General features: G+C 49.7%; 63 protein-coding genes and 2 riboswitches (1 of these 65 only partly in view). Of the genes, 9 read left to right on the top strand and 54 right to left on the bottom strand.

From position 1 onward, the window contains the following. Positions 1–108: 108 nt before the first annotated feature. The 22 genes from ACTRXH_RS07325 to prsW all read right to left on the bottom strand — a co-directional run bounded on the left by ACTRXH_RS07325 (position 109) and on the right by prsW (position 18,956). On the bottom strand, positions 109–924 hold the full coding sequence (locus ACTRXH_RS07325; protein ID WP_474281419.1) for a CheR family methyltransferase: 816 nt from the start codon (positions 922–924) through the stop codon (positions 109–111). Between the two features lie 179 nt (positions 925–1,103). Next, positions 1,104–1,277, bottom strand: a complete 174-nt coding sequence (locus tag ACTRXH_RS07320) for a YqaE/Pmp3 family membrane protein (RefSeq protein WP_462866522.1) — start codon at positions 1,275–1,277, stop codon at positions 1,104–1,106. A gap of 69 nt (positions 1,278–1,346) precedes the next feature. Further along, positions 1,347–1,796, bottom strand: coding sequence for a nucleoside-diphosphate kinase (ndk, locus tag ACTRXH_RS07315; RefSeq protein WP_462866524.1), 450 nt, complete (start codon positions 1,794–1,796; stop codon positions 1,347–1,349). Between the two features lie 85 nt (positions 1,797–1,881). Beyond that, positions 1,882–2,853 carry a heptaprenyl diphosphate synthase component II gene (gene hepT, locus ACTRXH_RS07310; RefSeq protein WP_474281416.1) on the bottom strand — a complete coding sequence of 324 codons (972 nt, stop codon included), beginning with the start codon at positions 2,851–2,853 and terminating at the stop codon, positions 1,882–1,884. A gap of 11 nt (positions 2,854–2,864) precedes the next feature. Then, complete coding sequence (locus ACTRXH_RS07305) at positions 2,865–3,725, bottom strand: menaquinone biosynthesis protein (protein ID WP_474262144.1); 861 nt, start codon at positions 3,723–3,725, stop codon at positions 2,865–2,867. A 50-nt stretch (positions 3,726–3,775) separates the two neighbouring features. Further along, positions 3,776–4,636 carry a UbiA-like polyprenyltransferase gene (locus ACTRXH_RS07300; RefSeq protein ID WP_474262145.1) on the bottom strand — a complete coding sequence of 287 codons (861 nt, stop codon included), beginning with the start codon at positions 4,634–4,636 and terminating at the stop codon, positions 3,776–3,778. 30 nt (positions 4,637–4,666) lie between these two features. Next, entirely contained in the window at positions 4,667–5,371 is a 705-nt protein-coding gene (locus ACTRXH_RS07295) for a demethylmenaquinone methyltransferase (protein ID WP_474262147.1), read from the bottom strand. Positions 5,372–5,386: 15 nt separating this feature from the next. After that, positions 5,387–6,145 carry a heptaprenyl diphosphate synthase component 1 gene (locus ACTRXH_RS07290; RefSeq protein ID WP_474281414.1) on the bottom strand — a complete coding sequence of 253 codons (759 nt, stop codon included), beginning with the start codon at positions 6,143–6,145 and terminating at the stop codon, positions 5,387–5,389. A 98-nt stretch (positions 6,146–6,243) separates the two neighbouring features. Further along, positions 6,244–6,471 carry a trp RNA-binding attenuation protein MtrB gene (gene mtrB, locus ACTRXH_RS07285; RefSeq protein WP_091611224.1) on the bottom strand — a complete coding sequence of 76 codons (228 nt, stop codon included), beginning with the start codon at positions 6,469–6,471 and terminating at the stop codon, positions 6,244–6,246. An 81-nt stretch (positions 6,472–6,552) separates the two neighbouring features. Then, positions 6,553–7,119, bottom strand: a complete 567-nt coding sequence (gene folE / locus ACTRXH_RS07280) for a GTP cyclohydrolase I FolE (RefSeq protein ID WP_322525149.1) — start codon at positions 7,117–7,119, stop codon at positions 6,553–6,555. Between the two features lie 114 nt (positions 7,120–7,233). Beyond that, positions 7,234–8,271: an NAD(P)H-dependent glycerol-3-phosphate dehydrogenase gene (locus tag ACTRXH_RS07275; RefSeq protein ID WP_474262150.1), complete on the bottom strand. Its 1,038-nt coding sequence runs from the start codon at positions 8,269–8,271 to the stop codon at positions 7,234–7,236. Positions 8,272–8,285: 14 nt separating this feature from the next. Further along, positions 8,286–8,942 (bottom strand): glycerol-3-phosphate 1-O-acyltransferase PlsY, encoded by a 657-nt coding sequence (gene plsY, locus ACTRXH_RS07270; protein WP_474278974.1) that lies wholly within the window; start codon positions 8,940–8,942, stop codon positions 8,286–8,288. A 33-nt stretch (positions 8,943–8,975) separates the two neighbouring features. Continuing rightward, the gene (gene der / locus ACTRXH_RS07265) at positions 8,976–10,289 is read right to left on the bottom strand and encodes a ribosome biogenesis GTPase Der (RefSeq protein ID WP_474262279.1); all 1,314 of its coding nucleotides are present in this window, start codon (positions 10,287–10,289) and stop codon (positions 8,976–8,978) included. Positions 10,290–10,433: 144 nt separating this feature from the next. Next, positions 10,434–11,489: a type 2 isopentenyl-diphosphate Delta-isomerase gene (gene fni, locus ACTRXH_RS07260; protein ID WP_474281412.1), complete on the bottom strand. Its 1,056-nt coding sequence runs from the start codon at positions 11,487–11,489 to the stop codon at positions 10,434–10,436. Positions 11,490–11,501: 12 nt separating this feature from the next. Then, positions 11,502–12,656 carry a 30S ribosomal protein S1 gene (gene rpsA / locus ACTRXH_RS07255; RefSeq protein WP_091611240.1) on the bottom strand — a complete coding sequence of 385 codons (1,155 nt, stop codon included), beginning with the start codon at positions 12,654–12,656 and terminating at the stop codon, positions 11,502–11,504. A gap of 63 nt (positions 12,657–12,719) precedes the next feature. After that, positions 12,720–13,325, bottom strand: coding sequence for a lysophospholipid acyltransferase family protein (locus tag ACTRXH_RS07250; protein ID WP_322525154.1), 606 nt, complete (start codon positions 13,323–13,325; stop codon positions 12,720–12,722). Beyond that, the gene (cmk, locus tag ACTRXH_RS07245; RefSeq protein WP_474281410.1) at positions 13,315–14,001 is read right to left on the bottom strand and encodes a (d)CMP kinase; all 687 of its coding nucleotides are present in this window, start codon (positions 13,999–14,001) and stop codon (positions 13,315–13,317) included. Before cmk ends, ACTRXH_RS07250 begins: the two co-directional genes overlap by 11 nt. 159 nt (positions 14,002–14,160) lie before the next feature. Beyond that, on the bottom strand, positions 14,161–14,835 hold the full coding sequence (locus tag ACTRXH_RS07240) for a flagellar brake protein (RefSeq protein WP_474281408.1): 675 nt from the start codon (positions 14,833–14,835) through the stop codon (positions 14,161–14,163). Positions 14,836–14,882: 47 nt separating this feature from the next. Then, entirely contained in the window at positions 14,883–16,724 is a 1,842-nt protein-coding gene (locus ACTRXH_RS07235; RefSeq protein WP_474281406.1) for a bifunctional homocysteine S-methyltransferase/methylenetetrahydrofolate reductase, read from the bottom strand. Positions 16,725–16,756: 32 nt separating this feature from the next. Further along, positions 16,757–17,860 (bottom strand): methionine biosynthesis PLP-dependent protein, encoded by a 1,104-nt coding sequence (locus ACTRXH_RS07230; RefSeq protein ID WP_474262155.1) that lies wholly within the window; start codon positions 17,858–17,860, stop codon positions 16,757–16,759. Positions 17,861–17,952: 92 nt separating this feature from the next. Continuing rightward, a riboswitch (SAM riboswitch) is annotated at positions 17,953–18,059 on the bottom strand. Between the two features lie 58 nt (positions 18,060–18,117). After that, complete coding sequence (locus ACTRXH_RS07225; protein WP_322525160.1) at positions 18,118–18,282, bottom strand: hypothetical protein; 165 nt, start codon at positions 18,280–18,282, stop codon at positions 18,118–18,120. 23 nt (positions 18,283–18,305) lie between these two features. Beyond that, a complete protein-coding gene (prsW, locus tag ACTRXH_RS07220) occupies positions 18,306–18,956 on the bottom strand; it encodes a glutamic-type intramembrane protease PrsW (RefSeq protein WP_474281404.1) in 651 nt (216 codons plus the stop codon). Positions 18,957–19,059: 103 nt separating this feature from the next. On the opposite strand from prsW, the gene ACTRXH_RS07215 reads away from it, so the two are divergent. Then, positions 19,060–20,034 carry an asparaginase gene (locus tag ACTRXH_RS07215; RefSeq protein WP_474262157.1) on the top strand — a complete coding sequence of 325 codons (975 nt, stop codon included), beginning with the start codon at positions 19,060–19,062 and terminating at the stop codon, positions 20,032–20,034. A gap of 33 nt (positions 20,035–20,067) precedes the next feature. Here the strand turns inward: ACTRXH_RS07215 and ACTRXH_RS07210 are convergent, their stop codons facing one another. From ACTRXH_RS07210 to ACTRXH_RS07190, 5 genes are all read right to left on the bottom strand, one after another. Further along, positions 20,068–21,054 (bottom strand): YpdA family putative bacillithiol disulfide reductase, encoded by a 987-nt coding sequence (locus ACTRXH_RS07210; RefSeq protein WP_474281402.1) that lies wholly within the window; start codon positions 21,052–21,054, stop codon positions 20,068–20,070. A 12-nt stretch (positions 21,055–21,066) separates the two neighbouring features. Then, positions 21,067–21,831 (bottom strand): metallophosphoesterase, encoded by a 765-nt coding sequence (locus tag ACTRXH_RS07205; RefSeq protein WP_474281400.1) that lies wholly within the window; start codon positions 21,829–21,831, stop codon positions 21,067–21,069. Between the two features lie 317 nt (positions 21,832–22,148). Next, complete coding sequence (locus ACTRXH_RS07200; RefSeq protein ID WP_474281398.1) at positions 22,149–22,439, bottom strand: hypothetical protein; 291 nt, start codon at positions 22,437–22,439, stop codon at positions 22,149–22,151. Continuing rightward, positions 22,432–23,925, bottom strand: a complete 1,494-nt coding sequence (locus tag ACTRXH_RS07195; RefSeq protein WP_474281396.1) for a RecQ family ATP-dependent DNA helicase — start codon at positions 23,923–23,925, stop codon at positions 22,432–22,434. The genes ACTRXH_RS07200 and ACTRXH_RS07195 overlap by 8 nt, the downstream gene beginning before the upstream one ends. After that, on the bottom strand, positions 23,897–24,952 hold the full coding sequence (locus tag ACTRXH_RS07190) for a YpbB family protein (RefSeq protein WP_474281394.1): 1,056 nt from the start codon (positions 24,950–24,952) through the stop codon (positions 23,897–23,899). Before ACTRXH_RS07190 ends, ACTRXH_RS07195 begins: the two co-directional genes overlap by 29 nt. A 172-nt stretch (positions 24,953–25,124) precedes the next feature. Between ACTRXH_RS07190 and ACTRXH_RS07185 the strand changes: the two genes are divergently transcribed. From ACTRXH_RS07185 to serA, 3 genes are all read left to right on the top strand, one after another. Beyond that, positions 25,125–25,373 carry a ferredoxin gene (locus ACTRXH_RS07185; protein ID WP_022792296.1) on the top strand — a complete coding sequence of 83 codons (249 nt, stop codon included), beginning with the start codon at positions 25,125–25,127 and terminating at the stop codon, positions 25,371–25,373. Between the two features lie 122 nt (positions 25,374–25,495). Further along, on the top strand, positions 25,496–25,987 hold the full coding sequence (locus tag ACTRXH_RS07180; RefSeq protein ID WP_022792297.1) for an inorganic diphosphatase: 492 nt from the start codon (positions 25,496–25,498) through the stop codon (positions 25,985–25,987). 257 nt (positions 25,988–26,244) lie between these two features. Beyond that, the gene (gene serA / locus ACTRXH_RS07175) at positions 26,245–27,861 is read left to right on the top strand and encodes a phosphoglycerate dehydrogenase (RefSeq protein ID WP_474281392.1); all 1,617 of its coding nucleotides are present in this window, start codon (positions 26,245–26,247) and stop codon (positions 27,859–27,861) included. Positions 27,862–27,921: 60 nt separating this feature from the next. Here the strand turns inward: serA and ACTRXH_RS07170 are convergent, their stop codons facing one another. The 10 genes from ACTRXH_RS07170 to ACTRXH_RS07125 all read right to left on the bottom strand — a co-directional run bounded on the left by ACTRXH_RS07170 (position 27,922) and on the right by ACTRXH_RS07125 (position 36,925). Beyond that, positions 27,922–28,389 (bottom strand): GNAT family N-acetyltransferase, encoded by a 468-nt coding sequence (locus tag ACTRXH_RS07170; RefSeq protein ID WP_474281390.1) that lies wholly within the window; start codon positions 28,387–28,389, stop codon positions 27,922–27,924. Positions 28,390–28,546: 157 nt separating this feature from the next. Then, positions 28,547–28,981 carry a hypothetical protein gene (locus ACTRXH_RS07165; RefSeq protein WP_474281388.1) on the bottom strand — a complete coding sequence of 145 codons (435 nt, stop codon included), beginning with the start codon at positions 28,979–28,981 and terminating at the stop codon, positions 28,547–28,549. Beyond that, the gene (locus tag ACTRXH_RS07160; RefSeq protein ID WP_474279008.1) at positions 28,978–29,565 is read right to left on the bottom strand and encodes a cob(I)yrinic acid a,c-diamide adenosyltransferase; all 588 of its coding nucleotides are present in this window, start codon (positions 29,563–29,565) and stop codon (positions 28,978–28,980) included. Before ACTRXH_RS07160 ends, ACTRXH_RS07165 begins: the two co-directional genes overlap by 4 nt. Positions 29,566–29,579: 14 nt before the next feature. Further along, a complete protein-coding gene (locus ACTRXH_RS07155; protein ID WP_474281386.1) occupies positions 29,580–30,911 on the bottom strand; it encodes an ABC transporter ATP-binding protein in 1,332 nt (443 codons plus the stop codon). Then, positions 30,911–31,957 (bottom strand): FecCD family ABC transporter permease, encoded by a 1,047-nt coding sequence (locus ACTRXH_RS07150; RefSeq protein ID WP_474281384.1) that lies wholly within the window; start codon positions 31,955–31,957, stop codon positions 30,911–30,913. Before ACTRXH_RS07150 ends, ACTRXH_RS07155 begins: the two co-directional genes overlap by 1 nt. Continuing rightward, a complete protein-coding gene (locus ACTRXH_RS07145; RefSeq protein WP_474281382.1) occupies positions 31,938–32,888 on the bottom strand; it encodes an ABC transporter substrate-binding protein in 951 nt (316 codons plus the stop codon). The genes ACTRXH_RS07150 and ACTRXH_RS07145 overlap by 20 nt, the downstream gene beginning before the upstream one ends. A 22-nt stretch (positions 32,889–32,910) precedes the next feature. Next, positions 32,911–33,642, bottom strand: coding sequence for a class I SAM-dependent methyltransferase (locus ACTRXH_RS07140; RefSeq protein ID WP_462866576.1), 732 nt, complete (start codon positions 33,640–33,642; stop codon positions 32,911–32,913). Positions 33,643–33,662: 20 nt separating this feature from the next. Beyond that, complete coding sequence (locus tag ACTRXH_RS07135; RefSeq protein WP_474281380.1) at positions 33,663–35,402, bottom strand: ATP-binding protein; 1,740 nt, start codon at positions 35,400–35,402, stop codon at positions 33,663–33,665. Beyond that, on the bottom strand, positions 35,399–36,118 hold the full coding sequence (locus ACTRXH_RS07130; RefSeq protein WP_474281378.1) for a response regulator transcription factor: 720 nt from the start codon (positions 36,116–36,118) through the stop codon (positions 35,399–35,401). Before ACTRXH_RS07130 ends, ACTRXH_RS07135 begins: the two co-directional genes overlap by 4 nt. Positions 36,119–36,211: 93 nt before the next feature. Beyond that, entirely contained in the window at positions 36,212–36,925 is a 714-nt protein-coding gene (locus ACTRXH_RS07125) for a pseudouridine synthase (RefSeq protein WP_322525178.1), read from the bottom strand. 83 nt (positions 36,926–37,008) lie between these two features. Here ACTRXH_RS07125 and ACTRXH_RS07120 point away from each other — a divergent pair, with 83 nt between their 5' ends. Then, on the top strand, positions 37,009–37,536 hold the full coding sequence (locus ACTRXH_RS07120) for a hypothetical protein (RefSeq protein ID WP_474281376.1): 528 nt from the start codon (positions 37,009–37,011) through the stop codon (positions 37,534–37,536). On the opposite strand, the gene scpB is transcribed toward ACTRXH_RS07120, so the two are convergent. Beyond that, positions 37,521–38,093, bottom strand: coding sequence for an SMC-Scp complex subunit ScpB (gene scpB, locus ACTRXH_RS07115; RefSeq protein WP_474262174.1), 573 nt, complete (start codon positions 38,091–38,093; stop codon positions 37,521–37,523). The genes ACTRXH_RS07120 and scpB overlap by 16 nt on opposite strands. After that, positions 38,090–38,830 (bottom strand): segregation/condensation protein A, encoded by a 741-nt coding sequence (locus ACTRXH_RS07110; RefSeq protein ID WP_474279026.1) that lies wholly within the window; start codon positions 38,828–38,830, stop codon positions 38,090–38,092. The genes scpB and ACTRXH_RS07110 overlap by 4 nt, the downstream gene beginning before the upstream one ends. 134 nt (positions 38,831–38,964) lie before the next feature. Between ACTRXH_RS07110 and ACTRXH_RS07105 the strand changes: the two genes are divergently transcribed. After that, on the top strand, positions 38,965–39,495 hold the full coding sequence (locus ACTRXH_RS07105) for a DUF309 domain-containing protein (protein ID WP_474281374.1): 531 nt from the start codon (positions 38,965–38,967) through the stop codon (positions 39,493–39,495). Between the two features lie 55 nt (positions 39,496–39,550). Here the strand turns inward: ACTRXH_RS07105 and ACTRXH_RS07100 are convergent, their stop codons facing one another. The 14 genes from ACTRXH_RS07100 to ACTRXH_RS07035 form a co-directional block, all read right to left on the bottom strand. After that, on the bottom strand, positions 39,551–39,928 hold the full coding sequence (locus ACTRXH_RS07100) for a GNAT family N-acetyltransferase (RefSeq protein ID WP_474262178.1): 378 nt from the start codon (positions 39,926–39,928) through the stop codon (positions 39,551–39,553). 219 nt (positions 39,929–40,147) lie between these two features. Further along, positions 40,148–40,621 carry a 6,7-dimethyl-8-ribityllumazine synthase gene (ribH, locus tag ACTRXH_RS07095; RefSeq protein WP_091611315.1) on the bottom strand — a complete coding sequence of 158 codons (474 nt, stop codon included), beginning with the start codon at positions 40,619–40,621 and terminating at the stop codon, positions 40,148–40,150. 12 nt (positions 40,622–40,633) lie between these two features. After that, complete coding sequence (locus ACTRXH_RS07090; protein ID WP_322525185.1) at positions 40,634–41,842, bottom strand: bifunctional 3,4-dihydroxy-2-butanone-4-phosphate synthase/GTP cyclohydrolase II; 1,209 nt, start codon at positions 41,840–41,842, stop codon at positions 40,634–40,636. A gap of 30 nt (positions 41,843–41,872) precedes the next feature. Next, positions 41,873–42,472 (bottom strand): riboflavin synthase, encoded by a 600-nt coding sequence (locus ACTRXH_RS07085; RefSeq protein ID WP_474281372.1) that lies wholly within the window; start codon positions 42,470–42,472, stop codon positions 41,873–41,875. Positions 42,473–42,476: 4 nt separating this feature from the next. Then, positions 42,477–43,559, bottom strand: coding sequence for a bifunctional diaminohydroxyphosphoribosylaminopyrimidine deaminase/5-amino-6-(5-phosphoribosylamino)uracil reductase RibD (ribD, locus tag ACTRXH_RS07080; RefSeq protein ID WP_474281370.1), 1,083 nt, complete (start codon positions 43,557–43,559; stop codon positions 42,477–42,479). A 169-nt stretch (positions 43,560–43,728) separates the two neighbouring features. After that, positions 43,729–43,878: riboswitch (FMN riboswitch) on the bottom strand. 74 nt (positions 43,879–43,952) lie between these two features. Next, positions 43,953–44,390, bottom strand: a complete 438-nt coding sequence (locus ACTRXH_RS07075) for a peptidylprolyl isomerase (protein ID WP_022792317.1) — start codon at positions 44,388–44,390, stop codon at positions 43,953–43,955. A 16-nt stretch (positions 44,391–44,406) separates the two neighbouring features. Further along, positions 44,407–45,732 (bottom strand): diaminopimelate decarboxylase, encoded by a 1,326-nt coding sequence (gene lysA / locus ACTRXH_RS07070; RefSeq protein WP_474262181.1) that lies wholly within the window; start codon positions 45,730–45,732, stop codon positions 44,407–44,409. 93 nt (positions 45,733–45,825) lie between these two features. Continuing rightward, a complete protein-coding gene (locus ACTRXH_RS07065; protein WP_474281368.1) occupies positions 45,826–47,127 on the bottom strand; it encodes a pyrimidine-nucleoside phosphorylase in 1,302 nt (433 codons plus the stop codon). Between the two features lie 29 nt (positions 47,128–47,156). Continuing rightward, positions 47,157–47,972 (bottom strand): purine-nucleoside phosphorylase, encoded by an 816-nt coding sequence (locus ACTRXH_RS07060; RefSeq protein ID WP_474281366.1) that lies wholly within the window; start codon positions 47,970–47,972, stop codon positions 47,157–47,159. Next, positions 47,973–48,800, bottom strand: a complete 828-nt coding sequence (locus tag ACTRXH_RS07055; protein ID WP_474262280.1) for a purine-nucleoside phosphorylase — start codon at positions 48,798–48,800, stop codon at positions 47,973–47,975. 7 nt (positions 48,801–48,807) lie between these two features. Then, positions 48,808–50,001, bottom strand: coding sequence for a phosphopentomutase (gene deoB, locus ACTRXH_RS07050; RefSeq protein WP_474281364.1), 1,194 nt, complete (start codon positions 49,999–50,001; stop codon positions 48,808–48,810). Positions 50,002–50,020: 19 nt separating this feature from the next. Continuing rightward, positions 50,021–50,908, bottom strand: a complete 888-nt coding sequence (gene xerD / locus ACTRXH_RS07045) for a site-specific tyrosine recombinase XerD (RefSeq protein ID WP_474262185.1) — start codon at positions 50,906–50,908, stop codon at positions 50,021–50,023. Positions 50,909–51,063: 155 nt separating this feature from the next. Then, positions 51,064–51,552, bottom strand: coding sequence for a ferric iron uptake transcriptional regulator (fur, locus tag ACTRXH_RS07040; protein ID WP_474262186.1), 489 nt, complete (start codon positions 51,550–51,552; stop codon positions 51,064–51,066). Between the two features lie 225 nt (positions 51,553–51,777). Then, the gene (locus ACTRXH_RS07035; RefSeq protein ID WP_474281362.1) at positions 51,778–52,317 is read right to left on the bottom strand and encodes an NUDIX hydrolase; all 540 of its coding nucleotides are present in this window, start codon (positions 52,315–52,317) and stop codon (positions 51,778–51,780) included. Positions 52,318–52,471: 154 nt separating this feature from the next. On the opposite strand from ACTRXH_RS07035, the gene uppP reads away from it, so the two are divergent. Further along, complete coding sequence (gene uppP, locus ACTRXH_RS07030) at positions 52,472–53,302, top strand: undecaprenyl-diphosphatase UppP (RefSeq protein WP_474262189.1); 831 nt, start codon at positions 52,472–52,474, stop codon at positions 53,300–53,302. Positions 53,303–53,353: 51 nt separating this feature from the next. On the opposite strand, the gene ACTRXH_RS07025 is transcribed toward uppP, so the two are convergent. Then, complete coding sequence (locus ACTRXH_RS07025) at positions 53,354–53,854, bottom strand: PTS sugar transporter subunit IIA (protein WP_474262190.1); 501 nt, start codon at positions 53,852–53,854, stop codon at positions 53,354–53,356. A gap of 280 nt (positions 53,855–54,134) precedes the next feature. Between ACTRXH_RS07025 and ACTRXH_RS07020 the strand changes: the two genes are divergently transcribed. Then, positions 54,135–54,845 carry a lysophospholipid acyltransferase family protein gene (locus ACTRXH_RS07020; RefSeq protein WP_474281360.1) on the top strand — a complete coding sequence of 237 codons (711 nt, stop codon included), beginning with the start codon at positions 54,135–54,137 and terminating at the stop codon, positions 54,843–54,845. A 14-nt stretch (positions 54,846–54,859) separates the two neighbouring features. Next, positions 54,860–55,376: the beginning of a glycosyltransferase family 2 protein gene (locus ACTRXH_RS07015; RefSeq protein WP_474281358.1), read on the top strand. Its footprint extends 590 nt past the window's final position; only the first 517 of its 1,107 coding nucleotides appear in the window; the start codon lies at positions 54,860–54,862; the stop codon falls past the right edge of the window.

Here is a 55,376-nt window from a genome sequence, read left to right as displayed (position 1 = left end):
TCTTCTCTCCCCTTTGCTCCATACGTATCTCTTTAGTGCTTTTATGCAGTAAATGATAACATAATCCTCTATTTAGTGAAACTGCCAGCTTTCATCTTCCTGAAAAGCTTAGCTTTTTCGGTAAAAAAAAGTTCCGGCCGGCTCGAACTTATACTTTTCCGGATGAAACATCTGCTCCGTGCTTCCGACAAACAGTACGCCCCCCGGGCGCAGCGCACTGTAAAACTGCTGGTAAATATAATCCTTAGCTTCTTCTGTAAAATAGATCATCACATTTCTGCAAATGATAACATCTACATCCCCCACCGGTTTGTCCGCAAGCAGATTCTGCTTTTTAAAGCGAATATCCCGGGCAGCCGCTTTTGTATCAAACTGGTAGGCCGGCGGACTCGCTTCAAAATATTTCTGCAGATACGCCGGTGGCACGTTTTCTACGGCCCGGCTCGAATAGATACCCATCTGCGCCTTTTCAAGAATACTGGTGTCAATATCTGTCGCCGTAATGGAAAAGGAAACCCCCGGAAATGCTTCTTTCATCATCATCCAGAGCGAGTATGGTTCTTCACCTGTAGAACACGCTGCAGACCATATGTGCAGATTGCTGCGTTTGTTAAGTATTTCGGGAAGAACCGATGTCTGCAGCACCTCCCACCGGGAAGGATTACGAAAAAACTCGGAAACATTGATAGTCATCCGCTCAAGTATTTCCTTCAAAAGCGCTTCGTCTTTTTGAAGCCCCCGGTCAAATAAATCTGTAAACGAATGAAAACCTTTTTTCTGTAAAAAGGACAGCAGCCGCCGCTTCATCTGCGCCTCTTTGTATAAGTGCAGATCCAGGCCGGTCAGATCCTTCATCTTTTGCACGAATAGACCGTAATCATCATTCATTGGATTTTCCACTGCTGTATGTTGTCTGCTTGTCATAGTATCCCCACTTTGCTGAGTATTATTATATCACGGCGGCCCTGTTTCTTCAGGTTCCGCCCAAAGATCTTTTTCATTATATCGACCAGCAGAAAGGGAATTTTCACTTGATCAACAGGTGGAAGGCGTATCCTGACTAATTATAAAAAAAGCGGCCCCCTGAAGGGACACGCTTTAGATTAATATCTTTTCGCCCGTTTTTCCGCTTTGGCATCCGCCACAACGAAGCAGGCGTGGATGGATGCCGGCACCCAGAAAAGCAGGAGCAGCAGAAAATTGATAAATGCCTGAAACGGCCGGCCGACGAGCAGAACCGCTACCGGCGGCAAAAGTATTGCAAGTAAATACATCATTAGTTATCACCCTTATCTTGAATTGTCTATAAGAGTGTATTCCCAAAAGCGTACCAGCTTAATCTTATTTTACAGCCAGGCATCAATGGAACGTTCATAGTCGAGCACTTCTTCCGGTTCAAAAAACAAACCAATCTCCCGATCTGCGCTCTCGAGGGAATCTGAGCCGTGGATAACGTTTTTCTCCTTCACATGGCCATAATCGCCGCGGATCGTTCCTGCCGGTGCTTCTTTTGGATCAGTTTTCCCAATCAGCAGCCGGGAAATATGTATGGCGTCCTGGCCTTCGAGCACTAAGGCAAACACTGGGCCCGACGTAATAAAACCAACCAGATCATTGAAAAAAGGTTTTTCTTTATGTTCTTCGTAATGCTTTTGGGCCAATTCAGGTGAAATGTGCATAAATTTACCGGCGGCGATTTTCAGTCCTTTTTCTTCAAAACGCTGAACAATTCTGCCAACCAGCCCGCGCTGGACTCCGTCCGGCTTTACCATTACAAACGTGCGTTCACTTGTCATATTTCTTCCCCCATCCATTACTATTTACCAGAATTAGTATAGCAAAAGTTGAAAGCGTTAGCAATTACCGCCTGAACGGGGAGAATCAATATTTTCTGCCGCCAATATATGCAGCAATGTCCTTTAAAGAATCCTTTGCCTCTATGTCCGGCAAAGTGGCAATAGCTTCGTAGGCTTTCTCGAGATACCGCTCACTCATTGTTTTTGCATATTCGATGCCTCCGGAATTGTTGATTTCCGAAAGAATGCGGGTGACCTGCTCTTCGTCGACGGTTTCTTCCTGAATGGCTGTACTAATGTTTTCCTGCAGCTGCGGGTTCTGATGCATAGCATACAACGCAGGCAGCGTTACATTTCCCTGTCTCAGGTCGCCACCGGCAGGCTTTCCAAGCTCTTTTTCGCTTCCGGTAAAGTCGAGAATATCATCGATAATCTGATAGGACATACCAAGGTGATAGCCGTACCGGTAAAGCTGGCGCTGCGTATTTTTTGATGCTCCGGCGCTTGCAGCACCAAGTTCACAGCCGGCCGCAATCAAAACTGCGGTCTTTCTCCGGATTCTGCGCAGGTACGTCCGCAGCGGCTGCTCCCAGTTGTACTGGTCCCGGATCTGCTCGATCTCGCCGACGCATATTTCGATCAGCGTCTTTGAGATAATCCGGTTGATAACAGGATCCCGGTAGTAGGCTGCACGCTCAACAGCACTTCCAAAGATATAATCACCGGTATACATCGCTACTTTGTTATCCCATGCCGCCTTGACTGTAGACTCACCCCGGCGCAGCTCGGCATCATCTATCACATCGTCATGGACGAGGGAAGCCATGTGTATCAGTTCAAGCGAAGCAGCAGCATGTTTGATATGTTCAATATCATAATTTCCAAATTTCGCACTGAGCAGCACTAAAACCGGCCGGATTCGTTTGCCTCCAGCTTTTAATAAGTGATTTGACGCTTCAGTCAGGACGGCGTGTTTCGAATCCACCGCTTCTTCCAGCGTTTTTTCGATCACTTTAATATCCGGTTTTAAATCTCTGTACAGATCCATCAGCTTCATCTTATTCACCTTCAAAATAAATAATGCACCTCGTCTCCCGGCTGCAAAATATCTAAACTTTCAACTGCTTCATTTAAATATCCATACTTATAAGCGAGATGGTAATAATAAAGCAGGCCTTCCTGCTCCCTGGCCCCAAGCGTGAAATGAAGTCCCCGGAAGTATTCCTGCCAATACGTCCTGCTGCCTCCGAGCCGATGGCTGTAATCACTGGCCATTCCGGCAAAATCGTCCTGCTGCGCTGTGCGGCGGCTTTGTAAAAAATCCTGATAGAGCGTGGACCATATGCTTCCGGCCTGATGGAACGACTCATTTTGAACGGCAAATACAGCGTAAACCATCGGCAGACCGGTATGAGCATACCACAACTCACCGAGATCGTAACGGAACCAGTCACTTTCCTCCCAGGAAGCCTTGATGGCATCATCGCCAATTAACAGGTAAGCGTCATTCTCCTCTTTCATTTTCACCGGGTCCGGTGCCTGCGTTTGATAATCCGCCTCTGTCACCTGATAGAATTCCTGCAGAATGATCTTCAGCAGATGCACGCTTGTCGCACTCGTCGATGTCAAAGCAATCCGCTTGCCCGTAAGCTCATCAAGAGGATAACGGGAGTAGAACAAAATGGACCGTACTTTGCCGGCAGAAGCTACACAAAGAGAAGGCAGAAGCGAAAGAGCACGCGTACTGGACCCAAAAGCAAACGAAGATACAGCGCTTCCGCTCAGCTTTTGTTCTTCGAGCTTTCGGTTCAGTGAAGCGGGTACGTCCTGTTCGAACCGCACCCCTTCCTGCTCTAGCTTTTGCCGGTCAAGATAATAAAAAAACGGTTTTGCATTCGTATAAGCGATTTCTCCCATTGTTATGGACATAACCATCTCTCCAAATCGTATACATCTTCCTTACGCAGGTGTACATATTTTTACATTAAAATATCTCCAAGGGTAAATACTAATATCACAATACTGATAATCCCATTCATGGGAAAAAAGGCGACCCCGACCTTCGACAAATCGTAAGGCTTCACCAGCGAATGTTCGTAGATCATGATTGCAGCGGCCGCGGCAACTCCCACAAGGTAAAACCAGCTGAGCGGCGAAAGCAGATACAGTGCCAGAAGGGAAATCAGACTGACGAGATGAAAACCCCGGGAGATGTAAAGAGCTTTTGCAATTCCGAACCGGGCCGGAATGGAATTCAGCCCGACACGCTTATCATACTCCGCATCCTGAGTCGCATAAATAATATCAAATCCGCCAATCCACATCGCCACCGCCGTAAACAGCAAAAATGCCTCCGGCTGAAGCGTGCCGGTCACTCCTACCCATCCGCCGAGCGGAGCGATCCCAATGGTTACTCCTAAAAACACATGGCAGAGCCAGGTGAAGCGCTTCGTGTAGGAATACAGCGTCATAAAAAATACAGGAATTGGCAGAAGATAGACTGCCAGCATATTTAACTGAAACGCAGCGACAAATAAAATAAAAAAAGATCCAAGCACAAACAAAATGGCTTGACCTCGTGAAACCTCCCCTGCAGGAATGGCTCGTGTTTCCGTTCGCGGATTGCGGGCATCTATTTCTGCATCGATCAGGCGGTTCAATGTCATTGCAGCGCTGCGGGCACCAAACATTGCCAGTGTAATCCAGATCCAGTCAGCAATGGAGGGCCAGGAGCCGTTGATCATCAGGCCGCCGAGCGCCGCTCCCAAAAACGCAAACGGGAGGGCGAATACGGTATGCTCGAATTTTATCATTTCTAAAATAGTTTTAATTTTACTCATTGGTTCAACTTCCTTATCACTGTCATCTTATCATTTTTTGCGGGCGATATGGGCGCAGACTGTGCCGGCAGAAAAAGGAGACATCTGCACCTGGCTGAACCCTGCTTCCATGAACATAACCCCAAGCGTTTCTTTCGACGGAAAGGCCATCGTCGATTCCTGGAGCCAGCGGTATTCGTCGTACCGGTTAATCAATACTTTTCCTATCACCGGCATAACTGATTGAAAATAAAAGGAATAAAATTTTTCCACGACGCTGTTTTCCGGCCAGGACGTTTCCAGGCACACAGCGGTACCGCCAGGCTTCAGCACACGCTGCATTTCCTTAAGCACCCGCAGATAATCGGATACGTTCCGGAGGCCGAAGCCTATCGTTACGTAATCAAACGAGTTATCGGGAAACGGCAGGCTGTTTACATTGCCATGTATTAAATCAATGTTTCCGAGCTGTTCCCGGTGCACTTTCTCCCGGCCGACTTCAAGCATTTTTTCACTGAAGTCGATGCCGGTGGCGCTGCCGCCTTTTCCTACTGCTTTACCAAGCTGAATCGTCCAGTCTGCCGTGCCGCAGCATAAATCGAGCGCTTTTGAGCCGCGGCGGACGCTCATCTGCTTCATGGTTTTTTTCCGCCAGCGCTTATGCAGCCGGAAGCTGATCACGCTGTTCATATGGTCGTAGTTGCCTGAAATAGACTGGAATACCTGATACACTTTATTTTCTTTTTGGGTAGCCATCATTGAAACCCCTTTTTACTCAATACCTACAGCTATCCATTCATCCATTAACGATTGCAGCGTATCAGAGAGCTGTTCGTCTTTTTCAACCTGCTGATGAAAAAAGCTGTGTTCTTGATCGATTAATTGTTTTAATATTTGCTGTGCGCTCTGCGATTGGCCTTCCCAGTACTGCACCTGGGCGGCACAGGCCGAAAATTCTTCGGTACGGCCAAACCATTCCCATTCATGAAGCAGCCTTTTCAAGGCAAAAATAGACGAGGAAGCCACTGCAAGATGCGGGCGTCCGTAAAAATGGATAACCGCTTCCACAATGCCCGCTTCACACGTTCTAAGTGTTTGAAGCATATCAGTATGGTTCCGGCACTCACCAAAATGCAGCTTCATTTTCGCTTCATTCATGCTTCGGATTGCTGATGTAAAAACAAGAAGGATTTCCTGATGAAAGGCAGTACTGAGCAAACGGTAGTAAAGACTGCTCATCAAATCCCCGTTCAGAATCATCAGCTGTCTTATTTTTTTGTCATCGCCGTCGTTATGCAGCTGAATCTGTTCATGAGCTTTAAACGCCGATTGAACGAGCAGTACAGCTGCAATTTGTTCTACCATCCGTTCCCGGGGCACTTTTGCTTCGCTTAATGCCTCAAGCAGAAGGTGGATCGTTTCTTCGTGCGCTTCCGGCAGCCCGATTTTCTCCTCAATATACGAGTGCTGGGTCAGGCGCTGAAACTCTTTTTTTATTTCCTCTGCACATGGTGTCCAGTAGTTGTTCATGCCGCTTCCCCCAACCCCTTAAATGCTGGTGATTTCATTTCTTGCGTTCTATGCTACCCAATTATAGCACAGCCTCTTTGTTTCCAAGAAAGATTAAGTTAATCTTCCCCGCTGCCTGCCTTCATTTCGCCGTAGCTCGTTTGTATAACCGCGTTGCCGCGCACCTTGATCGCAGAAGTATGTTCGGTAAACTGGGCGATGAGCACTTCTCCGCCATCTAATTTCTCCAAGTGATGAAAACGGGTGTCCTTGCCGCGGGTCAAGCCCATGACGTTGACACCGTCTTCTTCTGCACGGATGACGATAAAATCATCTCCATTCTGCATTTAAGACCCTCCCTGTTTTCGTTTTGTTCTCATGGTAAAGCGCCCGCTCTCTGCAGGCGCCTCGTTTTTATCTGCTCGGGATCAGTGCTTAATAAGCGACAGAACCTCGCTCCTTGCCGCCTGATCTCCTTCGAATGTTCCTCTCACTGCGGAAGTTACCGTCATAGATCCCGGTTTCTTCACGCCGCGCATGGTCATACACATATGTTCTGCTTCAAGCACGACCATCACCCCGTGAGGTTCAAGCGTCGAAACAATTTCGTTTGCGATAGTATAGGTGATACGTTCCTGAAGCTGCGGACGTTTCGCAATCGTTTCTACGGTCCGGGCCAGCTTACTGAGGCCTGTCACCATGCCGCCTTTCGGGATGTAGGCTACGTGAGCCTTACCGAAAAAAGGAACTAAATGATGCTCGCACATCGAAAAAAACGGTATGTCTTTTACCAGCACCAGTTCCTCGTGATCTTCCCCAAATACGGTTTTTAAATGCTCGTCTGCTGATTCATGCAGCCCGGCAAAAACCTCCTGGTATAAACGGGCTACTCTATCCGGTGTGTCAAGCAGGCCTTCACGGCCGGCATCTTCACCAACGCCTTCAAGAATCAGCCTGACACCTTCTTTTATTTTTTCGTGATCGAAATTAGCCACCGTAAGTCCTCCAATCAACTTCTGCTGCCTTCTGCCGCTGCTGTTTGTCTTGAAAAATTTTAGCACAAGCCCTTTTAGAAAGCAAAAGGGGCGCCTTTAAACGTAACCGGCGCATTAATTATTATCATCAAGCAGCATGATGGAGTGCTCCTTCTCATTTTTCTTCCCACGCTCCATCAGGGATTTCGCCATTTTTTCCGGCGGCACGTGTTCAAACAGTACTTTGTACAATCCTTCTGTAATCGGCATCTCCACTCCAAGCGAACGGGACCAGTGGTAGACAGCTTCAGTAGTGCGCACGCCTTCCACAACCATCCCCATCTGCTCCAGAACGTCTTCGAGGCTTTTACCTGAGCCAATTTGATTTCCAGCCCGCCAGTTCCGGCTGTGTTCACTTGTACATGTAACGATCAAATCCCCAAGACCCGAAAGCCCGGTAAAAGTGAGCGGAGATGCACCCAGATGGGTCCCGAGCCGGGTGATTTCCGCCAGCCCTCTTGTCATTAAGGCAGCTTTTGCGTTATCACCGTATCCAAGTCCTGACGTAAGACCGATGCCGAGGGCAATAATGTTTTTCAGTGCCCCGCCAAGCTCGACACCGAGAAAATCATCGTTGGTGTATACACGGAAAGCCTGATTCATAAACAGCTCCTGGACACGGGTCTGTACGTACTCAGACGTGCCGGACACTGCGACAGTGGTCGGCTGCTGCTCTGCCACTTCTTCTGCGTGGCTTGGCCCTGAAAGTACTGCCATTCCCTGAAAAGAAAGACCGGCCCACTCTTCTTCGAGAATTTGCGATACCCTTAAAAACGATTCAGGCTCAATACCTTTAGCCGCGTGTACAACTATAGTGTCCTTCTGAAGATACGGCATTAAATCCCGGGCGATTTTTCTGACGGCTCCGCTCGGGACCGCAAGAACAATAAAGGAAGCCTCTGCTGCTGCTTCCTTTATGTCCGTTGTAGCCACTATATTTTCCGGCAGTACAATCCCTTTTAAATAGCCTTCGTTTTTGTGTGTGGTGTTAATTTCTTCAGCCAGCGCTTCTCTGCGGCACCAAAGACGCACCCCATGCTGATTTTTTCCTAACACAGAAGCCAGGGCCGTTCCCCAGCTCCCTGCTCCGATAACAGCTGCCTGTTTTTTCATGCTTTTAACTCCTTTTATCCTTCACTGCTCTTTTTATACAATGAGCTTTCATTGCCACGCAGCAGGCGGACGATATTTGTACGGTGCTTCCATATCGAAAGAAGGCCGAGGAAAACGGTTAAATACAAATAGGTCTCTGGATGTCCGTTGGTGGACTGGGTATAGAAAACCGCAACCGGGGTCAAAACAGCAAACAATAGAGAACCAAGAGACACGTAACCGGTAACTGCAATAGCTGCAATCGCTATGATTCCGACATAGATTGCCGGAAAAAAGACGAGTACGCTGATAACTCCGATGGCCGTGGCCACGCCTTTACCGCCGCGGAAGCCGAAATAGACCGGCCAGTTATGCCCAAGCACAGCGGCAAGACCGCCAAGAGCGGGAGCCAGGCCCTCCACCTGGCTTAACGACAAAAATCCTGGCAGCAGGCCCGAGGCTGCCCATTGAAAAAAGAAGCCGAGCCAGACGGCCACCATTCCCTTCAGCACGTCCAAAAGCAGCACCACCACCGCCCATTTCGTGCCCAGGACCCGGCGGGTGTTGGTAGCACCGGCATTGCCACTTCCAACAGAACGCACATCCACCTTTTTTATACGCTGTACAAATAGATAACTAAAACTAACTGAGCCGATTAGATAGCCAATCACAACTGCAAGAATTACTCCCATTGCACTCTCCCCTTACCAAACCATTTCCGTCTGCTATTCGTTTTTCTTTCTGGCCACGATTCGAAGCGGTGTGCCTTCAAACGAGAAAGCTTCGCGGCATTTGTTTTCCAAATACCTGCGATATGAAAAATGCAGCAGCTCCGGGTCATTTACAAACAACACAATAACCGGAGGGCCTGAGGCGACCTGTGTTGCAAAATTAATACGCAGGCGTTTGTTACTGTGAGTTGGGGTCGGGTTCATAATTACCGCATCCATAATAACTTCATTTAGCACGTTGGTAGGCACCCGTACGTGATGATTTTCAGCCACCTGACGCACTACCGGAAGCAGGTTCTGCATTCTCCGCTTCGTTTTGGCAGACAGGAAAACGATCGGTGCATAGTCCAGGAACTGGAACTCCTCCCGGATTTCTTCGGTGAACCGGTGCATCGTTTTGTCGTCTTTTTCCACTACATCCCATTTGTTAACTACAATAACGATAGCCCGGCCGGAGTCGTGCGCGTAGCCTGCTACTTTTTTGTCCTGCTCCCGGATGCCTGCTTCGCCGTCGAGAACGACAACAGCTACATCAGCCCGTTCCATGGCACGCATCGCCCGGAGAACACTGTATTTTTCTGCTTTTTCATACACTTTTCCGCGCCGGCGCATTCCTGCCGTGTCAATGATGCTGTATTTCTGGTCGTCTTTTTCGAACTCCGTGTCCACCGCATCCCTAGTTGTACCGGGAATTTCGCTTACAATTACCCGTTCTTCTCCGAGCACTGCGTTCACGAGAGAGGATTTCCCCACGTTCGGCTGGCCGATGACTGCCATATGAATCGTGTCATCGTCCTTTTCTTCTTCATCCTCCACGGGAAACCGTTCGAGTACTTCATCAAGCAGATCACCAAGGCCAAGCCCGTGCGAGCCGGAAATCGGAAATACTTCTCCGAGTCCAAGGGAGTAAAACTCATACATCTGCTCACGCATTTCATAGTTGTCTATTTTATTCACGGCCGTGATGACCGGTTTTTTGGATCGAAGCAGAATATCTGCGACTTCTTCATCTGAAGCCGTAATGCCGTCCCGCCCGTTCACGATAAAAATAATGACGTCTGCCTCATCGATAGCAAGCTTAGCCTGCTCCCGAATTTGAGTGAGCAGAGGTTCATCGTTCAGTTCGATGCCTCCGGTGTCAATCACGTGAAAGAAGCGATGCAGCCATTCACCTTCCCCGTAAAGCCTGTCTCTTGTAATACCCGGCTCGTCTTCGACGATAGCCATTCGTTCTCCGATAATACGGTTAAATATTGTTGATTTGCCGACATTTGGCCTGCCGACAATGGCGACTGTAGGTTTTACCATCATTTTGATTCCTTTCTGTCTCTAAATCTATCTTCATTATCATAACATGAAACAGATCCGTTCCTCTCCCCCAAATTTGTATCCAGCGGGTAAAACAAGGAAAAAACCAGGCACGAAAAATGCGCCTGGTTGCTCTCACTTAATTTATATCGAACGCCGGCTGTATACAGAAGTGTCAATGCCGCGCTCTTTCAGCCAGTGGGCCGTTTCTCCGCGCAGAACAATGGGAGCCTTTTGCAGTTCATGAATGTTTTGAGCCCCGACCGCTGTCATTACTGTTTTCAGTTCCTCCTGTATCTCCCGGAGAAAAGAAGCGGCGCCCTCTGCTCCGCTTTCTTTCGCTTCCCGCAGGACGGCGCCTGCCATTCCGCTGGCACTGCCTCCAAGTGCAATAATCCTTGCGACGTCCAGGCCGTGCCTTACGCCTCCTGAGCCAATCACGCTGCCAGGGTGCCAGGCGTGTACGGTTTCGGCGATGGCCACCGCTGTAGGGATACCCCATTGATCGAAAAAAGCAAACGGACGATCCCGTCTTTTGTTTTCAATCATGGAAAAATTCGTCCCTCCGCTGCCCCCCGCGTCAATAATGGCTACTCCGGAGCTGCGCAGCTTGGCTGCCGTTTCAAAAGAAATGCCAAACCCTACTTCTTTTACAATTACCGGAACAGAAAGCGCATTCGCAATACGTTCAATCCGGTCCAGGGCTCCCTGGAAATCCCTGTCCCCTTCAGGCATAACAAGCTCCTGAATGACGTTCAAATGAATCTGAAGAGCATCAGCCTGAATCATTTCAACCGCATGGACAGCCTGCTCCACGCTTACTTCACTTCCCGTATTGGCAAAAATAACACCGTCAGGATTTTTTTCCCGTACGATTTTGTATGTATAGGATTCCTGCTCATTTTTGATGGCCGATGTTTGGGATCCGACTGCCATAGCAACGCCAGTTGCTGCTGCAGCTTCTGCCAGTGACGCGTTAACAGCGGCTGTTTCACTGCCGCCTCCACCCGTCATTGCATTAATAAGAATCGGCGAACTTAACGAAAGTCCGCCGATTTCTACTGATGCATCTGTATAAAGAGAAGCTGAGTCAGGCAGACTTTGATGGACAAATTGAATGTCATCTAAACTGCTTTCGGCTGAAAAACCTGTGGATAAAGCATATTCAATGTGATCCTGTTTCCGCCTAGCCCGCGACACAAGCAAATCTCCTTACTTTTTATATTTTTTCAACTGATCGCCGACCATATCTCCAAGAGAGAAGCCAGCGTGATCTTCTTCCGGTGCTTCGTATTCGCTTTGAACTTTCGAATCACTGGTTTCAGGATTTTCAAGTTCTCTGATGCTTAAGGAAATACGATGCTCGGCAGGATTAATATCAAGTACTTTTGCTGTAACTGCCTGCCCTTCTTCAAGCACCTCTCCCGGCGTTCCGATGTGACGGTTCGCGATTTGGGAAATGTGGACAAGACCTTCCACTCCAGGAGCCACTTCAACAAATGCGCCGAAGCTGACCAGTCGTTTTACCTGACCATCAATAACATCTCCGGCTTCGATTTGTCCTTCAATAGTTGTCCATGGTCCAGGAAGGGTATCTTTAATCGACAGAGAAACTCTTTCACTGTCAGGATCAACAGCTAAGATTTTTACTTCGATCTCATCGCCTTCGTTGACGATTTCTCCTGGTGATTCTACACGGTGATGAGCCATCTGCGAAATGTGGACAAGACCGTCGACACCGCCGACATCCACAAATGCGCCAAAGTTAGTCAGGCGCTGCACTGTTCCTTTCACCGTATCTCCTACATTCAAGTTTTCAAGCACTTCTTTCTTCTTCACTTCGGCCTCCTCGTCCAGAACGGCACGCTGAGATAAAATCAGCTTGTTTTCTTCCGGATCTATTTCTGCAATTTTTAGTCTTAATGTTTTTCCCTGATAATCTGAAAAATCTTCCACATAATATCTTTCCACGAGCGAAGCCGGGATAAAGCCACGCACGCCTAGATCGACCACAAGCCCGCCTTTGACAATTTCAGCCACCTGGGCTTCAATAACATCGCCGGATTCATACTTTTCCTGAAGCTCGCCCCAGGATTTATCAGCAAGTGCTGCCCGGCGGGAGAGAACCAGCTCATCATCTTCCATTTTTGTTACTTTGAATTCGAGCTGATCTCCTTCCTTGAGCACATCGTCTACTTTTTCTACGTGCAGGCTTGAAAGTTCGCTGATCGGAATAACCGCATCCACTTTATAACCGGCATCCGCGTACGCCTGTTTTTCCTCTACCTTTGTTACTGTGGCAGTAATGATATCTCCCACGTTAAACTCTTTCATACCTTCAAGTTCGTTGTTCATTTCATCTGCCATTGACCATTGCCTCCTTCAGTGTCCTTAAATCCTGTCTATGGGGTTTTTGGGGATTTTGAAGTGTTAACCGGACTGCAGCTGGCTAGTGCCTGTCTTTGCCTGATGATGAACGGCTTTAATTTCTTCCATGATTACTTCGGTCGCTTCTTCAGCTTTCGCTTTATTCGTCCGAAGGTCCTGCATGGGCACCGGCCGGCCTATCACTACATTCACACGCCTGAACAGACCGTAACGGCCGCTGATAGCAACCGGAACTACTGCTGCGTCTGAACGGAGAGCAAAAAAACCGGCGCCGGTTAATCCTTTTCCTATTTCCCCGCTTTTACTCCTAGTACCCTCAGGAAAAAGACATAAAACCTGTCCCTCGTTTAAAAATTGAATTCCCTGTTTTAATGACTTTCGGTCTACCACGCCTCTGCGGACGGGAAACGCTCCGACAAAATACATAATAAAACCCAGAATTTTTTTGTTAAACAATTCGCTTTTAGCCATAAAGTGCACTTTTCTGCGAATATGAGTGGCAAGCAGAGGCGGATCAAAGTTGCTGATATGATTCGAACAGATCAGAACCGGCCCTTCCTTCGGCACGTTCTCTCTTCCGGTCACCCGGACACGCATAAAAATAACCGCAAGAAAATAGGCAGAATACTTTACGATATTATACATCATGAGACTGATTCACCTTCTCTTCTGCGAGCGCTGTGATCCTGGTGATAACTTCCGGGATGGTAAGAGCAGTCGTATCAATCTCCACAGCATCCTCTGCTTTTTTTAGCGGAGAATGCTCCCTGGCTTTATCGAACTCGTCCCGGTGAATGATCGCTTCATAAATTTCATCGTAATCCGCCGGGGTGCCACGCTCCCGCACCTCCTTGTACCTTCGAAGTGCACGCTCTTCTGCTGAAGCAACCAGGAATATTTTTAATTCCGCATCCGGAAGAATGGTAGTGCCGATATCCCGGCCATCGAGCACCGCCCCTTTTTCTGCCGCAAGCCGGCGCTGCTTCAGAGCCATTTCCTCACGTACACCAAGGTGGGCCGCGGTCAGAGATACAACGCTGTCCACCTCGCTCGTACGGATAGCTTCAGACACGTCTTCCCCGTCGAGGTATACTTCGCTCACCTTCGGGTTACCGACAAGACGGATGCTGGCGGCTTTTAACAGCTCCGTCATTTTTCCCCCGTCGTCCAGGGGCGTGCCTGTGCGCAGCGCCTTTAACGACAGCGCCCGGTACATTGCTCCTGTATCGATGTATGTATAATCAAGCTGCACGGCACATCCTTTCGATACAGTGCTTTTCCCGGCACCGGCCGGCCCGTCAATAGCAATATTGATTTTCCTCATCCTCCTGCACCCCGCCCATTAGATTGTTGAACATGTAGCATCTGCTCATCATTTTCAAAACTAACATATTTCGTCCCGTTTGCATATATGGCACCTGCCGAACTTTTCATTTCCCGGTACTTTACAAACAGAAAAAGACCGCTTCGGCGGTCTAACATACTAGCTTCCGATTCGTTTTTCATGTTTCGCTGCGGAGCGCTGCCGTTCAAAGCAGTATCGTATTACTGCCTGACGCTCTTTTTCGGCCAGATCCAAAAACTCCATGCTTGCCCTCTTCGGCCGGCGCTCTTCTTTTTCCAGCACTCTTCTAACCACAGCAGTACAATGCAGGTAATGCATCGCCCCGTCCTCCATTGGGAAAGCGAGCGTGATCTGCACCTGTTCATCTTCAAGCAGCTTTGCTTTTGGCGGCACGACGATCATGCATCCACCGCCGCTCACATTTACCGTCACCGTAGTGAACGGACGGTAATGGCCGTGTACAGCTGTATTGACGCTTGTTTCCACGCGTACATAATTTCTGCGCTGCACCCGCTGCCATTCCTTTTTTGCAGGCCGTTCAATGATCAGGGCTGGTATGTGCCCTTTTTGACGGGAAAGCACTTTAGAACGAAACGAATAAACAGCACTGTCCTCCCCGACAAACCATACATGAACTGCTCTGCCTGCCTGAAAGGAAATAATTTTACCAGTCTCTTTTTCTGCAGGCATAGCAATCGTGAACGTATGTTCATCTGCATCAAGCAGCTGGGATTTATATTGGGTATCGTTGTCATGTGGTTCTTTCGTTTTTATGTTTTCATGCAGATGCCAAACGCTTCCAATCTCGTACAATAGCTAAAACCCCTTTTACTATATATATCGGATAAAAAGAAACAGTGTTAAATTTCTGTTGCACCGGCACCAGCCTGCTCCCGTACATATTTTGTCAGCTCGGCCGTGATTTCATAGCGCAGAAACGGTGTGATTAAATAAATACCGTTAAAATAGCGGAGCGTTTCATCAATCAGTTCTTTTGCGATAGCGATGCCTTCCCGTTGGGCTGCTTCGGAATCGTTCCCGCAGGCCGCCATCCGCTTCCGCGTATCCCCGGTTAACTGAATCCCCGGAACCTCATTGTGAAGAAACTCTGCATTTCCCGCGCTCACAAGAGGCATGATGCCGATAAACACGGGCGCTCCGAGTCCCCTGACCGCTTCATGAATCGTCTCAATCCGTTCAATGTCATACACCGGCTGGCTCATAAAATAATGCGCCCCTGCATTCACTTTCTTTTCCAGCCTTTTTACAGCTTTATCAATATGAAGCACATTCGGGTTAAACGCTCCCCCGATGGAGAAATTCGTCTTTTCTCCAAGGGACTTCCCGGAAAACAGCCGCCCTTCGTTCATTTCCCGTATCAGAGAAATAAGGGATACGGAGTTCGCATCATATACAGACTTCGCCCCTGGAAAATCCCCGACCTTCGAAGGATCGCCGGTAATCGCCAGCAGGTCCCGCACGCCAATTGTGTGAAGCCCCAACAGATGGGACTGCAGACCGATCAGATTCCGGTCCCGGCAGGCGATATGCAAAAGTGGCCTGGCAGAGGTCTGCTGCTTGAGCATCGCTCCCATAGCGAGATTGTCAATCCGCGGGGAAGCAAGGGAATTATCGGCAAGCGTAACTGCATCCGCTCCTGCATCATGAAGCGCCTGGGATCCGCGTATAAATTTTCCTGTTTTCAGTTTTTTCGGTGGGTCAAGCTCTACGATGACCGTTTTCTCGGTTTTCACTTTTTCATGGAGGGGCACAACCGGTTCCTTATCGGCTGTCGACTCAGCCGCCGGCGCTTTTATCTTTACCGGGCGCTTCGTCTTTTCCGGAACGTCGTGTTTAACAGCTTCCGCTATCATGCGGACATGCTCAGGCGTCGTTCCGCAGCAGCCGCCAAGCAGACGGATGCCCTGTTCTTTAAAGCGGAAAGCCTGCTTATAAAAGTACTCAGGGTTGGACTGGTACACGTAACGACCGTCATACCAGTTTGGAAGACTGGCGTTAGGATAAGCCGAATAATATGCCCGTCCGGTTAATTCCGTCTGCTCAAGCGATTTCAATATATGATACGGGCCCATCCTGCAGTTGAGTCCGACCACTGAAGCGCCGGCATCCTCGATCCGGCTGAAGGCTTCAGTGATCTGCACTCCCCCATGCATGACGCCGACATCACCAAGTGCCACCTGAGCAATAACAGGAATCTCTTCATCTTTACTGCGGATGTAACGGACGATCTGCAGAAGCTCGGGGAGGTCGTAAAACGTTTCGAGCAGCAGACCATCCACCGGTTCCGCCAAAAAGACATTCACCTGTTCCTGTAGCGCCTGATTTAGAAACTCATCTGAATGTTCGCTCACCTGAACGCCTTTAATCCCTCCGACTGTAGCAAATACATAAGCCGAGCCGCCGGAAGCCTTCCTCGCCAGCCGCACGCCGGCCCGGTTAATATCCTGCACTTTATCTTCAAGCCCGTAGCCTTCAAGCTTCACCCGGTTCGCCGCGTAGGTATTTGTCTGGAGAATATCCGCCCCGGCTTCTGCGTATTCCCGGTGAGCATGCTCCACAGCCTCAGGGTCCGTTAAATTCATAGCTTCAAACGAGCCCTTATAGCCTTTCTGGTAAAGATACGTGCCCATTGCCCCGTCGCCGATCAAAATCGAGGAATCGAGTTTTTCGAGTACGTTCATAGCCTTGCCCCTCTCCTGCTTGTGCTTATGAGTTACAGCGCTCTGAGCGCCTGTTCGAGATCTTCAATTAAATCGTCCTTATCCTCTATGCCTATGCTGAAGCGGAGAAGACGGTTATCAACACCGTTTTGAACCCGTACCGCTTCCGGCATATCTGCGTGTGTCTGTGTTGCCGGATACGTAATAAAGCTTTCAACCCCGCCCAGACTTTCTGCAAACGTGATGATTTTAATGTTTCGTAAAAATGAATCCACCCACTCTTCGTTTTCAAGACGGAAGGAGAGCATTCCACCCCGGCCCGAGTAAAGCACGTCTGTTACCTTTTCATGACCGCTGAGATACTCTGCGATGGCTTTGCCATTTTCTGTATGCTGCTTCATGCGGAGCTTTAAGGTTTTCATCCCCCGCATCAGCAGCCAGGAATCAAACGGGCTTAAAATTGTACCCATGCCGTTTTGAAGTGCCCCAATTTTTTCAGAAAGCTCGTCCACATTGGATACAATCAGTCCGGCAATCAAGTCATTGTGTCCGCCTAAATATTTCGAGGCCGAATGCACCACAATGTCCGCCCCTTCTTCTATCGGGCGCTGAAGCACTGGCGTATAAAACGTATTGTCCACAATAAGCCAGGCACCGTGCTTTTTCGCGAGCAGCGAAAGCTCCTTCAGATCCGCTTCCTGCATCAGCGGGTTCGTCGGCGTCTCAATAAACAGCGCTTTTGTTTTATCTGTTATCAGCTGTTCAAATGCTTCGAGATCCCTCGGGTCACCGTATGTAACCGTGACGCCCCAGTGCCGCCATCCTTCTTCGAACAGACGGTACGTGCCGCCGTAAATATCGCTTGTTGCAATCACTTCATCACCGGTTTCAAATATCGCAAACAGCGTCTGGATCGCAGCCATCCCCGAGCTGAGGGCAAACCCGTGTTTACCTCCTTCAAGCGCGGCGATACCGTTTTCAAGCAGGTCCCTCGTCGGGTTGGCCGTCCGGGAATAGTCGTATCCCGTGGATTCTCCTATACCTGTATGTTTATACGCTGTGGAAAAATAAACAGGAGGATTGATCGCTCCGGTCCGCGGGTCGGAATTATTACCCAGTTGTGCCAGGATGGTTTCTATCTGCAGTTGCTTTGACATGTCACAGCCCTCATTTCTGTAAAATTAATGCATTAAATGTACGAAAAGGCCTTCTTCCTTAGACAGAAGAAGACCTTGGCATGCAATACTTCTTCTCATCTCGCAAGCACAGCTTGCAGGAGTTAGCACCTGACCGCATCACCTGCGGCTGGTTGCTGAGACTTCCAAGGGCCGATCCCTCCATCTCTCTTGATAAGAAACGTTATATGATTACTTTCCAAAGTACATGAAACGAATCGATATTGCAAGTAACCTTTTTATTCCGGTGCAATATCAATATGCAGCTGGTTTTCATTGCCGCAGACGCAGCGGCGAAAACCTGTTTCCATTTCCCCGGCCTTGTTCTTTCTGCCGCGTAGAATGTACTTTTCCCCGCATTTTGGACAGCGGATAACAACGCGGTAACGGCGGTCTTCTGACATAGTAGCTTCGTCCTTTCGAGTTGTTATTTCGCATTGGCTTTATTTGCTTTCGACAACGCAAACCACCACAAAAATAGCATGAACGGGATAAGATAATACAGAATATTGCCTAAAGAAGAAGCGCTTAATATATAGTCGTACAGCCCGTGGAAGATAAGCGGAATCGCAAGAGCAAGAAAAAAAGAGAAGAGGCGCCTGCCATGACGGGAGGCGCGTTTCGCTGATACCGCATAATAACCCATAATCACACCCAGGAGCGCATGCACCGTCACTGGGAGCAGGGCTCTGGTAACAGCCGTTTCTATGCCGTTTGCAATTAAGTACAGGATGTTTTCAAGCGAAGCAAAGCCAAGCGACAGGGAAAGCCCGTAAATAACACCGTCGTAAGTATTTTTAATCGGGGCAAATCGAAGCACAAACGTATACAGGAGGAAAAACTTGATGCCTTCCTCTAGCAAGGCCGCCTGGGTATACTGCGCCGCAAAAAGCGGCATGCTTACCCCTTCTGTTTCAAGCGCATGTTCGATCACAAGCACCGGGAATACAATCAGTACCCCTATGACAAACGCACGGATGACCGGCAGCCTCCGCTCCACGTCCGCCCGGCGTTTTAATGTGAAATATATCAGTAAAGCAACAGCCGGCGCCAGGGCCGCCATAATCAGTGCGATCACCTTTCGTTCTCACCCTCTCTTGTTAAACGTATCGTATCATGCTATGTTCAAATTCGTAAAAGAATAATGCCAGCCACAGCCCGGCCGACGAGGAGGAATTGAAATGAAAAAAATACTAGTTATCCACACAGGCGGCACGATCGCCATGACCCAGACAGAAGAAAGCGGCGTGGAGCCGGGACTTCACAACCCTTTAAGCCACTGGAGCCGCATTGCCAATCAAATTGCTGAAATTGTTACGAGCGATTTTCTGCATCTTCCGTCTCCTCATATTACTCCGGAGCACATGCTCTCTTTACACGAGCATATGCTTGAAAAGCTTTCCGAGGATACATATGACGGTGTCGTCATTACGCATGGCACTGACACCCTGGAAGAAACTGCCTATGCGCTCGATCTTTTTCATGACAAAGACCTGCCGGTGGTAGTGACAGGCGCAATGCGTTCAAGCAATGAAATCAGCGCTGACGGCCCCCAGAATTTCCTGGCAGCGGTCCGTACTGCCGCAAGCGAGAAAGCCCGGAGCATCGGAGTTCTCGTCGTTTTAAACGAAGAAATCCATTCTGCAAAAAACGTGACAAAAACCCATTCATCCAATATCGCCACATTTCAGAGTCCGCAATACGGTCCGCTCGGCTTTGTGACAAACAACGAAATATTTATCCATCACTACCCGGCAAGCCGCGAGCATTTTTCGCCGGTCCATATGAATAAGAAGGTTCTCCTTTTAAAAATGGCAGCCGGCATGGATGCTGCTTTGCTTTCTCCGCTGCTTAACCAGCCGCTTGACGGTATTATTATTGAAGCATTCGGTCAGGGCAACATTCCTCCAACCATCGTGCCGCTGCTTGAGGATTCGATTGCCAAACAAGTGCCTGTGGTCCTTGTTTCCCGCTGCCACAGCGGTGTCGTCCAGGCTACCTACAGCTATGAAGGAGGCGGCTACCAGCTGAAGCAAAAGGGCGTTATTTTTACGAACGGACTGAACGGCCAGAAGGCGCGCCTGAAGCTGCTCGCTGCCCTCGATGAAAAACGGCCGCTCGAAGCTATCCGCGACTGCTTTGAACACATTGAGTAGCATCCCCTCCACATTAAAAAAGCCACCAGTTTATTAAAACGAAGTGGCTTTTTTTCGTGCTATATTTTCCGCTATTTTCTCTCCATGAAAGCGTCCGTTTTCGATAAATATCTCGTTCGCTTCATCTCCTGCGGCTATAACTCCGGCAATATAAACGTTTTCCCGGTTTGTTTCCATCGTTTCCTCATCAAAGGACGGACGGCCTGACTGTTCATCAACAGCAATACCGAGCTGGCGGAAAAAAGCTCTCGATGGATGATAGCCGGTCATGGCGAAAACAAAATCAGCCGGCACGGAATGGGAGACGCCCCCTTGTTCATAAACAACCTGATCGGGCTCAATACGCACCACGTCTGCTTCAAATTCCATCCGGGCTGCGCCGCGCCGGACCATTGCCTGAAAATCGGGGAGGATCCACGGCTTAATGCTTTTAGAATACTCCTCTCCCCGGTAGAGAACCGTCACCTGAGCGTTCACCTGCTCAAGAGCAAGAGCAGCGTCTACAGCTGAATTTCTCCCGCCGATAATAACGATTTTCTGATTAAAATGAGGATGGGCTTCTTCAAAGTAATGCTTTACATGCGGCAGGCTTTCTCCAGGCACGCCCATATGATTTGGATTATCATAGTAGCCGGTGGCTATGATAACGTGAGGAGCTTTCCACTCCCGGATCTCACCCTGCAGCGTTTCAGTTTGCACCAGATAACCTTCCTCCGTTTCCAGGATCGTCTGCACTTCTTCGTAATTGTAAATACGCAGTTTTTCCGCTTCCGCTACTTTGCGGTAATAAACTAAAGCCTCCTGGCGCCGGGGCTTTCGGTCTACAACCGGAAAAGGATGGCCGCCGATTTCAAGTTTATCCGCAGAGCTGAAAAACGTCTGGTGTACGGGGTACTCATAAATGCTGTGGACAATATTTTTCTTTTCGATAATAGCTGCATCAATTCCCCGGCGCTTTAATGCGATCGCTGCTGCCAGACCGCAAGGCCCGCCCCCAATAATAATTACTTGCTCATTCATATTCATACTCCTTTATTCACTGTTGGAATGACTGTTTCTCAGCACAAACAGGTGCGTTTCCGCCGGGGCACCGTGGCGCATCGGTATGCTGGTCGTACCGTAGCCGTTGCTGATAAACAAAGCCTGGTATTTTTCATCGTACCAGCCCCCCTTTAATTTCGGCCCCCAGCCGAAAAGCCGGATTTGACCGCCATGGGTATGCCCGGTAAGCATATACACCGCCCGTTCGGAAAAAGGGCCGTACCGGTAATACGCTTCCGGATTGTGGGCAATAAGCAGGTCTGCCTCTGGCACAAGCGCCGGATTACGGTAGGATTCGTAAAAGCGTTCCTCTCCGAAGGACGCGATCGTAAAATCACTTTCCTTTAACGTGTATGCATTTTTTTCAAGAATTTCGATGCCCTCCTGATGCAGAAGCGGCCTAAGCCATCTGCGGCCCACCTGCAGATCGTGGTTTCCCCAGACAAACACGACCGGGGCATGACTGCGGAGCAGGCGGAGATTCTGTCTGATACGTTCAGCCGGCACGCCCAGCTCGGTCAGGTCACCGCCAATAATAACCAGATCAGGCTTCCGTTCGAGCTGCCGGAATAATGCAGGCGATATCCGCCGGCGGTGAATATCGGTGATGAAAAAAATGGAGGAGCCCTCCACCTCCGGCGGCAGATTTTTATATTCCAGCTCATGAGTTCTTACTTTATTCTGCCATGTTTCCTGCAGGACTCTGCCGGCATACAGCACAGAAAAAAGAAGAGGAGCCAGCAGCCATTTTTTCATGATGGAACCCCTCTTTTCCTTTATAAAATTTGAACGTTTCCGGACAATTTAAAAACGAGTATACGTATACCGTTTATCTCCGCTATACTTATGTAAGGGAAAAACTGACCGGAAAGAAGGTATTTAAACGATGGATCTTATTGTCTTTTTAGCAGGAGCCGCTTTATTTGGAGGAGGCTTTTTTTTGCTTTTATATTTTCTGTTCAGAAAAAAACCGCTCACCTGGCCGTTTGTATTAATGATTTTTGGCGTGATTGCCTGTTTTGTCGGCCTTCTTTTATCTTCACCACTGACAGAAACATCTGCCGCGTTCATTTCTACTGAAACATACTTATGATGAACGGGGATGCCAGGGCGGTAATGACAATCAATATAAATGCGGCCAACAGCGTATGGGGAAGAGTCAGCATTGGACTCTCTTCTTCCTCCGGCTCTTCCTCTTTTCCGGAGTAGCGTGAACGCCTTAAAGCCTCCTGGTGCTCCTCTTCACCCGAAGTCTCCCCGCCTGCACTGCCACGACGGCGGCTGAGGCGGCTCCGATCTGCATCCGAATGCTTTGCATTTCCCTCCGTACCGGCGTTTCGCTTTTCCATACGTGTTTTATTCATGCTTCGCTCTCTCCCTTCCGAAAAACAGCTCCTCCAGTCGTATTTCCCACGGGGCTGTTTCTTTTTCTTTCTCTGCTCCCTGAGGCTCACGAAAAGGAAGCCTGTGCCCGCACATATCGCAGCAAGGTTCGGGACGTTTCATTAACGCTTCCCCAAAAACCTGCAGTAATAAACGTCTCCGGCAGTCTTCGTTATTTTCTAACCATTGTATCATAACCTTCAGCTTTTTCTGCTTTTCAAACGATCGCTGCTGCACCTGCTTTTCCAGCTCTTCCAGAAGCTCTGCCTCAGGCTTCCCCGGGTATTTTTCAAAATAGTAAGTAAGAAAACGGGCAGCAGTTTCTGTCCATCCCTTTCTGTTTATCAGGTTATCTGTTATTTCTCCCCGGCTGCTTTGGGCTGCCGCAGCCAATGCGGAGCCGAGTTCATTCACAGGGGGGAGCTCTGCTTCCATCAGCATCTGCGGAATAATGATGTCTTCCTCCAGGTAGAGCACCGCCGCCCATGCCTGTCTACCGTCCCTTCCAGCTCTTCCGATTTCCTGAATATACGATTCTGCATCTTTTGGAAAATGATAATGAAGAACAAATTCGACGTTAGCTTTATTCAGCCCCATACCAAAGGAATTTGTGCACACTACGACGTCCAGGTCGCCGTGTAAAAACTGCTGCTGGATCATCAGCCTGGCCTCATTTTCAAGCCCGCCGTGATAAGCCTCCACCCGGTGGGACGTTTTTTCCTGGAGCAGCGCTTTAAGCTCTTCGCATTTTTTCCGGCTCGATACGTAAACCAGTCCGGGACCGGGAGCCTTCTGAACGAGCTCGACCATCCCTCTTTTCTTTTCCCGCTCACTCGTGCACCGTTGGACAAACAGAGCAATATTTGCACGATCCACCGAATGAATGAATTCTTCCGGCGCTTTCATCTGCAGCTGGTTTTTAATGTCAAGCTGCACTTCCGGAGTTGCCGTTGCCGTGAAAGCTGCCATACAGGGACGTCCCAGTGCTTGCCGAACCGGCCCGATTTTCAGATAATCCGTACGGAACTCATGCCCCCACTGGGAAATACAGTGGGCCTCGTCCACTACCATCATTGACACTTTTACACTTTTCAGCCGCTCTACAATAAACGGCAGGGAGAGAGCTTCTGGAGATATATACAAAAGCTTTAACGACGAAAGCCGGCTGAGCACCCGGGATTTCTCCTCCGGGCTCATAAAGCTGTTGTAGGCGGCGGCTGCTTTAATATGTCTTGCCCGCAGCTCCTGGAGCTGATTATCCATCAAAGACAAAAGCGGGGAAACGACAATCGTCAGGCCGCTCTTCATTAAAGCGGGCAGCTGAAAGCAGATGGACTTGCCGCTTCCAGTCGGCAGGACGGCCAGGGTGTCCGTATCTGCCAGCAGCGCATCCACGATCGGCTCCTGGTACTCATGCAGAGAAGGAAAGCCAAAGTATTTATTCAGCGCTTCTGTTTTTCCGCTCACCTTTTTCCCCTCCTTTCGCCAGTGCAAGCCGGATCGCAAAATATGTCACGTCCCCGCCCAGCTGTTCTTTCAGCGCCTTCAGCTTAAACGTATCAAGAGAAGCAGCCACCCGGCGTATGGCTTCCTGCTGTTTTGGTGGAACCAGATGGTCAATGGAAAATCCTTCGACCTCGCCGGCAATTTCCACAAAATGGTCTTCAATGGTACTCTCCTTTAAACGGCGGGCACGGGCGACCTCTTCGAGTGACAGTCCCCTGTTTATAAAATCAAGCGTCTTTTCAGCTGTGACGGTAAGCTGAGGATTTCCTCCGGCATCCAGGCATTCATAAAGAACAGTGCCCGGCCGGCTCTCCGCTTTTTTTATTAAGGTGTGCACCGTGCCCTGAAACAAATACTCAATTTCGGCCTTTTCCATGCCCTGGATGCGCGCTATCTGATCTGTCGTTTTACCGAGAGTTTCCGCTCCCGTCAGCTTGTATACAAATATAAATGCCTGTATCTCCTTCAGTTCATGCAAGCAGCTCTTTATTTCTTCATATAACCTGTTCATGGCAGTGTATCTTTCCGCTCCCCATTCCGACAGCTTTTGTTTTACCCACTCCTGTGCTGATACATCCTGGATAATAGGCACAAACTGTTTTTTCTGCTGATACAGGTGGGAGAGTGTCTGAATCAACAGAGCAATCCTTCTCCAAAACTGCCGTCCCGTGTCGCGGTACGCCCAACCGTCAAAGCCTGCTTCTTCCAGTATTTTCTCCCACGGTTCAATAGCAGCGGCAGCCTCTGCACCCGGGATTCCTCCGGCCTCCAGCCAGCCGCGTTGATAAAAAGAGGCGGTAATGTGTTCAAACTGCGGTTTGTCGAGCCTGGCCAGGGCCCCGAACAGGTCCTTCGATTGAAACCACTTGGCGTCTGTGATCGTCTGGGAGGACCGCTTTCCAGACAAAAGGTGATAGGCAGAAGCGTCTGTACGTTCTCCGCGGAGCCTTTTTAATGCTATCAGGATCATCGCCTCTTGAAACAGCAATACGCCTCTTCCTTTCTATTCGTTCATCAAAATGCCACAAGTTAGGCTGTGTGGGGCGTCTCATATCTGTTGAAAAGTTTATCACGAAGAAATACAATATGGAATAGACCTTACGACGCTCTTCAATCAAGCGCATAAGTTTATAGATATCCGATCACATGGAGGGACACAGATGGCGAAATACACCATTGTTGATAAAGATACATGTATCGCCTGCGGTGCCTGCGGGGCAGCAGCTCCCGATATTTTCGATTACGATGAGGAAGGTCTGGCCGAAAACATCGTCGATGATAACCAGGGTACAGAGAGCATTCCGGACGACCTTGAAGAAGATATGATCGACGCTTTTGAAGGCTGCCCGACCGATTCCATCAAAGTAGCGGAGGAACCGTTTGGCGGTGACCCGTTTAAATTCGAATAAGCACCGTGCCCCCAGGCTGCTGGGGGTTTTTTTACAGATTCTGTTCCCTGCCTTTCTTCCGTCTTTCATTCCTGCTATAATGCAGGAGATGTTTACTATACATATTGAAGGAGGAGATTGCCTTGGCAGAAAACAAAGAAGTGGAAGTGCTCATTGAAATTCCGACAGGCAGCCAGAACAAATACGAATTTGATAAAGATAAAGGTGTCTTTAAACTCGACCGCGTGCTTTTCTCTCCGATGTTTTATCCAGCAGAATACGGCTACATCGACGACACGCTGGCGCTCGACGGAGACCCGCTTGACGTACTTGTACTCGTTACCAATCCAACATTTCCAGGCTGCGTCATTGACGCCCGGGTCATTGGCTATTTAAACATGATCGATGACGGGGACGAGGATCAGAAGCTGCTCGCTGTACCAACGGAGGATCCACGTTTTGAAGGAGTAACTACGCTTGATGATGTACCGCAGCACAAGCTAGATGAAATCTCCCACTTTTTCCAGACGTACAAAGAGCTTGAAAAGAAAACGACTAAAATCGGCGGCTGGGAAAACGAAGCAGAAGCAGCTAAGCTTGTACAGGAATCCATCGACCGTTATAACAACCAGTAATTATCAAACGGGCCGGCAGCGGGATATTTTTCTGCTGCCGCCGGTTTTTTATACATGCACGTAACCGAAGAGGCTGAATACCAGTCTCTTTTCGTATGTTCAGCGGCGTCAGGTAAATTGACACCTGTACTGGAGTATGATAAAGTTCTTTCCAACTACGCGTAGACATTTGTCCTCCAGAGAAATACAATTGGGCATTTAAAGCACAAAATGTCAACGGACTTTTTGTGAATGAACGAACAAGGGAGTGGAGTAACATGCAGAAAACTATGAACGAAGAAGAAACAGCGACCAGCAATCAGACGTTTCGTGTGCTTGTATCCGATTCGATGAGCAGCGAGGGCCTGTCGCCGCTGCTTGAAAGCAATCAGGTACATTGCGTTCAGCAGCACGTTGATGAGGCAGAAGGACTCGATTCTTTTGATGCCCTGCTCGTCCGGAGCGGTACGACCGTCACTGCGGAAGTAATGGATTCCATGCCGAACCTCCGCATCGTAGCCCGCGCCGGTGTTGGAGTGGATAATATTGACATTGACGCCGCTACCAAACGGGGGATTGTTGTGATCAACGCCCCGGACGGTAATACCATCTCCACGGCCGAGCACACATTTGCTATGATGGCTTCGCTCGCCCGTAAAATTCCGCAGGCGAACGCCTCATTAAAGTCCGGTGAATGGAACCGTAAAGGCTTCCAGGGTACAGAGCTTCGCGGAAAGACGCTTGGCATTGTTGGCTTCGGCCGTATCGGTTCGGAGCTGTCCAAGCGGGCCCAGAGCTTTGAAATGAGCGTTATCGTATACGATCCGTTCCTGACAAAAGAACGCGCAAACGAAATGGGCGTTGACCTCCGGGACTTCGAAGAGCTGCTCGGAGAGGCGGACGTAATCACGGTTCATACGCCACTCACCAAAGATACAAAAGGTATGCTTGGCCAGGAGAACCTTGGCAAAACAAAGCCCGGAGTAATGCTGTTAAACTGCGCCCGCGGCGGGATTATTGATGAAGACGCCCTCGTTCATTATCTTGAAAGCGGCCATGTGGCAGGCGCGGCTCTTGATGTTTACGAAGAGGAGCCGGCGAATGAAAATCCACTCATCGCATTTGAACAGGTCGTCAGCACACCGCATATTGCGGCTTCAACAAAAGAAGCCCAGTTAAACGTTGCTTCCCAGGTTTCCGACGAGGTGCTTCAGTTTCTGCAGGGGCTGCCGGCCTTAAACTCCATTAACCTCCCGACCATGTCGAAAGAAAAGTTTGAAGCGATACGCCCGTACTATGAATTTGCCCGCCGCATGGGTAATATCATGTCCCAGAGCGTAAAAACGCCCGTTCAGGAGCTGAACGTGCGCTACAGTGGCAATGTCACCGACCTTGAAACATCTATTCTGACCCGCTCCCTTCTCGCCGGCTTTCTCCAGAGCCGTATTGACGCACCGGTCAATGATGTGAATGCCTCCACGATCGCCAAGGAACGGGGCATTGACTATGGAGAGCAGTTCGGCTCCCAGTCGCTTGGCTACTCCAACCTGATTCAGGCGACCGTCGAAGGCGAAGGCCGTTCGTTTGCGCTGTACGGCACCTATGTGAAGGAATACGGTCCGCGCATCGTACGCATTAACGACTTTAATGTCGACTTCTATCCGACCGGCCACCTCATTTATATCCAGCATACGGATAAGCCGGGTGTTATCGGTAAGATGGGACAAATTCTCGGAAGGCATCAGATCAACATTGCCACCATGCAGGTTGGACGCCGCGAAGAAGGTGGCGAAGCCATCATGATGCTCGCCGTTGACCGTGAAGCCAACCAGGATGTCGTAAAAGATTTAACGTCCATTGAAGAAATTTCCCTGGCCGATACGATAGAACTGTAGCAGTAACACAAAGAAGACGTGCCCGCGGGCGCGTCTTTTTTTGTACAGCTGCTCTTCTACCTAATCTCTTTTTTTTAAATAAATATCGAAATGGTACACTTCTTCCCTTTCTCCCATTGACTCGTATAGAGCCACAGCAGGCGCATCTTCCTTGTCTGCCTGAATGAAAACAGCGGAAGCATTAAGGTTTTCCGCTTCCTTCATGAAAAAGATTAATAGATTTGTGGCGATTTTCTGCCGGCGAAACCGGGCATCCACAGCGAGATCATAAATGTAGATTTCACATGTTTCTTTTTCCATTTTATTCATCACGTAAGCCGTAAGGCCGGCTACAATCCGCTCGCTACAGGCCGCTGTACAGACAATTACCCTGTCGTTTGAAAGCTGCTTCAAAAGATAGGCATCCGAAGGCTTGTGCCCCGTGTACATCTCCTTTTCTTCAAACGCTTCAGCATAAAGCTCGTTCAATTTCCTCATCTGCTTTACGCCCGCCCCATCGTGCTCCAGCCGCTGATAGGTAACCATCATAGGAAAATTCCTCCTTTCCGGATCTGTAATGCTCCGCTGCATTAACGGTGAATCGCTTCTAGCTGTCTTAAATATATTCAGTTTTATTGAAATCTTCAATTTAAATTCTTTTAATGATAAAAAAAAGACGAGCTCCGGGCCCGCCGCTGTCACTTTTTTATGCTTTCGGCCACAAATAGCCAAGCAGCTCGTTAAGCTGCTTTTCCCGGTTTTCGTTCAAAAAAATATCGCCGTTCCGGGTAATAAATGCATAATTCCCGTCTTTTTGAATCCACTGCTTCTGCATAGCCATCTGCTCCAAAAAGCAGTAGATAAAAATATGTTTCGTTTTGATATGCTTACCGTGCTTCTCCAATTTCAGCGATTTCTCCATAACCTTCCAGAAACGCCGGTGAATATGCCCTTCCTCATCAAGCCGGATACGTCCATGCACCCTCAGACGGGTCAGAAAAAACAAACATGCAGAGAGCAGCCAGCTGTCCCGTTCTACTGGCCCGCTTTGATCATTCAGCCAGCGGAGCAGCCCGACGTCAATGAAAACATCTTCACCACTGAGCTGTGTTTGAATAGTCTGTGCCGGAAGCTGCTTCATTTCTTATTTTCCCTATCCTGCTCAGTCGTAAATACTTCTGCGCTTCGTTCGTATTCAACGTCCACTGCCCCCGTCCGGCTGTTCGCAATTCTCGCGGCGCTGAACAGATAATCCGACAGACGGTTCATATACATAAGCACCGGGGCGGGCACGTCTTCAGCTTCGCCTGCGCGAACAAGCTCCCGTTCTGCCCGCCGGCAGACGGTACGGGCAAGATGAAGCTCTGCCGATAACGGCGTGCCTCCGGGAAGAATAAATTTTTTCAGCGCCGGGGCCTCCTCCGTGTATTGGTCAATCCGGTGCTCGAGCCATTCCACCGTTGAAGCTGTGACCTTCTTTATAGCTTCCGGGCGAATGTCAGCTGTATCACTGCCACAGTCAAATAATTCATGCTGAATACGCTCAAGATCCTTCTGCAGATCTGATCCGCTTTTTTCCTCCGCCGCCATCAGCCGTGCCTTGCCAATCAATGCGTTTACTTCTTCAAAGCTTCCAAACGCTTCAATTCTCGCATCGCCTTTGTTTCTTTTTCCGCCTACCACGGAGGTGTCTCCGCGGTCTCCCTGCTTGGTATACAGCTTCATGTTTTTCACCCTTTCTATCCGGAAGCCGAATTATATTCATCTAACAATGATTCTATCAATTTTCCGGTGTGAAGGTAGTGCCAATGTAACTGTTCTTCCGGGAATGCTTCATTCTTCTTTATCGGTGCTGTCACCATAATCTCTTTGAGCTTCCCGTGGGAAAGCCCGGTACACCCGCGGTCATACATCCATTCAAAGGCCTTTCTTTGTATGTAAAGCTGTAAAGATGAAACCTCCTCGGCTGGCCAGCCTTCGGCCATGTGGATCCACAAAAAGCATGATTGTCCGGAGCCAAAAACAGCCTCCCGGCTGCCTGCGCTTTTTCTCCATACCTGCATCCCTGGGGAGCATTGGATGGTATGGGCCGGCCGCTTGTTGCGGCTTTCGTCAGTGAAAATATGCACAGCACCTTTTATTTTGTCCACTGAAAGCACCGCTCCATAAACCAGCTTTTTTAACGAAGGAGCGTACACGTTTAAAGCTGAACGTGAAACTGCTTCGGCTTGATACGCTGTTTCCGACCATGAAAGCGGTGCGTCCGGGTCATTACCTTCCGGCTGTGGCGGTCGCCAGTGCACGGCTGGTGCTTTTATTTCATGCTGCAGGCTGACATGAATATCAGCCTGGTACACTTCCGACAGCCGTTTTTCGGTAAAAACAGCCGCCGGTTCATCAAATGCTTCCGTTTGGCCCTCTGAGAGCATCAGCACCCGGTCGCAGTATAGAGCAGCCGCCTGAATATCGTGCATTACGACTACCACAGTCCGGTTTTGTTCCGAAGCCCAGCTGCGAATGTAGTTTAACAATTCAATGCGATAGTGTATATCCAGGTGGTTAGTCGGCTCATCAAGCAGCAGACATTCCGGTTCCTGCGCAAGCAGTCTTGCAAGCAGTACCCGCTGTTTTTCACCACCGCTTAAAGCGTGAAACGAATGAAATCTTTTGGACCATACGTGCATCTGCTGCATCGCGTTTTGAATGACTCGTTCATCCTCTTTATTGCTTGCTGCCGGCCACAGGCCTTTTTGATACGCATACCTTCCCATTTCTACGACCTGGCGCGCCGAATAGGCTGCTGTCAGTTCGTCAAACTGCGGCAGGTAGCCGACAGTCTTAGCCCGTTCCGAAGAAGTGAACGAGTTCAGAGGTTTGTTTTTATACCGGATGCTTCCGGACGACACCTCATGCAGACCGGCCATCACGCGGAGCAGTGTAGACTTTCCGCTGCCGTTCGGGCCAACGATGCCGATCATCTCCCCAGCCTCAACGTTAAAGGAGATACGCTCAACGACCGTACTGCTTTTCCCGTAGCCGGCAGTTACGTTTTCGACCTGGACTTCTGCCATTACTGCCACCGCCTTCTTCGCTGATAAAATAAAAGCAGAGCAAATACAGGAGCTCCGGCCAGTGCCGTAATCACCCCGACCGGCACCTCTGCCGGAGCAGCCGCCGTGCGCGCAATCAAATCCGCCAGCATTAAAAACACTGCTCCGCCGCCAAAAGACAGCGGCAGCAGATGTTTATGATCCGGGCCCCACAGGAGCCGGATCATATGCGGAATCACGAGCCCTACAAACCCAATAGTGCCTGAAACAGCGACCGCTCCTCCTGTTAGTACGGATGCGCCGATTAAAACCAGCAGCCTTATCCTCGGTACGTTCACCCCTACCGAGGAAGCACTGTCCTCCCCAAACGCAAACGCGTTGAGGGCGCGGGCATGCGGAAGCAGAAGCAGCACTCCTGCCAGCAGAAACGGAACAATCAGCTGAAAATAATCCCATCCTCTGCGGCTCACGCTGCCAAGCAGCCACTGAATAATCTGCCGGAGTTCTTCTCCGCTGAACGCAATCAAAAGCGACATAAACGCGCTGAGAAATGCGGTGATGATAATGCCCGCAAGAATCATCGTTTCAGTGCGCACGGCCCGTTCCACGGAATAAACAAAAAGAAGCAGGACAACAAGCGTTAAAAAACCGCAGACGATGCTGACTACCGGCAGGGTAAATCCGCCAAGCAGGGGTATCTGCCATCCGAAATACAATACGGCCACCGCCCCGAGCGAAGATCCCGAGGAAACGCCGAGCGTATAAGGATCGGCAAGCGGATTCCGCAGCAGTCCCTGAAAAACAGCCCCGGCGAGCCCCAGAGCCCCTCCTACTGCGGACGCCAGGAGTACGCGCGGCAGCCGCACCTCCTGAATAATCGCTGCAGCACCGGTTTCTGTTTCCAGTGAGATAGGAAGAAACGGAAAAAACTGGCTCACTACCGCTTTGATGCTTATAGACAAAGGCACCGCTACGCTCCCCATGGAAACAGCGAGCACCAGCGCCCCGGCAAACGCTGCGAGCATCAGAAGATACGCGCTGGCGTAATTAGTTCTCAGCCATCGCATCCGGATGAATTCTTTCTGCCATTTCTTTAAGCCCTTCAGTAAGACGTGGACCCGGACGGCTCACTTTATCGCTGCTCAATGCGTATACTTCTTCATTTTCCACTGCAGGCAGAGTCTCCCAGCCTTCTCTTGAAGCAATCGTTTCAAGCGGCTCCTCTTCGGTCGGGTACGTCGTTAAAATGATATCCGGGGAAGCGTCAATGATTTCTTCCTCACTCACCATCGACCACCCTTCCAATTCGCCGGCAGCGTTCCCAGCATGGACAGCAGCAAGCATTTCATCAATAAACGTGCCGCTTCCTGCGGTATACAGATCAGGGGAGGCTCCTACTTCCACATACACCTGCCGGTCAGTATCTGCTTCTTCGGTCGCTTTCTTTACTTCTGAGACGTCTTCTTTCATTCCATCGATAACTTCAGCGGCTTCCTCTTCTTCTCCGATGGTGCTCCCAATCAATTCGATGCTCTCATATACAGCTTCAAACGACTGAGCGTCCGGGACGGTAACTACCGGAATGCCCGCTTCCTCCACCTGGGAAAGAGAGTCTTCAATGCCGGAGGACGCGTGGGCAAGCACCACGTCCGGATCCATGGAAATAATCTCTTCAATATTTGGTTCAAGGCCTGAACCAACGCTTTCGATGTCTGTAACTTTCTCCGGATATGTATCCGCATCGGTTCTTGCTTCGACCCGGTCGAGCGCTCCCAGCTCATAAACTATTTCTGTGTTGCTCGGTATCAGACTGACAATTTCTTCAGGCGCCCCGTCGAGCGTCACTGTTTCTCCGGAAGCGTCCGTAACTTCAATCGCTTCCGTATTTTCATTACTGCTGCCCCCGTCCCCGCCCTGACTGCCGCTTTCTTCATCAGTGCTGCAGGCAGCAAGCGCCCCTGCTGCCGGGATTATCATCATCAGTGCTTTGAATTTCATCCATGTTCTTCCTTCCTGCTTATTATTCTGCAAGCTGGGCGATAAATATCTGCCTTGGGGAAGTTTCGAGTTGAAAAGGAGAAGCATCGTAATCACCGTAAAAAGCATGGATCTTCAGTCCGTGCGCCTCCATCATGCTGCGAAGCTGGCTTTCCTGATACATTTTCACTTTTTCCATGTATCTTCTGGTGGAATCTCCTTCTACGATGCTGATGCGCTTTACAACAAATTCATCCTGAATGCTCCGCTCCTGATAAATTTTCAGTCCATCCTTCACCGTTTCATCCCGGGGAACAATATGCTGTTTAATATACTCGGGGTTCAAATAATCAAAAACAAACCATCCACCCGGCTTTAACGCAGAGGCCGCCTGCTGGAATATTAACTCATTTTCCTCATCGTCCGGAAAGTAGCCGAAGCTTGTAAACAAATTAAAAGCCAAGTCGTATTCTTTCCGGATATGCACGTTGCGAATATCACCCCGCTGGTATTGCACCGCCAGTCCGTTCGTCAATTCAATTGCTTTTTTCAGGAGTGCCGGCGAGAGATCGATGCCGGTAACATCCACGCCTTTTCTCGCGAGCCAGCGGGCATGACGCCCGTTTCCACAGCAAAGATCAATAGCCTTGGCGCCCGGCGTCAATGGGACTTTTTCCATGATCGTGTTTAATTCACTGGCCGCCTTTGTTTCATCGCGGTGGTCGTACACCCGCAAATAGTCTTCCTGAAAGTGCTCTTCGTACCAAGCTTTCATGCTGAACCGCTCCTCTGGCTTTACTTATTCGGCAGATCAATATAAAACGTCGTCCCTTCCCCCGGCTCACTTTCTGCTGCAATAGCCCCGTGATGGGCGTCGACAATATTTTTAACTATGGCAAGTCCGAGCCCGGTGCCTCCCTTGCCCCGCGTCCTTGCTTTGTCTGCTTTATAAAAACGTTCAAATACATATGGGAGGTCCTCTTTTGAGATTCCGCTGCCTGTGTCGCTGACTTCCATATGCAGCGATTCCCCGTTCACAGCCCTGATAGTGATAGCTCCCCCTGCTTCGGTATGACGAATCGCATTATGAACCAGGTTTGTCAGAATCTGCTCCACCCGGTCAACATCAATATAGGCGTATGGCTCCGGGGCATGCAGATCCAGATCAAGCTGCACCTCAGACTCATCAGCAAGTCCCTGGAATTTCCGTTCCACCCGCTGAAAGAAGGATGTCACTTCCTCCTCCTCTTTTTCGAGCTTCAGGTAGCCGGCTTCCATCCGGGCAAGATCAAGCAGTTCATTCACCAGACGCCCCATGCGCAGCGATTCATCGTAAATGATGCGTCCGATTTCTTTCTTTTCTTCCTCTGTCGCTGCAATATCATCCACGATGGCCTCACTGTACCCCTGGAGCATGCTGATCGGTGTCCGCAGCTCGTGGGATACGTTGGCGATAAAGTCCTTACGCAGCTTATCGTGCCGACGTTCTTCTGTCATATCCCTGACTACGGCTACCGCCCCGCGTACGTCTTCGTTGCCATAAAGCGGGGTGACCAGCACCGCAAAGCTGCGCCCCTGCACCTCAAACTCATCAAGCTGTTCCATTTCTGTTTCCACTGCTTTTTCAAACAGGCTGGTAACTTCCGCCGGAAGTGAACTCGCTTCCTTTTTATCCTCGAGCTGGTTCAAGCGGATGAAGTATTCCGCCGGGGGATTAGTCAGCACCATCGTCCCTCCCCGGTCAAAGGTGATCACCCCATCAGCCATGCTGTGGAGAATGCGGCTCAGCTGTTCTTTTTCCTGATTTAACGCTGTGAGGTTATGCGACAGTTCCCGGCGCATCCGGTTAAATGCGTTGCCAAGCTGACCAATCTCATCGTTGCTGACTACAGGCACCTTGGAGTCGAAATCCCCCTTCAGCACATTGAGGGCAAGCTCACGCATTTTCCGGAGTGGTGCTGTAATACGGGTACTCAGAAAAAAAGCAAAAACGGTAGTTAAAATAATCGCAATACCGGCTGAAAGCAGAATTATCTGCTTTGTTTCCCCGGTGGTCTCTTCAATGACCGAAAGCGACTGATACACATACACTTCCCCTTCACGGCCGTCATTTGTGGTAAATGGCTCACCAACAGCAAAAATCTCGTCGTCGCCGCCATCCATGGAAAAGGTGTCGTGAACCGTAACCTGCTCGCGTTCTCCGGCCACCCGGCCGAGTTCATTGCTGTTCTGAATATCAGCGGCTGCCAGATCGCCCCCAGAGCCGTACCAGAGGTCTCCATCGATAAACACCATCACTTCCGAATTGTACGTGCCGGCAATTTGATCAATGACCGGCTGCGAGCTCTCCAGGGTATTTTCTTCCTGCAGCGATGTGGCAATGATCTCAGCATTGTTCGTTAACTGGTTTTCTGCTTCCGAGATATTAAACTGTTCGAAAAACTGGAGCAGCAGGATGGTAAGAATTAACAGGACTACTGTTAACAGTCCCAGTATAGTCAGCCAGAGCTTTCCGACGACGCTGCGCCAGATCATTGCTTTTGCTCCACCTCGAATTTATAACCGACGCCCCAAACTGTTGATATCATGTCTGCAGCGTCTTCAGAAACCTTATTAAGCTTTTCACGCAGTCGCTTTACGTGCGTATCCACTGTCCGGAGGTCCCCAAAGAAATCATATTTCCATACGTCTTTCAACAGCTGCTCCCGGGAGAATACCTTGTCCGGCGACTGGGCCAGATACAGCAGCAGCTCGTACTCCTTCGGCGTCAGCCCGATGATTTTATTGTCCACCGTTACCCGGTGGGCATCGTTATCAATCGTTAAATGCGGGAAAACGAGCACTTCATTGGCAGATGCTTCCGGCTTCATGTATTTAGTGGACGATGAACGCCGGAGCAGCGCTTTTACGCGCAGCGTTACCTCGCGCGGACTGAACGGCTTGACGATGTAGTCATCAGCCCCGACTTCAAATCCCTGTACTCTGTTGGATTCCTCCCCTTTAGCTGTCAGCATAATAACCGGCGTCGCTTTTGTTTCACGCAGCTGTTCACATACTTCTTCGCCGTCCATGCCGGGAAGCATTAAATCAAGCAGGATAACGTCGTAATCCTTTTCCAGGGCCATCGCAAGAGCGTCCTCCCCGTTTTCCGCCTCTTCAATTAAAAAATCTTCGCGCTCCAAATACATCCGGAGAAGCCGGCGGATCCGGGCTTCATCGTCTACGACTAATATTGTTGTCTGCTGGTCCATGAAATCCTCTCCCTGTTTAAAAAGCTTATGCATTCATTTTACCCGCCGCCAGACTGAGATTCCAAGCGGCAGGTCTGAAACATTGATGAACTTTTAGGCCAGATCCTTGAGCTGCTTAACTTCTTTTGGCTTCAGTGGACGGGTTTCCCCTGGATTCATTCCGAGCAGATCGAGCATGGCGTACTGCTCGCGCTTCAGTTTTTCCACCGGGTGTCCGATCTTTTCGAACATGCGGCGGATCTGATGATTTCTTCCTTCATGGATCACAATTTCAATAATCGAGCTGTTGCCTTTTTTGTTGGCGGATTTAACGTTCACTTTTGCAGGGGCCGTTTTTACCCCGTCAAGCTCGATGCCGTGGCGGAGAAGCTGCAGCTTTTCTGCGGACGGTTTGCCCGTCACCTTTGCGATGTACGTCTTTTTTACATTGCTTTTTGGGTGCATCATTTTATTGGCGAATTCGCCGTCATTAGTTAAAAGCAGCAGCCCGGAAGTGTCATAATCCAGCCGGCCGACGGGGAAAATACGCGCCTTTACTTCGGGAAAGAAATCGGTGACCACTTTGCGGTTTTTATCATCCGCTACCGCGGAAATAACCTGCTTCGGCTTGTATAGTAAATAATAGACCGGTTCTTCCTTAGTGAGCGGAATGCCGTCCACTTCCACCTGGTCATTGATACCGACTTTACTGCCAAGCTCTTTGACAGTTTTGCCGTTCACCTTTACCCGGCCGTCCGTAATATAGTCTTCTGCTTTTCTTCTTGAAGTGATGCCGGCCTGGGCAATCACTTTTTGTAATCTTTCCATAAATAGGCCTCCTCATACAGTTTTTTCTGCTTATTTTATTTTCGTCCTGCTTCCGCTACAATACGGAGAAAGGAGCGTTCCACATGACATTTCATTTTCTGATTCTTTATGCCGCTCTGCTGCTTCTTACCGGTATAACCGCCTGGTCCGCTGTCCGCACCTACCGTACATACAGACAGCTGCAGGAAGTGGACCTGCGTATAAACCGGCTCGAGACCGCAGCAGAAACCACCCGGACCCAGGCCTATACGGCCTCCGTCGAGCAGGACATCTACATCCGGTTCATAACGGTGAAAGATGCTCTGTTCCGGCAGTTCAATGCACCGCACCCCCGGGCTGTCCGGGAGTCCGAGCACGCTCTGCATTTTTCGGAAGAACAGCTTCACACTGCCTTTTCGTCCCGCGAAGCAGAGGAATTGCGGCAATTTTTCCAGCGCTACCGTACATACCTTGATTCGTACTGGAAAACCGGTACGAGCAGCTGGAAAACGGTATTTGTGTCAAACGCACAAAACGGCGCTGACAGTTGGGAAACTGTCCACGCCGCCACTAAGTCACTGTACCAGGAAGCAGAGCGCTTATCAGCGCTTTTCACTTATTCTTCATCTTGATACAGTTCCCGGAAAAACAGATCCGCCTGTTCCGGCTGTTCTTCATCCTCGAGCGGCGGCAGTTCTTCCAGGGTTTCAAGTCCAAAATACTCTAAAAAGCGGGTGGACGTTACAAAGGACATCGGTCTCCCCGGCTTCTGGGTACGCTCAAATTCTTTGACGAGTCCTTTGGTGAGCAGGGTCTGCAGCGCCCGGTCCGATTTTACTCCGCGCACCTGGTCAATGTCTGCCCGCAGTACCGGCTGATTGTACGCAATAATAGCAAGTGTCTCCAGGGCTGCCTGGCTGAGCGTCTGCCGGTTCTGCTGCTCACTGAACTGCTCAATCGCTTCCGCCGCCCCGGGCACCGTGGCGAAGAAAAATGTATTTTCCGCCTGGGTAATCTGCAGCCCGCCTTCCCGCTCCGCCCAGGCATTCTTTAAGGAGATTAAGTGTTCGCGGGCAGTCTCGGTTTCTAAACCGAGGGCTTGGGCGGCCTGTTCTGCCTCCAGGCCTTCATCCCCGCTAATATACAGCAGCGATTCCAGCTTCCCCTCAATCGTTTTTTCCTGTTTCATACCTTCACCTTTTCTGCCAGTTGAATCGTTATATCATCAAAATTGTGCGCCTGCTCGCAGCGAATTTGCTTTTGTTTCATTAGCTCGAGCAGAGCAAGAAATGTTACCACCATCTGCGGCTTGGTTCTTGTTTCTTCAAACAGCTGGTAAAACGAACAGGCATCGAGTCGTTCGACTTCTCCCATTACCTCTGTCATCCGGTCTTCCACCGAATATTCATCCGCCCGGACAGTGGCCTGCGGAGGATGGGCGTTTTTCGCCCGTTCCTTCATCTTCTGAAACGCTGCCACCATATCATACACCGTCAGCCCCTCCGGAAGACTTTCTTCCTTTTCTTCTCCGGTACTCCATTCGCTAAGCGGTTTTTTGTACACCTGTTGCTGCTGCTGTTCTTTCTGTTGAAGCTTCCCGGCTGCTTCTTTATAGCGCCTGTATTCTTCAAGCTGCTCAATCAGCTGTTCCTTCGGGTCTTCTTCCTCAATCCAGGCCTCCTCATCAGCCGTCACAGGCAGCAGGGTCTGGCTTTTGATCTGCAAAAGCGTAGCGGCCATCACGAGGTACTCCCCCGCCACATCAAGCTCAAGCTCCTGCATGGTCCGGACATATTGCAAATACTGATCCGTGATTGCAGCGAGCGGAATATCCTGAATATCCATCTCCGCCTGCTGGACAAAATGAAGCAGCACATCAAGCGGCCCTTCAAATTGATCAATTTTCACTTTATACTGCTCGGACATAGTTCCCATCCTTCATCACTTGTTGAGTGCTGTTGCAAGTATATCATATCCGCTGTAAGCAGGGCATGCGTTTTCCCCGTACGTTTTTGATACAATCAGTTCTATCAATGATTTTTGAAAGGAGAAACCTCCGTATGTATCCAGACGCCTACATTCTGTTTCTTGTCGAATTTCACAGCACCCGCGATTACTTTGAATGCCACGAAATACTTGAGGACCACTGGAAAGAAGCTCCTTCCGGAGAGCGTGACCCTGTATGGCCCGGACTGATTCAGATCGCTGTAGGTCTGTACCACGAGCGGAGGGGAAATATTACCGGTGCTTCCAAGTGCCTGAAAAACGCCGGCGTGATTCTCGGGCCGCTTGCGCACCGTCTGCAGGCACTCGGGCTCGACGCCGAGAGGCTTCTGCAGGCTATCGAGGAGCAGCTCGAACATCTCGGAGAGCCGTTCCGGGACATGAACCTGCCGATGAGGGATCCCGAACTCGAAGCCGAGTGCATCCGTATGTGCGAACAAAAAAACATTTCCTGGCTGCAGGCCTCTCCGCTTGAAGACACAGATCTCGTCCACAAGCACGTGCTCCGTGACCGCACCGATATCGTTCATGAACGCGATAAGCAGCTCCGCATCCGGGATAAGCAGCGCCGGAGCGGCGGTCTGTAATCACATCTTCTGCGCATTTCCATTAAAAAACCCGCCGTGTACCGGCGGGTGGGTATTAGTTCACTTCATTTTCCAGAATATCCTTTTGGTGTTCATCGCACACCTGCAGGAACTGGACCGTTTCCTTGCTAGCAACCAGATCCTGGTCGAGACGCCCTCTGACCGCCTGCACCATTTTTTTGCCGATCCCTTCATCCCGGTAGGATGGATTCACACATACATGGCGAAGCTCTGCTTCTCCGTTTTCGGTGTAACGCAGACCGACGACTCCGACAATATCATCGTCTTCCTTCCACATAAACAGCTGCCAGTCATCTGTTTCTTCATACTGCTGGACCGTTTCCTGGAGCTTTTTTACATCCTTTTCTTCCGGCATGTACGAAAGAAGCCCCATCGCTATTTTTTTATAGGATTGTTTATACTTAATCAACATAACCAATTATCCCTCATTGTGATCAGAATTTCAGACAAATTTGTCTTCATTTCCATAATTTACGCAAACCAGTATCCAAATTCACCATTGACCATACACGCTTTTGGACAGAAATGCAAGAGGAATATAGGTAATTATAACTGAAAGCCGCTTATCACCGCTCATGCACGTGTAATCACTCAAACCAAAATCACACGGCTTTAAACCGTGTGATTTATTTTACTCCATGCGGATTTTTTTTGCAAGACTGGCCATTTCCACGGCTCCCATAGCTGCCTCGGAACCTTTATTCCCAGCTTTTGTGCCGGCACGTTCAATCGCCTGTTCAATGGATTCCACCGTGATGATGCCGTTAATAACCGGAAGCTCTTCCTGCAGGGAGACATTTGCGACTCCTTTGGCGGATTCGCTGCATACATAGTCAAAATGTGGAGTTGCGCCGCGGATGACGGTACCAATGGCCACAATCGCATCGTATTTTTTCGTTTTGGCTGCCTGCTGGGCGGCAAAAGGAATTTCAAACGCCCCGGGCACCCAGATAACATCTATATCCTCTTCCTTCACCCCACTGCGGATTAGTGTGCTTTCCGCTCCTTCGAGCAGCTGTTTGTTAATAAATTCATTAAAACGTGCTACGACGATCGCAATTTTTTGTCCACTGCCGTTTACGTTGCCTTCAATAGTAGTTGTCATTCTATTTTCCTCCTAAAAATGAAGCATGTGTCCCAATTTTTGAAACTTCGTACGCATATATTTCTCATTTTCCTCCTGCAGCGGCAGCTGTATCGCAATCCGCTGCGTCACTTCAAGGCCGTAGCCGGAGATCCCCGTTATTTTCCTCGGATTGTTAGTGAGCAGCTTCATTTTCCCTACGCCAATGTCGCGGAGCACCTGGGCGCCGATCCCGTATTCACGCAGATCATCCGGGAAACCAAGCTTTTTGTTTGCTTCCACCGTATCATAGCCCGCCTCCTGCAGCTCATAGGCTTTTAATTTATTGATCAGGCCAATGCCGCGTCCTTCCTGGCGCATATAAAGCAGTACCCCTTTGCCTTCTTTTTCGATCTGCATCAGCGCTGCCTGCAGCTGTGGTCCGCAGTCACAACGCTTGGAGCCGAAGACGTCCCCAGTCAGACATTCCGAATGAACCCGGACCAGTGTTTCTTCCTCCGGATCGATCTCCCCTTTTACAAGCGCCATCATTTCTTTCCCATCAATGGAGGAAGTAAAACCAAGCGCCCGGAAATCACCAAATTCGGTCGGAAGGCTCGTATCCGCCTCCCGCTTCACCAGTTTTTCGCGGTGACGGCGGTAGCTGATTAAGTCTTTGATCGTTACCATTTTTAACCCGAACCGGTCAGCAATTTCGCGGAGCTCCGGCACCCGGGCCATTTCCCCGTCTTCCCGTGTAATTTCACAAATCGTCCCTGAGGCCGTTTTTCCAGACAGGCGCGCAAGGTCAATCGCAGCCTCCGTATGACCGGCCCGCTGCAGGACCCCGCCTTCTTTTGCAATAAGTGGAAACACATGGCCCGGACGCTGAAAGTCCCCCGGTTCTGCGGTCTGGTTGGCAAGATGCTGGATCGTCAGCGCCCGCTCGGAGGCACTGATACCGGTTTTGGACGACACATGGTCGACGCTCACCGTAAAAGCAGTACCGTGCGGATCAGTGTTTTGATCAGCCATCGGCTGAAGCTGCAGACGCCCGGCCTGCTCTTCTGTAATCGGAGTGCAGACGAGACCGCGGCCATACGTAATCATAAAGTTAATTGTCTGGGCATCAATGTTTTCCGACAGGGCGACAAAATCTCCTTCGTTTTCCCGGTCTTCGTCATCACAGACGATCACCACCTGCCCGTTTCTCAGTTCATCTAACGCTTCTTCAATGGGGTCAAACCAGCGTCGTTCCTCCATGGTATCGTTCCTACTTTCTTTGCAAAGGTTTTATTTATCTACAGTTAACAGACGTTCTGTATATTTGGCAAGCATGTCACATTCAATATTGACCAGATCACCAGCCTGTTTATCTGCCAGGTTGGTTACCTCCCACGTATGCGGAATAATCGACAGAGTAAAGGTTTCTTTTTCGTCGTCCACTCCGAAAATTGTCAGGCTGATGCCATCGACCGTGACGGAGCCTTTATTAGTCATGTAGCGGAGCTGCTCCTTCGGTGTCTGTACGTGCACGTAAATCATGTTTTCTTCCTCTTCAATGGAAGCAATGGTTCCTGTGGCATCCACATGTCCCTGGACAAAGTGTCCGCCAAACCGTCCTCCGGCCTGCATCGCAAGCTCCAGGTTTACGCGTGTACCTTCTTCCATGTATTTCAGACTCGTGTGCTTGAGCGTTTCAGCCATCACGTCTACGTAGACGCACCGCCCGTTTTTAGCCGTCGCTGTCAGGCAGATGCCATTTACCGCGATGCTATCGCCAATGTGAATACTGTCCATATCCAGATTACTCTCAAGCTCGAGCTGAATTAAATTTTCCTGATGCGTCATTTTTGATACTGTTCCTGTCGCTTCTACAATTCCTGTAAACATGCTTTCACTCCCCGGACTGCAATGTATATTTTCGGTCCTGCCCGAATGTCTCTTCTTTTTTCAATGAAAATGCCCGGGCTTCCTGAAGCGTCGAAATACCATTTCCCTGATACACTCCGGGTGCATTTTCCCCGCCAATCACAATCGGCGCTACATACATTAAATATTCCTGAATCACTTCTGCTTCCAGGAAAGAGCCGAGAATGCCGGCCCCTCCTTCCACAAACAATGAAACGATTTTCTTTTTCCCGAGCACATCCAGCACCGCGGAGATATTTTTCACGCCGGAAGCGACCGGAATCACTTCAGCTCCTGCTTCTTCCAGGCGGCGCTGCCTCTCAGCATCAGCCGGATCGTTCGTCAAAACGTAGACCGGAGCTGCGGCGTCTTTTAGCATCCGGCTGTTTTCCGGCATCCGGAGTTCACTGTCCAGCACGACCCGGGCCGGCGTCACTCCCGTTTCCGGGACCCGGGCCGTAAGAGAGGGATCATCGCTCAGCACCGTTCCGATGCCGACTAATATGCCGTCACACCGGCGCCGTTCCTGGTGAACATCCTCCCGGGCTTCTTTTCCGGTAATCCACTGGCTTTCGCCCGTGGCCGTAGCAGTCTTTCCGTCTAGAGAAGAAGCTGTTTTAGCCGTCACGTAAGGTCGGCCGGTCTTAATAAAATGAAAAAATTTCCGGTTTAAGTAAGCCGCTTCTTCCTGCCTGACTCCGGTCACCACTTCAAGGCCTGCTTTTTCCATCATCTGTATGCCTTTTCCGGCTACAAGCGGATTCGGGTCTGACGCTGCCACCACTACTTTTTCGATGCCCGCTTCAATAATCTGTTTGGCACACGGCGGAGTACGGCCGTAATGGCTGCAGGGCTCAAGAGTGACGTAAATCGACGCTCCTTCAGCTTCTTCTCCTGCCATCGCGAGCGCATGGACTTCTGCATGTGCTTCCCCGGAGCGAAGATGCGCTCCCATCCCCACAACTCTCCCATCTTTAACGACGACGGCACCGACCATTGGATTCGGGTAAGTCTGCCCTTCCGTCGAGCGTGCCAGTTCGAGTGCTGTGTGCATCCAGGTATGATCCATATGGCCGGACCTCCTTTATTTTTGCTTGCTGCTATTGATTACAGAAATAAAAAAAGCTCCCGAATGAAAACATCCGGGGGCTTTTATACATACGTATCCAAAATAATATTCCGGTTCTATTCTGCAGCGTTACACCTGCTGACAGAAAAACAGAATTTTTTCGAATACGGTTTTCCTTCTCCCATCCAGACTATTACTGTCGGCTTCAGAATTGCACTGAATCCACCGTCCACGCCAGCAGCGCTTACCGGGTCACGGACTGAAAAGCATTCGCTTTATCACCGTCGGTTGGGACTTGCACCCGACCCCGAAGGATGTTGATCGCAATCAACGTACCGTATGAAGTTAAAATACATTTTATTACGTTCTTAAATATCCGTCAAAAGATTCAGCTTACGCTTCGTCCCAGACCCGCACTTCCTTCATAACGTCCTGCGCCTGAATGCGGTCCACCTGGTCCATGTTATCTGTCACACGGCCGAATACCGTATGCACGCCGTTCAGGTGCGGCTGCTGGTCAAACAGAATAAAGAACTGGCTTCCGCCGGTGTCTTTTCCGGCGTGCGCCATCGACAGATAGCCTCTTTCATGAGTGCGCGGGTTCCCTTCCGTTTCACAAGGGATCGTGTACCCCGGGCCTCCGTCTCCGCGGTTGTTCGGGCATCCGCCCTGGGCGACAAAGCCCGGGATGACGCGGTGGAACGTAAGGCCGTCATAAAAGCCGTCATTTGCCAGACTTTCAAAGTTTTTCACTGTGCCCGGTGCGTCCTCCGGGAAAAATTCCAACGTTACTGTTTCTCCATTTTCAAATGCGATTTTACCTTTTTTCATCTCTCTCTACCCCTTTTTATTTTGTTTTTGCCTTTGCTGGCTCATAGGACAGGTCGTACTGAAGAATATCTTCGTATGTCTCTCCGCGAACCACCAGGTGCGATTCCCCGTCTTCGGCGAAGACGACCGGCGGACGCGGGAGACGGTTATAATTGTTGGCCATGGAGTACCCATAGGCTCCTGTACAGAAAACCGCCAGCGTATCGTTGGTTTTCACTTCCGGAAGCGGCAGATTCCAAATCAGCATATCGCCGCTTTCACAAAGCTTGCCGGCGACTGAAAACGTGTCGTCGGCTTTTTCATGGCCGCGGTTGGCAAGAATGCCTTCATATTCTGCCTGATACAATGCCGGGCGGATGTTGTCGGACATGCCGCCATCCACCGAAATGTACCGGCGGACACCGGGAATATCTTTTTTTGACCCTACGTCATACAACGTCGTGCCGGCATCGCCGCTGATGGACCTTCCGGGCTCAATCCAGATCTCCGGCACATCCATGCCGGTCCGGAGCGCTTCCTGTTTGACTGACTGAATCATATCCTGCACGTACTGCTCCGGTGCCAGCGGTTCGTCCCCTTCCACATAGCGGATCCCAAAGCCGCCGCCGCAGTTCAGCACATCCGGCGTGAACTGCAGATGCTCCTGCCAGTGCACAAACTGATCAAACAGTTTTTTGATAGCCATTGTAAATCCGCTCGTTTCAAAAATCTGCGAGCCGATATGACAATGCACGCCTTTGATATTGATGGACGGACTCTGCTGCAGGCGGTAAATAGCCTGGTCTGCCTGGCCGGACGTCAGGTCAAAGCCAAACTTTGAATCCTCCTGCCCAGTGGAAATGTATTCATGTGTATGCGCCTCGATGCCCGGAGTCGTACGGATCAACGCTTCCACACGCGTCTGCTGCCTGGCCGCCTGCTGCTCAATCAATTGAATTTCATGAAAATTATCAATCACAAAACAGCCGATGCCAAGCTCAATGGCAAGAGCGATTTCTGCTTCGCTTTTATTGTTACCGTGAAAATGAACTTTTTCCATAGGAAAACCGGCTTTTGATGCCGTCATCAGCTCTCCTCCGGAAACCACGTCCAGACTGAGCCCCATTTCTTTCGCCAGCTGTGACATTGCAACGCAGCTGAAGGCTTTGCTCGCGTAGGCCACCTGATACGTCATTCCGTTATCTTCAAAAGCCTGCTGAAATCCCCGGGCCCGCTCCCGCATCAAAGCGACGTCATAGACGTAAACCGGGCTTCCGTACTCCTGCTTTATGTTAACGGTATCCACCCCGCCAATCTCCAGGTGGCCGTGTTCATTTATATGGTGCGTTCCATGAAGCTGCATATTATTCTCTCCTTCGTTGCTCCTCCTCGTTCGTTTATTTTAGCACGCTTCCGAAAAAGACAAAAGCTTTATGCAAGTAAAGAAACCGTGCAATTACTGCACGGTTTCATAAATGAGGACTGGTTTTTCCACCGCAGCTTCTGCAATCGTAAAGGCTTCAGCAATTTTTCTGGCGCTCTCAGCGCTGTCCTGGGCGTTTACGTGCATGACCGCAATTGTATCTCCTTTTTGTACAGGGTCACCGATTTTTTTCGTCAGTTCGATGCCCACACTGTAATCAAGCACATCGTCCTTGGTGGCCCGTCCGGCTCCGAGAAGCATCGCACTTACGCCGATTTCTTCGGCTTCAATACCATGTACGTAGCCGGTGGCTTCCGCCTTCACTTCTACCCGGTGCTCAGCAGCCGCAAGACTCTCCGGATGATCCACAGCGGAGGCATCACCGTGCTGATTTTTCACAAATGCTTTCATTTTTTCAAGCGCTTCCCCGTTTTCAATCACCTGAAGCACCATTTTTTCCGCCTGCTCGAGCGTATCGGCTTTGCCGCCCGCGACAAGCATATAGGAAGAAAGCGTGACGCTCAGCTCGTGCAGATCTTCCGGCCCGTTGCCCTGCAGCGTTTCAATTGCTTCTTTTACTTCGAGCGCATTCCCGACGGTCCGGCCGAGCGGCTGATCCATATTGGAAATGACCGCCATCGTTTTACGATCGAGTGATTGGCCGATTTCCACCATTGCTTCCGCCAGACGCTTCGCTTCCTCCACTTCTTTCATGAAGGCGCCTGAGCCCGCCTTTACATCAAGCACGATCGCGTCTGCGCCGGCTGCGATTTTTTTACTCATCACCGAGCTTGCAATCAATGGAATAGAGTTTACCGTCGCCGTCACGTCCCGAAGGGCGTAAAGCTTTTTGTCTGCCGGGGTGAGGTTACCGCTTTGACCTGCGACAGCAATTTTATGCTCATTAACAAGATTGACGAACTCTTCCTTTGGAATCTCTGTTTCAAATCCGCGGAAGCTTTCCAGCTTATCAATTGTGCCGCCGGTATGCCCGAGTCCGCGCCCGGACATCTTCGCTACAGGAACGCCGCATGCTGCTACAATCGGTCCAATAATCAGCGTCGTTTTGTCGCCAACGCCTCCGGTGGAGTGCTTGTCCACTTTGATTCCCTCGATTGCCGACAGGTCGAGCTGATCGCCCGACTCTGCCATCGCGTAGGTGAGCGCGGCAGATTCCTTCTGGGTCATATCCTGAAAGTAAATCGCCATCGCAAACGCCGATGCCTGGTAATCCGGCACCTCGCCGTTGCTGTATGATTCCACAAACCAGCGGATTTCTTCTTCATTCAGTTCTTTTCCATCGCGCTTTTTTGCAATAATATCCACCATTCTCATAGTATGGCCCCTTTACACATTGCTATTGATTACGTATTTTTGACGATTTCTTTCATTAAAGAGATAAAAATCGGTTTGGTTTTGGCCGCCGTTTCCATAACTTCCTCGTGGGATATGCTGACGATTTCTTCGCCGATGGCCATATCAGTAATACATGAAACACCGAGTACGCGCAGACCGGCATGCTGTGCCACAATTACCTCCGGCACCGTGGACATGCCCACTACATCAGCGCCGACGTTCCGAAGCAGAATTAACTCTGCCCGGCTCAAAAAGTTTGGACCGCCGATGCCGCCGTAGACGCCGCGTTTCAAGTCAATTTCAAGCGTTTCAGCAGCCTGAAATGCTTTACCGCGGAGTACTGGATCATAGGCCTGGCTCATATCGGGAAAGCGCGGCCCGAGATCGCTGTCGTTCCGGCCGATCAACGGGTTGGTGCCGGTAAAGTTTATGTGATCCTCAATCACCATTAAGTCCCCCGGCCGAAACGACGACTGCATCCCTCCACACGCATTGGTGACAAATAAAAACTCGGCGCCGAGCGCTTTCATCACCCGGACCGGGAATGTCACCTCCTGCATCGAATAGCCTTCATAGTAATGAAAGCGGCCCTGCATCGCTACGACTGTTTTTCCTTCGAGCTCGCCGAGGACAAGACGCCCGGCATGGCCTTCCACTGTAGAGACAGGAAAATGCGGAATGTCTTCATATGGGATTACAGTAGCCGCTTCAATATCATCAGCCAGATCGCCGAGCCCGGAGCCAAGAATCATGCCGACCGCGGGCGCTGCACTGTACTTCGACTGGATGTAATCCTTTGCTTCTTTTATTTTTACAGCATCCATTCAGGCATCCTCCTGTGCGATCCGACGAAGGGTTTCTTTCATTAATTTCAAGAAATCTTCCTGGACCTTTGAGGTCGTGTCCATGACTTCATCATGGCTCAACGGCTGGTCAAGCATACCGGCAGCGAGGTTTGAAATGCAGGAAATACCGAGCACTTCCATGCCTCCGTGAACGGCAACGATTACTTCCGGCACCGTGGACATACCGACGGCATCCGCTCCCAGCACCCGGGCCATGCGGACCTCTGCCGGGGTTTCATAGGCCGGTCCGGTATTTGCCATATATGTGCCGCGCTGAATACGGATGTTCAGCGAAAGCGCCGCTTCGTCAGCAATCTTGGCGAGTCCTTTCGAATACGCCGAGCTCATATCCGGAAAGCGGGGACCGAGCTCTGCATCATTTTCTCCAATAAGCGGATTAGCGCCGAGCCAGTTGATGTGATCATCGATAATCATCAAATCACCCGGTTCAAAGTCATGGTTCACGCCGCCCGCAGCATTGGTGACAAGAAGCCGTTTCACTCCGAGCGCGTTCATGACGCGGATAGGAAAAGTCACTTCCTGAAGGGAATAGCCTTCATAGTAATGAAAACGTCCCTGCATCGCTGCCACCTGCATACCCTCAAGTTCACCGAATACAAGCTGGCCCGCGTGGCCCTCCACCGTGGAAACAGGAAAGCCCGGGATATTTTCATATTTTAGAACGACTGGGTTTTTAATCTCATCGGCCAGTACCCCCAGGCCGGAACCGAGCACGAGCCCGGTCGTCGGTACAGCGGAGATATTGGACTGAATGTATTGAACTGCTTCTTTGGTTTGCTGCTGGATACTCAAATTATTCACCCTTCCTTTTTAATTGCTGTAAAAAGCTTGTACCGTAATTCGGCATGGATAGACGGAAATTATCCGCCACCGTGGCACCGATATCGGCAAATGTTTTCCGGGTGCCAAGTGGAGCAGAGCCGGTGCTTTTGCTATAGGCAAGCAGCGGTACGATTTCACGGGTATGGTCAGTGCCGTGATGCACGGGATCGTTTCCATGATCGGCAGTAATAAGCAGAAGGTCATTCTCCTCCATAGCTTCCAGCAGCTCTGGAAGCCTGGCGTCAAACTCCTCGAGCGCCTCTCCGTATCCCTGCGGGTCACGGCGGTGGCCGAACTTAGCGTCAAAGTCCACCAGATTTAAAAAGCTGAGACCCGTAAAGGATTTCTGCGCGGTTTCTGTGACACGGTCCATGCCATCCATATTGGAGGAGGTACGGATCGACTCCGTAACCCCTTCGCCGTCATATATATCGCTGATTTTTCCAATGGCAATGCTGTCAAGACCGGCATCTTCAATGTCATTCATGACCGTGCGGCCAAACGGCTTAAGCGCGTAATCATGGCGGTTCGCTGTACGTTCATAGCTGCCGGGGGATCCGGTGAACGGGCGGGCAATCACGCGGCCAATCATATACGGTGCTTCATACGTCATCGCCCGGGCTTTTTCGCAGATGTCATACAGTTCTTCAACCGGCACCTCATCCTCATGTGCGGCGATTTGAAGCACTGAATCCGCCGATGTGTAGACAATCAGCTTTCCAGTTTTTTGATGCTCTTCGCCGAGCTCTTCAATGATCTCGGTACCTGAAGCCACTTTATTTCCGAGAACACCCCGGCCTGTTTCCTGTTCGAGCTGCTGCAAAAGCTCATCCGGAAAGCCATCCGGAAATGTGCGGAAAGGCTCGTCAATGTAGAGGCCCATGATTTCCCAGTGGCCGGTCATCGTATCTTTGCTTCGCGACATTTCTTCCATATAACCGTACGAAGCCGTTGGTGACGCTGACGCCTCTACACCCGGGATTTCCCGGATATTTCCAAGGCCGAGTCGTTCAAGGTTCGGAATTTTGATTCCGTTCATATGCTGGGCGATATGACCGAGCGTGTCGGCCCCTTTGTCTCCGTATTCCTCAGCGTCAGGAGCTTCGCCGATGCCGACGGAATCCATAACAACTAAAAAAATGCGTGGGTACTTGTAGTTTTCCATTACTCTCTCTCCTTTTCTGCTAAGCTCTCGGATGAGCCTGCAGGTATACATCTTTTAATTTATGGTTGGATACATGGGTGTAAATCTGGGTGGTGGAAATATCGGCGTGTCCGAGCATTTCCTGGACCGCCCGCAGATCTGCCCCGTTTTCAAGCAGATGGGTGGCGAAGGAATGCCTCAGGGTATGCGGCGTTAATGCTTTTTCTATCCCTGCTTGGCCTGCTGTTGCTTTTAATATCTTCCAAAAACCCTGCCTCGAAAGTGGATTGCCGTGATGATTAACAAATAACAGCTCATGACGTTTGCTTTTCATCAGGGTACTGCGACCGTGATGTATGTACGTGTCAATAGCCTCGGAAGCCACTTTCCCAAGCGGAACGATCCTTTCTTTGTTTCCTTTACCGATACAGCGGATGAATCCCATCTGCAGATGCACATCAGACATTTTCAATTCACACAGTTCAGTCACCCGCAGACCGGTAGCGTACATGCACTCAAGCATCGCATGATTCCGCTTTGCAAAGGCTGTTGTGCCCTCGGCCGCTGTGAGCAGCCGCTCAACTTCCTGAGTGGACAGCACGGTCGGAAGCTTCTTTTCCCCTTTCGGGATTTCAATCAACTCTGCAGGGTCCTTTTTTACCACCTGTTCACGCAGAAGAAACTGGTGAAACGCCCGGACCGATGACAAAAAGCGCGCCAGCGTAGCTGTAGAGCGTCCGGCTTCTTTTTGGGCATACAAAAAATCCACAATGTCCGCACGCTCAGTATCCGCCCATGATTTCTTCTCCCGGAGCTGCATAAATTTTCTATAGTGTTCGAGGTCTCTTTGATACGACTGAATCGTGTTTTTGGAGAGGCCTTTTTCAACTTGGCAATAATGAATAAAGTCCAGTACCTCCGTGGTCATACGACCGCCTCCTGCTTCCCAATCTTCCCTTCTAAGAATAGCATAGTCGCTTATTACTAGGGAAGGGCGAATGCGCCAGTAAATATACCGCTTTCATTATACTGTAAAATAAAAAAAGCACCGCTTTTTGTCAAAAGACGATGCCCGTGCATATGTTAATTCGTGTGCAGCGAAGGAGCCTCCGCACTTTCTTTGTCCTTTTTTGCCTTCGCCTGACAGCGGTGGCAGACACCGTGGAATGTTAAACGATGATCTTTCACTTTAAACTGATAGTCTTTTTCTACAATCTTTTCGACCTCTGCAAGAAGGTCCTCCTGGATTTCATCAACTGTTCCGCATTCAATGCAGACGAGATGGTGATGAGAGTGGCTGGCTCCTTCTTTTCGAAGGTCATACCGTGAAACTCCGTCACCAAAGTTGATTTTGTCCACAACTTCAAGTTCATTAAGTAATTCCAGTGTTCTGTACACGGTGGCAAGACCAATCTCCGGCGCTTTTTCCTTTACCAGAAGGTACACATCTTCTGCACTTAAATGATCTTCTTCATTTTCCAAAAGCACCTGTACGGTTGCTTCCCTTTGCGGGGTCAGCTTGTAGCTCTGTTCATGCAGCTGTTTTTTAATACGTTCTACCCGATTTTCCAATTATCGCTACCTCCCTTATTCCTTCAAGGGTAATAAGCTTATTATAATAATTTTAAATAAGCCTGTCAATATAAAACCGATAACCATTCTCAGTTTAAAATCATTATAAATAAATTGGCATGAAATTTGCATATAAACCTTGTTTTTCCCGTAATTTCAGTAATTCAGGTATTGATTATCAATGAATTCCCTATGTGACAGATAAATGACGATATTCAATCTCAATTACTGCTGACCGAGAATCGTTTTTACATACTGCACTGCATACATGGTTTTAGCATCATGAATGTCTTCTTTCTGGATCAATTCATCTGCTTCCTTCACACTTACTTCCATTAGTTCAATAAATTCATCCTCTTCGGTTTCCGGTTCTCCGGCCTCCAGTTCAAACGCCTCATACAAATGAACAATTTCGTCTGCAAATCCAGGAGAGGTATAAAATGAAGCAATTTTCTGCAGGCGCCCTGCAGTGTACCCGGTTTCTTCTTTTAATTCCCGGGCTGCTGTTTCTTCAGGACTGTCAGTACCCTCGAGTTTCCCGGCCGGTATTTCAACCAGCGGCTTTTCGAGCGGCTTCCGGTACTGCTTCACCATAACTATTTTCTGCTCCGGGGTGACCGCCACCACAGCAACCGCACCGCTGTGATTAATCACTTCACGCTTGCTGCTCCGCCCGTCCGGAAGTGTTACGTCATGCACTGATAAATCGACGATTTTTCCTTCAAATATTGTTTTCTTATTCGTTGTTTTTTCTGTAAAATCCATCGTTAACGTCCTTTCTGCATCGAATGTGATTCATTCGTTTTAGTTTACCAGTCTTTAACTGTCTGTGAGAATAGTCATTTGCTTATTTTCACTCTTCCTAATTATCACCAGATTTGCTACACTATCCAAGTAATCTGATGGAGGAGTTGGACCCATGAATATTTTTGAAGCTATTTTTCTAGGAATCGTCCAGGGAATTGCAGAATTCCTGCCGATTTCAAGCACCGCCCATATCATCATTGCAGAATTTCTCCTCGGCCATTCGATCCCCGGCCTATCATTTGAAATTTTCCTGCACCTGGGATCAATCGTAGCCGTCATTTTTTATTTCCGCAAAGACATTCTTCATCTGATTCAGGTATTTTTCCGGTATATCGCCAAAAGGAACCGGGAGGACCGCCCTGAATTTTTCCTTTGTTTGTACATAGTACTTGCAACCGTTATTACCGGTATTCTTGGCGTTTTCCTTGAAGACTCGCTTGGCAGCGCCCTGAAAACGCCGGTGATGATCGCTATATCGCTTACCCTGACCGGCATTTTTCTCATCATCATCGAGCGGGCCTACACCATTGGCAGCCGTACCGTTAATGAAATGACGACGCTCGATGCGGTCATTGTCGGCCTTGCACAGACGGTGGCTGTCATTCCCGGCATTTCAAGATCCGGAAGCACGCTGATTGCTGCGTTGTTTTCCGGTCTGGACCGGGAGACATCGGTCCGGTTTTCATTTCTGCTTTCGATCCCTGTCATTTTAGGATCAACCGTGCTCGCCCTCGGTGATATTACAGACGGCAGCCTCGCTTCTATTGGGGCAGTATCGCTTATTGCTGCATTCATTGCCTCACTGATCACTTCATGGCTCGGCATCGTATGGCTGATTAACTTCCTGAATAAAGGAAAGCTCACTTACTTTGCAATCTACTGCTTCCTGCTCGCGCTTGTGACTATTTTATTTCTCGATCCGGGAAGTACAGTAGTCGAATAATCGTTTATCACATAAAAATCCAGCCGGACTCCGGCTGGATTTTGTATTTCATTATTTTTTGACAGTGATAGTCGCTACTACGGTTTCTCCCGCTTTCAGGCGGTTTTCGCTGTTCATCTGGATATTTTCGACCTGATCGCCTTCCGTGAATACGACTGGCGTGATTTTGCTGGCAGCTTTTTCACTGATCACATCCATATCAAATTCCATCAGCAGATCGCCCTCTTCCACGCTGTCTCCTTCGGATACTTTGCATGTAAAGCCTTCTCCGTCGAGCGACACCGTTTCAAGTCCGATGTGAATTAATACATCAAGTCCTTCCTCTGAACGGATGCCGATGGCGTGCTTCGTTGGAAAGATCTGTTCCACCTTCCCTTTAACCGGTGAAAGAATAATTCCTTCCGATGGATCAACCGCAAAACCTTCTCCCATCATTTTTTCTGAAAATGTCGGATCCGGCACTTCTGTAATATCAACGAATGCCCCGCTTACCGGCGATTTTATGGTGACTTCTACAGGCTTTTGTTCTTTTCCAAATAGTTTTTTTAACATTTTATTCACTTCCTTCTTATATAGTCACAACTGCGTTCAAGCTGTGCGTATGCTTTAGTAAGTGTAACGAACTTCACGCCTGCGCACAAACTTTCCGGAACGTCTTTACCATAACATTCCAGAGAATGCCTGGTGTAATACTCTTTTTTGTACGTTTATACAACACGTTTTAAATACGCGCGAATAAGGAATAGAACTCTATTCTAATTGTATATACCTTCTTTTTATAACAATTTAAACCTGAATTCTATACATACAGTCCAACACAGGGGGTGCGCAGATGATTACAGAAAATAAACAGCCACTTTTTGAGAAGTTGTTTTATTTGTATGACCGGCGCTTGATCCAAAAGCATTTCTCAGCCGTACATATGCATAACAACAGTATCTACACCGACGATGCTGCGCTTTTTTATGTGAATCACAGCAACTGGTGGGACGGCCTTTTAATCTACTTTTTAAATAAACACTGGTTCCGTCACCCGGGCTACGTCATGATGGACGAAGAAGGGCTGCGCGAATTTCCATTTTTCCGCAGGCTCGGAGCCTACTCGGTGGACCACAGCAGCCGCCGCGATGTTATTAATGCCCTCCGCTACACAGAGGATAAGCTCGTGAACGGTCATCACGTCTGGCTATTCCCGCAAGGGGCAGAAACCCATGCCGATCAGTTTCCGATCACTCTTCAGCCCGGCATTTCCTATCTGCTTCCCCGGGTGGATGTACCGTTTGTACCGGTTACGATGCACTACACATTTTTGCACCATCAAAAGCCTGAAATCTTCATAAACATCGGTCCACCGCTCCCGAGGACCCCGGAGAACCTCGCTTCGAGAGCGGCATCTCAGGACGCGCTGGAGCGTCACCTGCAGCATCAATGGGACGAGATGCGTGAAGACATCGCTTACGAGCATATGGAGAACTACACTACTGTTTTGAGAGGTTCACAGACGATGAGCAGCTGGTGGACTTCCCTCCGGCAGAAAAAATAGAAAGGACTCCCGCCATGTTCCTATGGATTCTCATATGCATCCTCAGCGCCTGGACGGTATTTACGATCATTAACGTGTGGACCCTTCCTTCTCTCGCCTCGTTTTCGGTACCGAAGCGACCGGGCTTGATCAGCGTTCTTGTACCGCTTCGGAATGAAGAACGGAACGTGCCAGCGCTTGTGCGGAGCCTCCGCCAGGCGGACGATCTAAAAACAGAATTTATCTTTCTCGATGACCATTCGACTGACCGCACAAAAATGCTCCTGCAGGATGCTGTACGCTATTGGCCTAATGCCCGCTACATTGAGGGGACCACGCTGCCGGACGGCTGGAACGGCAAAGTACATGCGTGCCATCAGTTGTCGAGTGAAGCTGCCGGACAGTATTTGTGTTTTGTTGATGCCGATGTAAGACTGCACGCGGACGCCCTCCGCTGGGCAGAGGGGGCTCTTCAGAAGCACGATGCCGGTCTGGTTACCGGGTTTCCTCATTTCAAAACAGAAGGCTTCTGGGGCCGGCTGCTTGTGTATA

This window comes from Marinococcus sp. LNHM5E3-2.1, from assembly GCF_056034365.1.
The sequence above is the reverse complement of the archived record's forward strand: the minus strand, read 5'-3'. Positions and strand labels throughout refer to the sequence as shown.

What these genes read in the sequence shown, in the direction of transcription:
- ACTRXH_RS07325 (WP_474281419.1), bottom strand. Translation starts at nt 924, where the DNA reads ATGACAAGCAGACAACATACAGCAGTGGAAAATCCAATGAATGATGAT.
- ACTRXH_RS07320 (WP_462866522.1), bottom strand. Translation starts at nt 1,277, where the DNA reads ATGATGTATTTACTTGCAATACTTTTGCCGCCGGTAGCGGTTCTGCTC.
- ndk (WP_462866524.1), bottom strand. Translation starts at nt 1,796, where the DNA reads ATGACAAGTGAACGCACGTTTGTAATGGTAAAGCCGGACGGAGTCCAG.
- hepT (WP_474281416.1), bottom strand. Translation starts at nt 2,853, where the DNA reads ATGAAGCTGATGGATCTGTACAGAGATTTAAAACCGGATATTAAAGTG.
- ACTRXH_RS07305 (WP_474262144.1), bottom strand. Translation starts at nt 3,725, where the DNA reads ATGTCCATAACAATGGGAGAAATCGCTTATACGAATGCAAAACCGTTT.
- ACTRXH_RS07300 (WP_474262145.1), bottom strand. Translation starts at nt 4,636, where the DNA reads ATGAGTAAAATTAAAACTATTTTAGAAATGATAAAATTCGAGCATACC.
- ACTRXH_RS07295 (WP_474262147.1), bottom strand. Translation starts at nt 5,371, where the DNA reads ATGGCTACCCAAAAAGAAAATAAAGTGTATCAGGTATTCCAGTCTATT.
- ACTRXH_RS07290 (WP_474281414.1), bottom strand. Translation starts at nt 6,145, where the DNA reads ATGAACAACTACTGGACACCATGTGCAGAGGAAATAAAAAAAGAGTTT.
- mtrB (WP_091611224.1), bottom strand. Translation starts at nt 6,471, where the DNA reads ATGCAGAATGGAGATGATTTTATCGTCATCCGTGCAGAAGAAGACGGT.
- ACTRXH_RS07275 (WP_474262150.1), bottom strand. Translation starts at nt 8,271, where the DNA reads ATGAAAAAACAGGCAGCTGTTATCGGAGCAGGGAGCTGGGGAACGGCC.
- plsY (WP_474278974.1), bottom strand. Translation starts at nt 8,942, where the DNA reads ATGGGAGTAATTCTTGCAGTTGTGATTGGCTATCTAATCGGCTCAGTT.
- der (WP_474262279.1), bottom strand. Translation starts at nt 10,289, where the DNA reads ATGGTAAAACCTACAGTCGCCATTGTCGGCAGGCCAAATGTCGGCAAA.
- rpsA (WP_091611240.1), bottom strand. Translation starts at nt 12,656, where the DNA reads ATGGCAGATGAAATGAACAACGAACTTGAAGGTATGAAAGAGTTTAAC.
- ACTRXH_RS07250 (WP_322525154.1), bottom strand. Translation starts at nt 13,325, where the DNA reads ATGATGTATAATATCGTAAAGTATTCTGCCTATTTTCTTGCGGTTATT.
- cmk (WP_474281410.1), bottom strand. Translation starts at nt 14,001, where the DNA reads ATGAGGAAAATCAATATTGCTATTGACGGGCCGGCCGGTGCCGGGAAA.
- ACTRXH_RS07235 (WP_474281406.1), bottom strand. Translation starts at nt 16,724, where the DNA reads ATGAACGTACTCGAAAAACTCGATTCCTCGATTTTGATCGGCGACGGG.
- ACTRXH_RS07230 (WP_474262155.1), bottom strand. Translation starts at nt 17,860, where the DNA reads ATGTCAAAGCAACTGCAGATAGAAACCATCCTGGCACAACTGGGTAAT.
- ACTRXH_RS07225 (WP_322525160.1), bottom strand. Translation starts at nt 18,282, where the DNA reads ATGTCAGAAGACCGCCGTTACCGCGTTGTTATCCGCTGTCCAAAATGC.
- ACTRXH_RS07215 (WP_474262157.1), top strand. Translation starts at nt 19,060, where the DNA reads ATGAAAAAAATACTAGTTATCCACACAGGCGGCACGATCGCCATGACC.
- ACTRXH_RS07210 (WP_474281402.1), bottom strand. Translation starts at nt 21,054, where the DNA reads ATGAATGAGCAAGTAATTATTATTGGGGGCGGGCCTTGCGGTCTGGCA.
- ACTRXH_RS07205 (WP_474281400.1), bottom strand. Translation starts at nt 21,831, where the DNA reads ATGAAAAAATGGCTGCTGGCTCCTCTTCTTTTTTCTGTGCTGTATGCC.
- ACTRXH_RS07200 (WP_474281398.1), bottom strand. Translation starts at nt 22,439, where the DNA reads ATGAATAAAACACGTATGGAAAAGCGAAACGCCGGTACGGAGGGAAAT.
- ACTRXH_RS07185 (WP_022792296.1), top strand. Translation starts at nt 25,125, where the DNA reads ATGGCGAAATACACCATTGTTGATAAAGATACATGTATCGCCTGCGGT.
- serA (WP_474281392.1), top strand. Translation starts at nt 26,245, where the DNA reads ATGCAGAAAACTATGAACGAAGAAGAAACAGCGACCAGCAATCAGACG.
- ACTRXH_RS07170 (WP_474281390.1), bottom strand. Translation starts at nt 28,389, where the DNA reads ATGATGGTTACCTATCAGCGGCTGGAGCACGATGGGGCGGGCGTAAAG.
- ACTRXH_RS07165 (WP_474281388.1), bottom strand. Translation starts at nt 28,981, where the DNA reads ATGAAGCAGCTTCCGGCACAGACTATTCAAACACAGCTCAGTGGTGAA.
- ACTRXH_RS07160 (WP_474279008.1), bottom strand. Translation starts at nt 29,565, where the DNA reads ATGAAGCTGTATACCAAGCAGGGAGACCGCGGAGACACCTCCGTGGTA.
- ACTRXH_RS07155 (WP_474281386.1), bottom strand. Translation starts at nt 30,911, where the DNA reads ATGGCAGAAGTCCAGGTCGAAAACGTAACTGCCGGCTACGGGAAAAGC.
- ACTRXH_RS07150 (WP_474281384.1), bottom strand. Translation starts at nt 31,957, where the DNA reads ATGCGATGGCTGAGAACTAATTACGCCAGCGCGTATCTTCTGATGCTC.
- ACTRXH_RS07145 (WP_474281382.1), bottom strand. Translation starts at nt 32,888, where the DNA reads ATGAAATTCAAAGCACTGATGATGATAATCCCGGCAGCAGGGGCGCTT.
- ACTRXH_RS07140 (WP_462866576.1), bottom strand. Translation starts at nt 33,642, where the DNA reads ATGAAAGCTTGGTACGAAGAGCACTTTCAGGAAGACTATTTGCGGGTG.
- ACTRXH_RS07135 (WP_474281380.1), bottom strand. Translation starts at nt 35,402, where the DNA reads ATGATCTGGCGCAGCGTCGTCGGAAAGCTCTGGCTGACTATACTGGGA.
- ACTRXH_RS07130 (WP_474281378.1), bottom strand. Translation starts at nt 36,118, where the DNA reads ATGGACCAGCAGACAACAATATTAGTCGTAGACGATGAAGCCCGGATC.
- ACTRXH_RS07125 (WP_322525178.1), bottom strand. Translation starts at nt 36,925, where the DNA reads ATGGAAAGATTACAAAAAGTGATTGCCCAGGCCGGCATCACTTCAAGA.
- ACTRXH_RS07120 (WP_474281376.1), top strand. Translation starts at nt 37,009, where the DNA reads ATGACATTTCATTTTCTGATTCTTTATGCCGCTCTGCTGCTTCTTACC.
- scpB (WP_474262174.1), bottom strand. Translation starts at nt 38,093, where the DNA reads ATGAAACAGGAAAAAACGATTGAGGGGAAGCTGGAATCGCTGCTGTAT.
- ACTRXH_RS07110 (WP_474279026.1), bottom strand. Translation starts at nt 38,830, where the DNA reads ATGTCCGAGCAGTATAAAGTGAAAATTGATCAATTTGAAGGGCCGCTT.
- ACTRXH_RS07105 (WP_474281374.1), top strand. Translation starts at nt 38,965, where the DNA reads ATGTATCCAGACGCCTACATTCTGTTTCTTGTCGAATTTCACAGCACC.
- ACTRXH_RS07100 (WP_474262178.1), bottom strand. Translation starts at nt 39,928, where the DNA reads ATGTTGATTAAGTATAAACAATCCTATAAAAAAATAGCGATGGGGCTT.
- ribH (WP_091611315.1), bottom strand. Translation starts at nt 40,621, where the DNA reads ATGACAACTACTATTGAAGGCAACGTAAACGGCAGTGGACAAAAAATT.
- ACTRXH_RS07090 (WP_322525185.1), bottom strand. Translation starts at nt 41,842, where the DNA reads ATGGAGGAACGACGCTGGTTTGACCCCATTGAAGAAGCGTTAGATGAA.
- ACTRXH_RS07085 (WP_474281372.1), bottom strand. Translation starts at nt 42,472, where the DNA reads ATGTTTACAGGAATTGTAGAAGCGACAGGAACAGTATCAAAAATGACG.
- ribD (WP_474281370.1), bottom strand. Translation starts at nt 43,559, where the DNA reads ATGGATCATACCTGGATGCACACAGCACTCGAACTGGCACGCTCGACG.
- ACTRXH_RS07075 (WP_022792317.1), bottom strand. Translation starts at nt 44,390, where the DNA reads ATGAAAAAAGGTAAAATCGCATTTGAAAATGGAGAAACAGTAACGTTG.
- lysA (WP_474262181.1), bottom strand. Translation starts at nt 45,732, where the DNA reads ATGCAGCTTCATGGAACGCACCATATAAATGAACACGGCCACCTGGAG.
- ACTRXH_RS07065 (WP_474281368.1), bottom strand. Translation starts at nt 47,127, where the DNA reads ATGAGAATGGTGGATATTATTGCAAAAAAGCGCGATGGAAAAGAACTG.
- ACTRXH_RS07060 (WP_474281366.1), bottom strand. Translation starts at nt 47,972, where the DNA reads ATGGATGCTGTAAAAATAAAAGAAGCAAAGGATTACATCCAGTCGAAG.
- deoB (WP_474281364.1), bottom strand. Translation starts at nt 50,001, where the DNA reads ATGGAAAACTACAAGTACCCACGCATTTTTTTAGTTGTTATGGATTCC.
- xerD (WP_474262185.1), bottom strand. Translation starts at nt 50,908, where the DNA reads ATGACCACGGAGGTACTGGACTTTATTCATTATTGCCAAGTTGAAAAA.
- ACTRXH_RS07035 (WP_474281362.1), bottom strand. Translation starts at nt 52,317, where the DNA reads ATGGATTTTACAGAAAAAACAACGAATAAGAAAACAATATTTGAAGGA.
- uppP (WP_474262189.1), top strand. Translation starts at nt 52,472, where the DNA reads ATGAATATTTTTGAAGCTATTTTTCTAGGAATCGTCCAGGGAATTGCA.
- ACTRXH_RS07025 (WP_474262190.1), bottom strand. Translation starts at nt 53,854, where the DNA reads ATGTTAAAAAAACTATTTGGAAAAGAACAAAAGCCTGTAGAAGTCACC.
- ACTRXH_RS07020 (WP_474281360.1), top strand. Translation starts at nt 54,135, where the DNA reads ATGATTACAGAAAATAAACAGCCACTTTTTGAGAAGTTGTTTTATTTG.